The sequence below is a fragment of the Nocardia africana NBRC 100379 genome, assembly GCF_001612635.1.
GTDB classification, from domain to species: Bacteria; Actinomycetota; Actinomycetes; order Mycobacteriales; family Mycobacteriaceae; genus Nocardia; species Nocardia africana.
On record NZ_BDAV01000003.1, the window covers coordinates 115,344 to 172,074 of the forward strand.

Annotated in this window: 57 protein-coding genes, 1 tRNA gene and 1 riboswitch (2 of these 59 only partly in view); of the genes, 23 read left to right on the forward strand and 35 right to left on the reverse strand. The window is 68.3% G+C overall.

The window, feature by feature from the left end; genetic code table 11:
- Positions 1-222: the 3' portion of an amidase gene (locus tag NA3_RS03640; protein WP_062962199.1), read on the forward strand. It extends 1,107 nt beyond the left edge of the window; only the last 222 of its 1,329 coding nucleotides appear in the window; its start codon lies off the left edge, out of view; the stop codon is at positions 220-222.
- Between the two features lie 16 nt (positions 223-238).
- Here NA3_RS03640 and NA3_RS03645 read toward each other — a convergent pair whose 3' ends face one another.
- The 5 genes from NA3_RS03645 to NA3_RS03665 form a co-directional block, all read right to left on the reverse strand.
- Positions 239-1,120: a LysR family transcriptional regulator gene (locus NA3_RS03645; RefSeq protein ID WP_062962137.1), complete on the reverse strand. Its 882-nt coding sequence runs from the start codon at positions 1,118-1,120 to the stop codon at positions 239-241.
- Positions 1,121-1,496: 376 nt separating this feature from the next.
- Positions 1,497-2,051, reverse strand: coding sequence for a hypoxanthine phosphoribosyltransferase (gene hpt / locus NA3_RS03650; RefSeq protein ID WP_030517362.1), 555 nt, complete (start codon positions 2,049-2,051; stop codon positions 1,497-1,499).
- Between the two features lie 24 nt (positions 2,052-2,075).
- Complete coding sequence (gene tilS, locus NA3_RS03655) at positions 2,076-3,008, reverse strand: tRNA lysidine(34) synthetase TilS (protein WP_062962200.1); 933 nt, start codon at positions 3,006-3,008, stop codon at positions 2,076-2,078.
- 173 nt (positions 3,009-3,181) lie between these two features.
- Entirely contained in the window at positions 3,182-4,318 is a 1,137-nt protein-coding gene (locus NA3_RS03660) for a zinc-dependent metalloprotease (protein ID WP_084491023.1), read from the reverse strand.
- Between the two features lie 14 nt (positions 4,319-4,332).
- Positions 4,333-5,760, reverse strand: a complete 1,428-nt coding sequence (locus NA3_RS03665; RefSeq protein ID WP_084491026.1) for a D-alanyl-D-alanine carboxypeptidase/D-alanyl-D-alanine-endopeptidase — start codon at positions 5,758-5,760, stop codon at positions 4,333-4,335.
- A 265-nt stretch (positions 5,761-6,025) separates the two neighbouring features.
- Between NA3_RS03665 and ppa the strand changes: the two genes are divergently transcribed.
- A complete protein-coding gene (ppa, locus tag NA3_RS03670; RefSeq protein WP_062962203.1) occupies positions 6,026-6,517 on the forward strand; it encodes an inorganic diphosphatase in 492 nt (163 codons plus the stop codon).
- A gap of 63 nt (positions 6,518-6,580) precedes the next feature.
- On the opposite strand, the gene NA3_RS03675 is transcribed toward ppa, so the two are convergent.
- Positions 6,581-7,402: a crotonase/enoyl-CoA hydratase family protein gene (locus tag NA3_RS03675; protein ID WP_062962138.1), complete on the reverse strand. Its 822-nt coding sequence runs from the start codon at positions 7,400-7,402 to the stop codon at positions 6,581-6,583.
- Positions 7,403-7,485: 83 nt separating this feature from the next.
- On the opposite strand from NA3_RS03675, the gene NA3_RS03680 reads away from it, so the two are divergent.
- Positions 7,486-8,052 carry a flavin reductase family protein gene (locus NA3_RS03680; protein WP_062962139.1) on the forward strand — a complete coding sequence of 189 codons (567 nt, stop codon included), beginning with the start codon at positions 7,486-7,488 and terminating at the stop codon, positions 8,050-8,052.
- Between the two features lie 109 nt (positions 8,053-8,161).
- Positions 8,162-8,275, forward strand: a riboswitch (SAM riboswitch).
- Between the two features lie 47 nt (positions 8,276-8,322).
- The gene (locus NA3_RS03685; RefSeq protein ID WP_084491029.1) at positions 8,323-9,822 is read left to right on the forward strand and encodes an aminotransferase class V-fold PLP-dependent enzyme; all 1,500 of its coding nucleotides are present in this window, start codon (positions 8,323-8,325) and stop codon (positions 9,820-9,822) included.
- 16 nt (positions 9,823-9,838) lie between these two features.
- Here NA3_RS03685 and NA3_RS03690 read toward each other — a convergent pair whose 3' ends face one another.
- The 3 genes from NA3_RS03690 to NA3_RS03700 all read right to left on the reverse strand — a co-directional run bounded on the left by NA3_RS03690 (position 9,839) and on the right by NA3_RS03700 (position 11,194).
- The gene (locus NA3_RS03690; RefSeq protein ID WP_062962205.1) at positions 9,839-10,027 is read right to left on the reverse strand and encodes a hypothetical protein; all 189 of its coding nucleotides are present in this window, start codon (positions 10,025-10,027) and stop codon (positions 9,839-9,841) included.
- A gap of 29 nt (positions 10,028-10,056) precedes the next feature.
- Positions 10,057-10,509 carry a DUF2752 domain-containing protein gene (locus NA3_RS03695; protein ID WP_084491031.1) on the reverse strand — a complete coding sequence of 151 codons (453 nt, stop codon included), beginning with the start codon at positions 10,507-10,509 and terminating at the stop codon, positions 10,057-10,059.
- 61 nt (positions 10,510-10,570) lie between these two features.
- The gene (locus NA3_RS03700) at positions 10,571-11,194 is read right to left on the reverse strand and encodes a TetR/AcrR family transcriptional regulator (protein WP_128145052.1); all 624 of its coding nucleotides are present in this window, start codon (positions 11,192-11,194) and stop codon (positions 10,571-10,573) included.
- Between the two features lie 99 nt (positions 11,195-11,293).
- On the opposite strand from NA3_RS03700, the gene NA3_RS03705 reads away from it, so the two are divergent.
- Both NA3_RS03705 and NA3_RS03710 read left to right on the forward strand, forming a co-directional pair.
- Complete coding sequence (locus NA3_RS03705; RefSeq protein WP_062962141.1) at positions 11,294-12,082, forward strand: SDR family oxidoreductase; 789 nt, start codon at positions 11,294-11,296, stop codon at positions 12,080-12,082.
- A gap of 171 nt (positions 12,083-12,253) precedes the next feature.
- Positions 12,254-12,769 (forward strand): L,D-transpeptidase, encoded by a 516-nt coding sequence (locus NA3_RS03710; protein ID WP_062962142.1) that lies wholly within the window; start codon positions 12,254-12,256, stop codon positions 12,767-12,769.
- Between the two features lie 34 nt (positions 12,770-12,803).
- On the opposite strand, the gene NA3_RS03715 is transcribed toward NA3_RS03710, so the two are convergent.
- Together NA3_RS03715 and NA3_RS03720 are read right to left on the reverse strand one after the other, a co-directional pair.
- On the reverse strand, positions 12,804-13,148 hold the full coding sequence (locus NA3_RS03715; protein ID WP_062962143.1) for a YrdB family protein: 345 nt from the start codon (positions 13,146-13,148) through the stop codon (positions 12,804-12,806).
- 261 nt (positions 13,149-13,409) lie between these two features.
- Positions 13,410-13,772: an ArsR/SmtB family transcription factor gene (locus tag NA3_RS03720; RefSeq protein WP_062962144.1), complete on the reverse strand. Its 363-nt coding sequence runs from the start codon at positions 13,770-13,772 to the stop codon at positions 13,410-13,412.
- Between the two features lie 93 nt (positions 13,773-13,865).
- Between NA3_RS03720 and NA3_RS03725 the strand changes: the two genes are divergently transcribed.
- The 3 genes from NA3_RS03725 to NA3_RS03735 all read left to right on the forward strand — a co-directional run bounded on the left by NA3_RS03725 (position 13,866) and on the right by NA3_RS03735 (position 17,742).
- Complete coding sequence (locus tag NA3_RS03725) at positions 13,866-15,875, forward strand: heavy metal translocating P-type ATPase (protein ID WP_062962145.1); 2,010 nt, start codon at positions 13,866-13,868, stop codon at positions 15,873-15,875.
- A gap of 114 nt (positions 15,876-15,989) precedes the next feature.
- Positions 15,990-16,847 (forward strand): cyclopropane mycolic acid synthase family methyltransferase, encoded by an 858-nt coding sequence (locus NA3_RS03730; protein ID WP_062962146.1) that lies wholly within the window; start codon positions 15,990-15,992, stop codon positions 16,845-16,847.
- A gap of 43 nt (positions 16,848-16,890) precedes the next feature.
- On the forward strand, positions 16,891-17,742 hold the full coding sequence (locus tag NA3_RS03735) for an alpha/beta fold hydrolase (RefSeq protein WP_062962147.1): 852 nt from the start codon (positions 16,891-16,893) through the stop codon (positions 17,740-17,742).
- Positions 17,743-17,838: 96 nt separating this feature from the next.
- On the opposite strand, the gene NA3_RS37510 is transcribed toward NA3_RS03735, so the two are convergent.
- Together NA3_RS37510 and NA3_RS03740 are read right to left on the reverse strand one after the other, a co-directional pair.
- Complete coding sequence (locus NA3_RS37510) at positions 17,839-17,994, reverse strand: DUF6131 family protein (protein ID WP_167354950.1); 156 nt, start codon at positions 17,992-17,994, stop codon at positions 17,839-17,841.
- A gap of 140 nt (positions 17,995-18,134) precedes the next feature.
- Positions 18,135-18,395: a hypothetical protein gene (locus NA3_RS03740; protein ID WP_128145051.1), complete on the reverse strand. Its 261-nt coding sequence runs from the start codon at positions 18,393-18,395 to the stop codon at positions 18,135-18,137.
- 341 nt (positions 18,396-18,736) lie between these two features.
- Between NA3_RS03740 and NA3_RS03745 the strand changes: the two genes are divergently transcribed.
- On the forward strand, positions 18,737-20,572 hold the full coding sequence (locus NA3_RS03745; protein ID WP_062962149.1) for a glycoside hydrolase family 15 protein: 1,836 nt from the start codon (positions 18,737-18,739) through the stop codon (positions 20,570-20,572).
- A gap of 4 nt (positions 20,573-20,576) precedes the next feature.
- On the forward strand, positions 20,577-21,956 hold the full coding sequence (locus NA3_RS03750; protein ID WP_062962150.1) for an MFS transporter: 1,380 nt from the start codon (positions 20,577-20,579) through the stop codon (positions 21,954-21,956).
- A gap of 262 nt (positions 21,957-22,218) precedes the next feature.
- On the opposite strand, the gene NA3_RS03755 is transcribed toward NA3_RS03750, so the two are convergent.
- The 5 genes from NA3_RS03755 to NA3_RS03775 form a co-directional block, all read right to left on the reverse strand.
- Positions 22,219-22,294: transfer RNA gene (locus NA3_RS03755), tRNA-Thr, on the reverse strand.
- Positions 22,295-22,351: 57 nt separating this feature from the next.
- Positions 22,352-22,909, reverse strand: coding sequence for a YdeI/OmpD-associated family protein (locus tag NA3_RS03760; RefSeq protein ID WP_062962151.1), 558 nt, complete (start codon positions 22,907-22,909; stop codon positions 22,352-22,354).
- A gap of 97 nt (positions 22,910-23,006) precedes the next feature.
- The gene (locus NA3_RS03765) at positions 23,007-24,218 is read right to left on the reverse strand and encodes a DNA polymerase III subunit delta' (protein WP_062962152.1); all 1,212 of its coding nucleotides are present in this window, start codon (positions 24,216-24,218) and stop codon (positions 23,007-23,009) included.
- Positions 24,219-24,291: 73 nt separating this feature from the next.
- Positions 24,292-27,144 carry a type I DNA topoisomerase gene (topA, locus tag NA3_RS03770; protein WP_062962207.1) on the reverse strand — a complete coding sequence of 951 codons (2,853 nt, stop codon included), beginning with the start codon at positions 27,142-27,144 and terminating at the stop codon, positions 24,292-24,294.
- Between the two features lie 439 nt (positions 27,145-27,583).
- Positions 27,584-27,790, reverse strand: a complete 207-nt coding sequence (locus tag NA3_RS03775) for a cold-shock protein (RefSeq protein WP_011206895.1) — start codon at positions 27,788-27,790, stop codon at positions 27,584-27,586.
- Between the two features lie 435 nt (positions 27,791-28,225).
- Here NA3_RS03775 and NA3_RS03780 point away from each other — a divergent pair, with 435 nt between their 5' ends.
- Positions 28,226-30,601: a DEAD/DEAH box helicase gene (locus NA3_RS03780; protein ID WP_084491037.1), complete on the forward strand. Its 2,376-nt coding sequence runs from the start codon at positions 28,226-28,228 to the stop codon at positions 30,599-30,601.
- A 350-nt stretch (positions 30,602-30,951) separates the two neighbouring features.
- On the opposite strand, the gene NA3_RS03785 is transcribed toward NA3_RS03780, so the two are convergent.
- From NA3_RS03785 to ssd, 7 genes are all read right to left on the reverse strand, one after another.
- Positions 30,952-31,344: an Rv3654c family TadE-like protein gene (locus tag NA3_RS03785; RefSeq protein WP_062962153.1), complete on the reverse strand. Its 393-nt coding sequence runs from the start codon at positions 31,342-31,344 to the stop codon at positions 30,952-30,954.
- Entirely contained in the window at positions 31,341-31,688 is a 348-nt protein-coding gene (locus tag NA3_RS03790; protein ID WP_062962154.1) for a TadE family type IV pilus minor pilin, read from the reverse strand. Before NA3_RS03790 ends, NA3_RS03785 begins: the two co-directional genes overlap by 4 nt.
- Complete coding sequence (locus NA3_RS03795; protein ID WP_062962155.1) at positions 31,685-31,897, reverse strand: DUF4244 domain-containing protein; 213 nt, start codon at positions 31,895-31,897, stop codon at positions 31,685-31,687. Before NA3_RS03795 ends, NA3_RS03790 begins: the two co-directional genes overlap by 4 nt.
- Before the next feature lie 57 nt (positions 31,898-31,954).
- Positions 31,955-32,551: a type II secretion system F family protein gene (locus NA3_RS03800; RefSeq protein ID WP_062962156.1), complete on the reverse strand. Its 597-nt coding sequence runs from the start codon at positions 32,549-32,551 to the stop codon at positions 31,955-31,957.
- Entirely contained in the window at positions 32,548-33,204 is a 657-nt protein-coding gene (locus NA3_RS03805) for a type II secretion system F family protein (protein ID WP_308189570.1), read from the reverse strand. The genes NA3_RS03800 and NA3_RS03805 overlap by 4 nt, the downstream gene beginning before the upstream one ends.
- Positions 33,205-33,335: 131 nt before the next feature.
- Entirely contained in the window at positions 33,336-34,523 is a 1,188-nt protein-coding gene (locus NA3_RS03810; RefSeq protein ID WP_062962158.1) for a TadA family conjugal transfer-associated ATPase, read from the reverse strand.
- Entirely contained in the window at positions 34,520-35,605 is a 1,086-nt protein-coding gene (gene ssd, locus NA3_RS03815) for a septum site-determining protein Ssd (RefSeq protein WP_062962159.1), read from the reverse strand. Before ssd ends, NA3_RS03810 begins: the two co-directional genes overlap by 4 nt.
- Positions 35,606-36,094: 489 nt before the next feature.
- Between ssd and NA3_RS03820 the strand changes: the two genes are divergently transcribed.
- Entirely contained in the window at positions 36,095-36,874 is a 780-nt protein-coding gene (locus NA3_RS03820) for an HAD family hydrolase (protein WP_062962209.1), read from the forward strand.
- Between the two features lie 510 nt (positions 36,875-37,384).
- On the opposite strand, the gene NA3_RS03825 is transcribed toward NA3_RS03820, so the two are convergent.
- Positions 37,385-38,128: a Fic family protein gene (locus NA3_RS03825; RefSeq protein ID WP_062962210.1), complete on the reverse strand. Its 744-nt coding sequence runs from the start codon at positions 38,126-38,128 to the stop codon at positions 37,385-37,387.
- 167 nt (positions 38,129-38,295) lie between these two features.
- Between NA3_RS03825 and acs the strand changes: the two genes are divergently transcribed.
- From acs to NA3_RS03845, 4 genes are all read left to right on the forward strand, one after another.
- A complete protein-coding gene (acs, locus tag NA3_RS03830; protein WP_062962160.1) occupies positions 38,296-40,284 on the forward strand; it encodes an acetate--CoA ligase in 1,989 nt (662 codons plus the stop codon).
- 210 nt (positions 40,285-40,494) lie between these two features.
- Positions 40,495-41,706 carry a Na+/H+ antiporter NhaA gene (gene nhaA / locus NA3_RS03835; protein ID WP_062962211.1) on the forward strand — a complete coding sequence of 404 codons (1,212 nt, stop codon included), beginning with the start codon at positions 40,495-40,497 and terminating at the stop codon, positions 41,704-41,706.
- A 39-nt stretch (positions 41,707-41,745) separates the two neighbouring features.
- Entirely contained in the window at positions 41,746-42,237 is a 492-nt protein-coding gene (locus NA3_RS03840; RefSeq protein ID WP_062962161.1) for a phage holin family protein, read from the forward strand.
- A 21-nt stretch (positions 42,238-42,258) separates the two neighbouring features.
- Positions 42,259-43,230 carry an alpha/beta fold hydrolase gene (locus NA3_RS03845; RefSeq protein ID WP_062962162.1) on the forward strand — a complete coding sequence of 324 codons (972 nt, stop codon included), beginning with the start codon at positions 42,259-42,261 and terminating at the stop codon, positions 43,228-43,230.
- A gap of 90 nt (positions 43,231-43,320) precedes the next feature.
- Here NA3_RS03845 and NA3_RS03850 read toward each other — a convergent pair whose 3' ends face one another.
- The 4 genes from NA3_RS03850 to nth are packed head-to-tail and all read right to left on the reverse strand — an operon-like array spanning position 43,321 to position 46,648.
- A complete protein-coding gene (locus NA3_RS03850) occupies positions 43,321-44,514 on the reverse strand; it encodes a MarP family serine protease (protein ID WP_062962163.1) in 1,194 nt (397 codons plus the stop codon).
- On the reverse strand, positions 44,511-45,260 hold the full coding sequence (locus NA3_RS03855) for an NUDIX hydrolase (RefSeq protein ID WP_062962164.1): 750 nt from the start codon (positions 45,258-45,260) through the stop codon (positions 44,511-44,513). The genes NA3_RS03850 and NA3_RS03855 overlap by 4 nt, the downstream gene beginning before the upstream one ends.
- 57 nt (positions 45,261-45,317) lie before the next feature.
- Entirely contained in the window at positions 45,318-45,971 is a 654-nt protein-coding gene (locus tag NA3_RS03860) for a TlpA family protein disulfide reductase (RefSeq protein ID WP_062962165.1), read from the reverse strand.
- The gene (gene nth, locus NA3_RS03865) at positions 45,968-46,648 is read right to left on the reverse strand and encodes an endonuclease III (RefSeq protein ID WP_084491087.1); all 681 of its coding nucleotides are present in this window, start codon (positions 46,646-46,648) and stop codon (positions 45,968-45,970) included. Before nth ends, NA3_RS03860 begins: the two co-directional genes overlap by 4 nt.
- A gap of 289 nt (positions 46,649-46,937) precedes the next feature.
- Between nth and NA3_RS03870 the strand changes: the two genes are divergently transcribed.
- Together NA3_RS03870 and NA3_RS03875 are read left to right on the forward strand one after the other, a co-directional pair.
- A complete protein-coding gene (locus NA3_RS03870; RefSeq protein ID WP_030516432.1) occupies positions 46,938-47,177 on the forward strand; it encodes a hypothetical protein in 240 nt (79 codons plus the stop codon).
- A gap of 269 nt (positions 47,178-47,446) precedes the next feature.
- Positions 47,447-48,121 carry a Crp/Fnr family transcriptional regulator gene (locus NA3_RS03875; RefSeq protein ID WP_019044571.1) on the forward strand — a complete coding sequence of 225 codons (675 nt, stop codon included), beginning with the start codon at positions 47,447-47,449 and terminating at the stop codon, positions 48,119-48,121.
- A gap of 31 nt (positions 48,122-48,152) precedes the next feature.
- On the opposite strand, the gene NA3_RS03880 is transcribed toward NA3_RS03875, so the two are convergent.
- From NA3_RS03880 to sp36, 3 genes are read right to left on the reverse strand one after another with little or no spacing between them, the layout of a single operon-like run.
- Positions 48,153-48,944, reverse strand: coding sequence for an MBL fold metallo-hydrolase (locus NA3_RS03880; protein ID WP_062962166.1), 792 nt, complete (start codon positions 48,942-48,944; stop codon positions 48,153-48,155).
- Between the two features lie 9 nt (positions 48,945-48,953).
- The gene (locus NA3_RS03885; RefSeq protein ID WP_062962167.1) at positions 48,954-49,421 is read right to left on the reverse strand and encodes a RidA family protein; all 468 of its coding nucleotides are present in this window, start codon (positions 49,419-49,421) and stop codon (positions 48,954-48,956) included.
- Positions 49,418-49,582 (reverse strand): Sp36 family protein, encoded by a 165-nt coding sequence (gene sp36 / locus NA3_RS36635; protein WP_128145050.1) that lies wholly within the window; start codon positions 49,580-49,582, stop codon positions 49,418-49,420. The genes NA3_RS03885 and sp36 overlap by 4 nt, the downstream gene beginning before the upstream one ends.
- Positions 49,583-49,764: 182 nt before the next feature.
- Between sp36 and bagA the strand changes: the two genes are divergently transcribed.
- Entirely contained in the window at positions 49,765-50,784 is a 1,020-nt protein-coding gene (gene bagA, locus NA3_RS03890) for an ATPase BagA (RefSeq protein ID WP_062962168.1), read from the forward strand.
- Positions 50,784-51,989, forward strand: coding sequence for an ATPase BagB (bagB, locus tag NA3_RS03895; protein WP_062962169.1), 1,206 nt, complete (start codon positions 50,784-50,786; stop codon positions 51,987-51,989). Before bagA ends, bagB begins: the two co-directional genes overlap by 1 nt.
- A 129-nt stretch (positions 51,990-52,118) precedes the next feature.
- Here the strand turns inward: bagB and NA3_RS03900 are convergent, their stop codons facing one another.
- Positions 52,119-52,442: a WhiB family transcriptional regulator gene (locus NA3_RS03900; protein WP_030516437.1), complete on the reverse strand. Its 324-nt coding sequence runs from the start codon at positions 52,440-52,442 to the stop codon at positions 52,119-52,121.
- Positions 52,443-52,723: 281 nt separating this feature from the next.
- On the opposite strand from NA3_RS03900, the gene NA3_RS03905 reads away from it, so the two are divergent.
- Complete coding sequence (locus tag NA3_RS03905; RefSeq protein WP_062962170.1) at positions 52,724-55,087, forward strand: penicillin-binding protein; 2,364 nt, start codon at positions 52,724-52,726, stop codon at positions 55,085-55,087.
- 63 nt (positions 55,088-55,150) lie between these two features.
- Here NA3_RS03905 and NA3_RS03910 read toward each other — a convergent pair whose 3' ends face one another.
- Complete coding sequence (locus NA3_RS03910) at positions 55,151-55,615, reverse strand: GatB/YqeY domain-containing protein (protein ID WP_062962171.1); 465 nt, start codon at positions 55,613-55,615, stop codon at positions 55,151-55,153.
- A 148-nt stretch (positions 55,616-55,763) separates the two neighbouring features.
- On the opposite strand from NA3_RS03910, the gene NA3_RS03915 reads away from it, so the two are divergent.
- Positions 55,764-56,731, forward strand: the 5' portion of a protein-coding gene (locus NA3_RS03915; RefSeq protein WP_062962172.1) for a metallophosphoesterase. The gene runs 19 nt beyond the window's last position; only the first 968 of its 987 coding nucleotides appear in the window; its start codon is at positions 55,764-55,766; its stop codon lies off the right edge, out of view.

A 56,731-nucleotide genomic window follows, 5' to 3' on the forward strand; every position in this document is an offset into this window, starting at 1 on the left:
CGCGGCTGGCTGGCCAATGTGCTTGCCAACGTGCGCTTCTCGCCGTTCACGCCGCTGTGGAATCTGGTCGGCTGGCCGGCGGTGAGCGTCCCGATGGGACTGCACCCGCGCACCGGGACGCCGGTGGCGGCGCAGCTGGCCGGGCCGCCCGGCAGCGAATCGACGCTGCTACGCCTCGCCGCTCAACTGGAGGCGGCGCAACCCTGGCAGCGCACCGCCTGAGCGTCCCCCGGACTGCCTAGCGGTCGTCTTCGACGACGGAAAATCCCCCGGCGACAACGCGATTGGCGAAATCGAGGATGGTCGGCCGGTCGTCGTCCGCGCGCCACACCATGGCGAGTTCACACGGTGCGAGGCCGGCGACCGGGCGGGCGGTGAGCCCGGGCCACCGATACATCGGCACATTGTTCTCGGCCAGCAGGCAGACTCCGAGTCCGAGGCTGACGGCCTCGAGCCGCTCCTCCGCGGTGGCGGCCTCGCCGCCGATCTTGGCCTGACGGCCGCCGCGGGCGTCGCCGCCGAGCCAGAAGTCGCGTGCCGCACCGGCTTCGGCGGGCATCGCGATGAACGGCTCGTCGATCAGATCGGCGAAGTCGATGCTCTCCTGGTCGGCCAGCCGGTGGTTCTCCGGGAGGAGCACCCACCTCGCCTCGGTGCGCAGCACCTGCCAGCGGTAACGCCCGGAATCGGGCACCGGCAGCCACATCAGCGCCAGGTCGGCCTGCCGGCCCGCGAGCCCGCTGGAAGGATCGGTCCACGACGCCGAATGCAGCGCCAGCCGATGTCCGCTGGCGCTTTCCAGTTCGGCGATCAGACCGCGGCCGATCGAACTCTGGATACCGACCCGCAGTACCTCGCCGGCCTCCTGGAGAGCCACGTTGGTGACCTCCCAGAGCTCCAGGATGCGGCGGGCGCCCTCGAGCAGCTCTTTACCGGCGACGGTCAGCGCCACGCTGCGCTGGTTGCGATCGAACAGGACCACGTCGAGCTGACGCTCGAGCTGGCGGATCTGCCGCGAGAGGGTGGGTTGAGCGATGTGCAGTCGCTGAGCGGCATTGGTGAAGTGCAGTTCCTCAGCGACGGCGACGAAGTACCGCAGGTCGCGCAAATGCGGGTCCATAGCACCTTGCTATCAGAATCGGTCTTGGAAATCCAGCCGCTTTCGACCTTCGAGTCTGAATAGAGGGTCAGAAACAGCCAAACGGTTTGTTACCGACAGCATAGAGCTCCGCCATAACTCCAGCACAATCGCCTCGGAAAATTTCCAGCGAACGCGACCGCCGTCGCCGGGAGCCGATGAAACGGCTTCACCGCGCGCGACGACCAGCGGTGATGTCACAGTGCGCGCCACGCACCGATCTCCCCCGCCGAGGCAGCCCGTTATCCGGACCGACCAGCAACTTCCATCGATAGCGATTGCGCAGGGAACATCCTCAAACGGTGATTTTCGCCACAGTCCGGCGGAATTCGGTCACCGATTCGGTCATCCGCCCAGTTCAGGCGCTGTAGACCCGCGGGTTGAGGGTGCCGATGTAGGGCAGATCGCGGTAACGCTCGGCGTAGTCCAGTCCGTACCCGACGACGAATTCGTTCGGGATGTCGAAGCCGACGTGCGCGACCTCGATGTGGGTGCGCAGGGCGTCCGGTTTACGCAGCAGCGTCACCACCTCCAGGGAGGCGGGGTTGCGGCTGGAGAGGTTGCGCATCAGCCACGACAGCGTGAGACCGGAGTCGATGATGTCCTCGACGATCAGCACATTGCGCCCGGCGATGTCCTTGTCCAGATCCTTCAGAATCCGGACCACGCCCGAGGAGGAGGTGGACGACCCGTACGAGGAGACGGCCATGAACTCCATCTGCGTCGGGATCGGCAGCGCCTGCGCCAGCTCGGTCATGAAGAAGATCGCGCCCTTGAGCACGCCGACCAGCAGCAGGTCACCCTCCGGCGCGTCCGGGGGATATCGCTTCGCGATGAGTTCGGCCAGCTCGTCGACCTTGGCTCGGATCTGCTCCTCGGTGATCAGCACCGACGCTATGTCGTCCCCGTACACGTGTGCTGGCTTCCCTTCGGGTCGTTATCGTGCAAACGCCAACGTCAGCCTGCCACGTTCGCGCCTGGCAACCAACCTGATCCCCGGCATTCCTCCGCCGACCGCGACGCCGCCCTGGCCGTGCCACTCGGTGATCAAGGACTCGACCGCACGTAAATGCTTGTCCGTCAAGGCTTTTGCACCACCGTCGAGCAGCCAGGCCCGGATGACGCGACGACGAATCGCGGGCGGCACCGTGGCGAGTGTCTCGACCGACAGTGACGAACCATCACGCGCGTCGATCAGCAATCGATCGGCAATCGCATCGAGCGCCTCGCCGTCCTCGCGCAGTTGCGCGGCCGTGCGCGCCAGTGCGGGCGCCACACCCCCGCCCAGAACCTCCTCCAGCAGTGGCAGCACCTCGGACCGCAGCCGGACGCGGGTGAATTCGGGGGCGGCGTTGTGCGGGTCCTCGTGCGGGCAGAGCGCCAGATCCCGGCACATCTCCCGAGTGACCGCGCGCCGCACGCCCAGCAGCGGCCTGCCCCAGGGCTCGTCGTATTCGGCCATCCCCTGGATCGATCGCTGGCCCGAGCCGCGCGCCAATCCGAGCAGCACGGTTTCGGCCTGATCGTCCAGGGTGTGCCCGACCAGCACCGGAAGCCCATCGCGCAGCTCGTCCAGCGCCGCATAGCGAGCCTGCCGGGCGGCGGCCTCCGGCCCGCCCGGCCCGGTCACCGACACCCGGCACACCCGGACCGACCGGCATCCCAGCCGACGGGCAACCTCGGCGGCCTCCTCCGCGACGGCCGCCGAACCTTCCTGCAAGCCGTGATCCACGATGAGCGCGTCGGCCGCTGCGGCCTCGGCCACCGCCGCGGCCGTGAGTGCCAGCGAATCCGCCCCGCCCGAGAGCGCGACGGCGACGACCCCGGCCGGCGCATAGCGCGCGAGCCAATCCCGTACGGCGTGCCGCATGACCAAGACGGCTCGGGTCTCGGGCAATCGCGCCCCGTCCGCCGCCCGCGCCTCCTGTGCGCGCAACCAGTCCGGCCCGAATGCCGAGGGCGTCTCCGCATCGTCGGGCGATCGGATCTCCGCCGCCGACACCGGATCCGTTCCCGGCGCCTCCGCGGGCAGATCCGCCGGGTTCATCCCAGGACTCGGTCGATCCATCGTTGCGGCGTGCTGATCTCGTCGGGACGGGGCAGGGTGTCGGCGTCGGTCCAGACGGTGTTGAACCGCTGCATGCCGACCTTGCCGACGACCTCGTCGACGAACGCCTTACCGCGCACGTACTGCGCGACCTTCGCGTCGACGCCGAGCAGGGCGCGCAACAGGCGCTGGACGGGGTTGGCCGGGCGCCGGCGTCGCTGATCGAAGGCCTCGCGGATCTGCGCGACGGTCGGAACCACGGCCGGGCCGACGGCATCCATCACGTGATCGGCATGGCCCTCCAGCAAGGTGCCGAGCATGAGCAACCGATCCAGCGCCTCGCGCTGCGGCGGCGGCTGGGTGGCCCGCAGCAGGCCGAGGATGCCGCGATCGGCCGGATCGTCGCCGACCCCGTTGTCGCGCCGGCGGCGCAGCTCCTCCATCAGCCTGGTCAGTACCTCGTTCACCGATTCGTCGCCGACGGCGCCGAGGGTGTCGACGTTCTGCTTCATGTAGTCGCCGAGCCACGGCGCCGAGGAGAACTGCACCCGATGCGTCACCTCGTGCAAACAGACCCACAGCCGGAAATCGCTGGGCAGGACCCCGAGCGCGCGCTCCACGGCCATGATGTTGGGGGCGACCAGCAACAGGGTGCCGTCCGGCCCGCTGAACGGATCGTATTGGCCGAGGATCGCCGTCGACAGGAAAGCCAGCATCGCCCCGGCCTGAACCCCGGCCGGTTTCCCGGCGAAGCGGCCGCGGTCGTCGTCGGCGGTTCCGGTGAGTTCGGACATGGATTCGGCGGCCGCGCGGATCCAGCCGCGGCGATCGACGATGGTGGCCTGCGGGACGGGCTGGTCGTCGAGGAGCAGACTCACCTCGCGCACCGGGCCCTCGGCGCGCACGGACGCCTCGGACAGTTCCTGGACGACCTGTTCGGCCGAATACCGCGTGGTGCGGGGACCGGACGGCACGACGGCGCTACCCGCGCGTGCGGCGAGCCGCCAATCGACCGAGCCGGCCAGCACCGAGCGCTTCGCGGCCGGGTTCTTCGCCAGGTCCGTGGGTTCGCGACCGGCGACCACCGCCTCGTCGGCGGTACGGCCATCGGCGGGGTCACCGGATCCGGTCATCGCATTTCCACCCGTCAGGAGCATCCACAGTTGCGAAGCGTGGTGGCGACGGCGTCCAGTGCCGGGCGGCTGGCCTCGGGGGGCCGGTCGTTCGACATCAGCGCGAAGGTCATGACTCGCCCGTCGCGATCCAACACATATCCAGCCAACGCGCTCGACACGGACAGAGTTCCGGTCTTGGCGCGCACCCAGCCCGCACCGGCGCGTTGGGGCCCGCCGTCGACGAACCGCACGGACAGCGATCCGGTCCCGCCGGCGACCGGCAGATAGTCCAGCAGCGGCGCCAGCGGAGAGGCGACCGCGGCGCTGTCACCGGTGTTCACCACCGGGGGCGCGGAGGTGCCGGCCGGATCCGCACCGCCCGGCTGCGCGGACGCGGCCGACTCGGCGATGATCCGGTCGAGCAGTCGTGCCGGAACCCGGTCGTCGGTGGACAGGCCGCTGTTGTCGATCTGGGTGACGCCCGCGGTGTCGAAACCCGCCGCCTTCAACGCCGTCAGGGTGGCGGAGGCGGCACCGGCGAACGACTGCTCGCCACCGGTCGCCGCGGCGATCTCCCGGCCGATCGTCTCGGCGAGCACATCGTCGGAGTGAATCATCATGTCCCGCAAGCGGTCCCGCAACTGCGCGGATTCCACGTGAGCCAGTTCGGCGGCTCCGGGCGCGGCCCTGCCCGGCCGGACCTTCGCGGGGTCGGCGCCCAGCTCCAGCGCGAGGCGGCGACCCGCGTCCAATGCGGGTGTGGCCGAGCGCGGCGAATATTCGACCAGCGGGTCGAGACGGCCGCCGTCGATCATCACCGGTTCGATCGGCGCCCACGAACCGCCCGCGATATCGGCCGGATCCCAGCCGGCCGGCGAGGTCGGGCCCGAGTACAGCGAGGTGTCGACCACGACCGTGTCAACCGGATGGCCGGCGGCACGAATCTGCGCCACCAGATCCGACACCTTCGGCCCGTTCGGGTAGTACCCCTTGCCGTCGGCCTGCGCGGTGAGGGTCGGATCACCGGCGCCGACCAGCACCACCTCACCGGGCGCCGAACCGGCCACCACCCGCGTGGTGAGCCGATGGTCCGGCGGCAGGACCAGCAGGGCCGCCGCCGCGGTCATGACCTTCAGGGTGGACGCCGGGATCATCGGCTTGTCCGGATCGGCGCTCCACAGCATGGTGCGCGTATCGGGGTCGGAGATCGATCCGGCGAAATTGCCCAGGTCCGGACTGGTCGCCACCTGGGCCAGAGCGTTCGCCAGGCCCTGGCGGCTGGGTTCGGGGGCACTCACCGAGGCGGGATTCAGCTGCGGAAAGGGCTTCACGGGGGCCGGGGGTGCGGCTATCGTCAAACCCCCGTGCCGGAATTCGTCGGTCCAGGGCCGCACCGTCACCAGGGCGACCGTGGCCACGACAACGGCGACAACGGTTGCGACCAGCACCGCGACCCACATATTGCGGCGGCGGCGAGCGGCCAGCCCACCGATGTTCTTACCTCGACCTACCACGTGACAGCTGTCTCCCTATTCACCCGTGTGAGGCGGACGCTCCCTGCCGCACCCATGCGCGCATCGACCACACTATCCTCACCTCGCCGGCGTTCCACCGAACGAGCTGGCGAGTCGGCAACCCACCGAACCGGTCGGCGAGCCGGCCGCGGCACACGCCGGCGTGCAGCCGTACCGCATCAACGCATACGCATCGGACGAAGGAGATGACGTGGAGTTCGACGTCACCATCGAGATCCCCAAGGGGCAGCGCAACAAGTACGAGGTCGACCACGAGACGGGTCGGGTGCGGCTGGACCGCTACCTCTACACCCCGATGGTCTACCCGGCCGACTACGGCTACATCGAGAACACGCTGGGCTCCGACGGCGACCCACTGGACTGCCTGGTGCTGCTGCCCGAGTCGGTGTTCCCCGGCGTGATCGTCGAGGCCCGCCCGGTGGGTGTGCTGCTGATGAGCGACGAGGCCGGCGGCGACGAGAAGGTCGTCGCGGTTCCGGCCGGTGACAAGCGCTGGGATCACATCCAGGACGTCGACGACATCCCGGAATTCGAGCGCAAGGCCATCGAGCACTTCTTCGAGCACTACAAGGACCTCGAGCCCGGCAAGTGGGTCAAGGTCGACGGCTGGGACGGCCGGGCCAAGGCCGAGACCCTTGCCACCGAGGCGTTCGAGCGGCTGCGGGAGCAGGGCGGGCACTGAGTGCCGGTCGACGGCGCTCGCGGGCGTATGCGTCCCGCCGAGCGCCGTCGCGGATCCGCCGAGCTACTTGCCCCGGAAGTTCGGCTTGCGCTTCTCGAAGACGGCCTGGATCGCCTCGGTCAGATCCTCCGAGGGCAGGAAGGCCGCGTTCCACGTCGACACGTACCGCAGTCCATCGGCCACCTTGCCGGCCTTGGGCTGATCGAGCACGTCCTTGATGCCCTGCACGACCAGCGGCGGGTTCGCGGCGATCTCCTCGGCCAGCGTGTGCGCGGCGGCCAGAACCGCCTCCTGGTCCGGGTAGACGTCGTTGACGAGACCGATCTTCTCGGCGCGCGCGGCGTCGATGTCCTTGCCGGTGTAGGCGAGTTCGCGCACATGACCCTCGCCGATGATGCCCGGCAACCGGTGCAGCGACCCGATGTCGGCGACGATGGCGACCTTGGCCTCGCGCAGGCTGAAGCTGGCCTCGGCGCTGGCCAGGCGGATATCCGCGGCGGCGATCAGATCGAGTCCGCCGCCTACGCACCAGCCGGAGATCGCGGCGATCACGGGTTTGCGGCAGTCGGCGACCGCGGTCACCGAGGCCTGCATGCGCCGGATCTCGTAGAGGAAATCGGTGCGCGGTGCGGCCAGGGCCTTCTCGGCCAGCAGCGGACCGAAGGTCGGGCTCATCGCGGGCAGATCGAGACCGTAGGAGAAGTGCTTACCGGAACCGGTGAGCACGATCGCGCGGATCTCCGGGTCGGCGTCCAGCTCGCCGAAGATCAGCGGCAACTCACTCCAGAAATCCGGGCCCATGGCATTGCCCTTGCCGGGCCCGGTCAGCGTCACTCTCGCGACGTGACCGGTGCGCTCGACGTCGAAAGCCTTCCAATCACTCATTCGGCCAGCGTATCGGGGCAGTTCGGCGGCACCGGGACAGCGGTCGGGATTGCGGGAGCGCGGGCAGGACGTAGGTTGGAGGCGTGAGCAGTTCCCAGCGACCCGACGCCGAGCTGGCCGATCTCGACCCTCAGGATCTCGAACCTCAGCACGACGGCGTCACCGCCGCGCAGTACCGAGCGGCCATGCGCCACTATCCCGCCGGAGTGACGATCGTCACCCTGAGACGGCAGGAACGCCCGGTGGGTTTCACCGCCACCTCCTTCGCCTCGCTGTCGCTGGACCCGCCGTTGATCTCGTTCAACATCGCCCACACCTCCTCGTCCATCGACGCGATGACCGAGGCCGATTCGGTCGTCGTCCATTTCCTCGGCGACCATCAACAGCATCTGGCACAACGGTTTTCACGCGCCGCCGCAGAGCGTTTCGCCGACCGGGAATCGTGGTCGACGCTCGAGACGGGCGAGCCGGTGCTGCACGGCACCCCGATCTGGGTGCGCGCCACCGTGCACCGGTTGATCCCCATCGGCGACCACACCCTGGTGGTCGGGTTGGTCACCCGCGTGCACGACGACACCGGCGGTGAACCGATGCGCAACCCGCTGCTGTACTACAACGGCACCTATCATCGCCCAGCCGGATTGGACTGAGCCACAAGCGCTTTCACGCGACTCCCGATTCGCTGGGCGGCGCGGCGCGTTTGCCGCTCGCGAGGCCGGCGCTTGACAATGCCGGGCGAGTTCTGCCACTCTCGGCTCAGGTCACGAGTACCAGCGTCAAGCCCCGGCTAGCTGGTCGGCAACCCTCCTCCGCGGTGGGGTGCTCCGGGTGACGACCTGGCCGCTGCTCGACCGAGCACGGCAAGCGCGGACTCCGATCACCCTCCACATCCGGAGTCCCTGAACAAAGGGATCGCCCCGATGCGTACTGCTGTCTCGACAACTGCCGTAGCCACCGCCGAAACCGTTGCCCCGCAGCAGGTTTGCTCGAACACAGGCTGCGCCGGCACCTTCTGCGCCTGCTCGGTATCGGACCGCGCCGACCATGCCACTCGCGCCTGCCGCACCGGCGAGCCGATCGCCCGCGTCTCCGGCTGCGATCTGCGAGTTCCCCTGGTACAGGGCGGTTTCCGCACCTACGCCAACTTCGACTACGCCGCCAGCGCCCCCGCGCTGGCCCAGGTCATCGACCGGGTGAACGAACTGCTCCCCTATTACGCCAGCGTGCACCGCGGCGCCGGATACGCCTCCCGCATCAGCACCGATTGCTATGAGGCAGCGCGGATTTCGGTGGCCCGGGCGGTGAACTGCGCCGACGATCAGGTGGTGGTGTTCACTCGCAACACCACCGACTCGCTGAATCTGCTGGCCTGCTGCGTTCCCGGCGACACCGTGGTGCTCGACATCGAGCATCACGCGAACTTCCTGCCCTGGACGCGCCGCGGCCGCCGGGTGGTCCCCGCAGCCGAGACGATCACCGGGACGCTGCATCGGATCGAGGCCGAGTTGTGCGCGAAACCCGCTGCGCTGCTTGCTGTTACCGGTGCGTCGAATGTGACGGGTGAAGTGCTGCCGCTGGCGGAACTGACCGCGATCGCGCATCGTCACGGCGCCCGCATCCTGGTCGATGCCGCGCAGCTGGCCCCGCATCGTCGCATCGACCTGCAGTCGTTCGCGGAATCCGGCGGAACCGGCATCGACTACCTGGCCTTCTCCGGCCACAAGCTGTACGCGCCCTTCGGCGCCGGGGTGCTGGTGGGTCGCCGGGACTGGCTGGACGCGGCGCCGCCGTATCTGGCCGGCGGCGGGGCGGTCACCGCCGTCACCACCGAGCAGGCGCACTGGGCGCCCGCACCGCAGCGGCACGAGGCGGGATCGCCGAACGTCCTGGGCGCGGCGGCGGTCGCGGCGGCCTGTGAGGCGTTGAGCGCCCTCGACGAACACGCCGTGGCCGAGCACGAACACCATCTGATCCGCCGCCTGCGCGACGGACTGACAACCGTTGCGGGCGTGCGGCAACTGCGCATCTTCGCCGACAGCGCCGACAGCGCCGACAGTGTGGGCATCGTGGCGTTCACCGTCGACGGGTTCGAGCCCGGCCGGATCGCGGCGTATCTGTCGGCCGAATACGGCATCGGCGTCCGCGACGGTCGATTCTGCGCTCATCCCCTGCTGCGACGGCTCGGCGTGGACGGCGCGGTCCGTGCCAGTGTCGGCCTCGGCACGTCGGCCGACGATGTCGATCGGCTGATCGAGGCCCTGAGCCGATTGGTTCGACACGGTGCGCAGTGGAACTACACGTGCACCGAAGGACAGTGGTCCCCCGCCCCGGAAACCCGGCCGGGGCTGACCGAGGCGGCGCGCGGGGCGACTCCGTGCGCCCAGGATTTCAGCGCCCAGGATTTCAGCGCCCGGGTATGACGCGCCAGGGTCCGGCTCACGGCACCAGGTAGCGGGCAGCCAACTCCTCGACCAGCGGATCGCCGTCGGCGACGGAATCGAGGGCCTCGAGGTCGTTCTCGATGGCGATCTGGCGTGGGTCGTCCTGCTCGGCGTCCGGCGTACCGTCCTCGTTCAATTGGCGCACCATCTTCTGGCGCACCCGAGCCTTGAGCGAATCGGCTATCTCCTGGGTCATACTTCCAGCATGCCCGCCTAGACCGGGGCCAACCATGTACCCCAGGGGGTGTTGCGGGCGACGGTGAACACCACGAGCAGCCCGATCAACCACCATTGCGCCTGGCCACGAAGGGTGAAGGGAAAGGCGGCGTCGGCTCTGCCGCGCCATCGTCCCAGGGCCCACCGCCCCCACCACAGTGCGAGGGTGAGCAGCAGCGGAAGCACGAAGACGTTGCTGTGCAGCGCGTCGAGCACCCGGCCGTCGGTGAGATTGTGCACAGCGCGCAATCCGCCGCATCCCGGGCACCACCACCCGGTCAGCGCATGGAACGGACATACCCCGTACGCCCCCTGGCTGTGCGGATCGCGAAAGTGCAGCACCGTAGCCGCGGCGACCACCGCACCGGCCGCCAGCACCGGCCCGCCCTGAGCGCGCCATCCGGTGCGCGGCACCGACCGTTCGCCGGGCAGCTCGCGCGCGATATCCACAGAGTTCACGGTAATCGGCGGGCGCGGTGAGCCGCCAGCGTCGGCGGGCTGCGGCGAGGAATCACCGGGCACGCGTCGTCACCGGCGCGGTGAGGGTGCCGGCGAGCATGTCGATGACCTGATCCCAGGCCTCGCGGTCGTCGGCGGCGATCCGGCCCGCCTCGACGGCGCGTTCGTGGTCGGCCAGCAGCGCGAACAGGACCGTGGTGAGACTGCGCAGCCGGCGATGCCGCAGCCGCGGCGGGAGGTCCGAGAGCGCACGGTCCAGCCCGCCCACGATCACTCGCACCGAGGTCCGTTCGGCGCTGTCCAGGTTGGCCGCGTCCGATACCGCCGGATGGGTGCGAATCTGTTCGAGAAACCTTGCGTAGTACGAACTCTCGTTCCGTGCTCCCAGTTCGAACATGGGGATGACCAGCGCGTCGAGCAGAGTGTGCACATCGTCGCCGGTCGCGGCCGGGCGCTGCGCCAGCAATTCCAATCGGCGCACCTCCAGTGTCGCCAGCCGCTGTTGCACGACCGCCTCGACGAGTCCGTCGCGCGAGCCGAAGTGATACGGGATCGCCGAGTTGTTGCGCTGCCCGGCCGCGGCGGCGATATCGCGCAGCGGCACCAGATATCCCCGCTCGGCGATCAACCGTTCCCCCGCCACCATCAACCGCTCCCGGGCACTCACTGCTTCCACCCTGAGCACGATACGTCCTACCAGGTAATTGAGCACTAGTCCTTGACAGTTAAGAGCTAATTCTTAACACTGCGAGGACAACAACCGAGAGGACTAGCGATGATCCTGGACAAATTCCGACTCGACGGCCGCGTCGCCGTCGTCACCGGCGCCGGCCGCGGTATCGGCGCCGCCACCGCCCTGGCCCTGGCCGAGGCGGGCGCCGATGTGGCGATCGCCGCACGCACCCGGTCGCAACTGGACGCGGTCGCCGAACAGATCCGCGCGACGGGCCGGCGCGCCCTGGCCGTGGCCTGCGATCTGTCGGATCTCGACGCCGTCACGGCACTGGCCGAGGCCGCCGCCACCGAATTCGGCCGCATCGACATCGTGGTCAACAATGTCGGCGGCACGATGCCGAACACCTTCATGACCACCTCGACGGAATTCCTCGAGGAGGCGTTCCGCTTCAACGTCTCCACCGCGCACGCCCTCACCCGCGCCGCGGTTCCATACATGCTCGCCGGCGAGGGCGGCTCGGTGGTCAACATCTCCTCGATGATGGGCCGGGCGCCCGGGCGCGGCTTCCTCGCCTACGGCACGGCCAAGGCTGCGCTCGCGCATTGGACCCGGCTGGCCGCCGCGGATCTGTCGCCGCGGATCCGGGTCAACGGCATCGCGGTCGGGTCGGTGCTCACCTCCGCACTCGAGGTGGTGGCACAGAATCCCGAGGTCAAGGCGAAGATGGAGGCCGACACCCCGCTGCATCGGCTGGGCGATCCGACCGATATCGCGGCCGGCATCGTCTATCTCTGCTCGCCCGCGGGCAGCTATCTCACCGGCAAGATTCTGGAGATCGACGGCGGTATCGCCGCACCCAACCTGGAACTCGGCCTGCCCGATTTGTGATAACAACGCGGATTCTTCCGTACCATCGGCGCGCTCGGCAGGTCACAATGATCAACTATGCACTGTGATCGAGCACACATGATCGCTTACGGTGCCGTCCCCGCTTGTCGACGAATGTGCCCGCCGCCCGGTCCGGCCGGACAGCGGGCCGGGTAGAGAGGTCGGACGCATATGAACTGCACGAGCATCACCCGATGGACGATCCGAGCGGCGGCCGCGACAGCGATCGCGGCCGCCGGATTCGCTGTCACGGCGCCCGCGGGCGCCGACCCGGTGTGGCCCGGCGGCCCCGACATCCCCGGCATTCCGCAACTCGTACCCTCACCGCCCGGCCAGATCTCGGCTCCGTGTTCGGCCGCGGCACGCGCGTGCCTGCGCCTGTCGACCAACGAGGGCTGGCTGATGGACAACGGCCGCGTCGTCTACGGCCCGACCCCCATCTCGCACGGGCGGCCCGGGTACGAGACACCACCCGGCACCTTCCACGTCGCGTTCAAGGAGCCGTATCACTGGAGCACCATGCACAACGCCGAAATGCGCTGGGCCGTCTTCTTCAACGGCGATATCGCCACCCACATCGGACCGATCGAGGAGCAGTCCCACGGCTGCATCCGGATGACGCCCGAAGGCGCCAAGGCCTTCTACGACTACGTCAATCCGGGTGACGTCTTCGAAGTCGTGCCGTGACCGTACGCGCCGGCCCGGGCTCCGGGTCGGCGCGCTACGAATTCAGGTGACCCAGCTTGATCGCCAGCAGATTCGCGATCACGACGCCCGCGAAAACCACCGCGGCCACCCGGTGCCCCAGTCCCCACAGCGCGGCCGCGGCGCCGCCGAAAACCACGATCTTGGTGATCACCGCGAGCAGCGGAACATCGAAACTCGCCTTCGGCGCCGCGAACATTCCCCACACCACCGCGGCGGCCAGCGGGATGCCCAGCGCCAGAACCACTTTCGCCACGGTGTTGTCGCCGGCCCGCCATCCCCACAGTCCCAGTATCACCAGCGCGCCCACCTCCACGGCGAAGGCGACGGTCAAATTGGCCCACTTCCACAGTTCCTGCATGACTGCCCTCTCGTGCTCATGAGAGCAGCGCTCTCTAACACGAGCAGTGTGCGCTAGAGCGGAGGCGTTGTCAACCGTTGCGGATTGCCGTGCGCGACGGCGTGAGGGCGGCGGAGTGAGCCGGGCTCGCAGGATCGGGCGAGCAGGATCGATTCGGCCGGCGCGAGCGACCGAGTCATCCCGTCGGCGCGCCGAAATCGAAGGGGCACTCAGACAAGAACAGTCGACGAATACACCGAACCGCCCGTCGAGAAGACGTCCTCAGCCGGCCGTTCGCGGTCGATCGGACAGACCGAGGCGCAGGTGCTCGCTGTGGTACACCGCCTCGTCGAGCAGCTGTGCGACGTGTGTGTCGTAGAGGCTGTAGACGATGCTGCGCCCGGCGCGGGTTCCGGTGACGAGCCCGAGGTTACGCAGCAGACGGAGCTGATGAGAGACCGCGGACTGTTCCATCCCCACCGCCTCGGCGAGTTCGGAGACGGGCCGTGGCCCTTGGCGCAATTCACTGAGGATCAGCAGCCGGCTCGGCGTGGCCAGGGCTTGCAGGGTGGTCGCCACATGCGCGGCGGACTCACTGTCCAGCCGGGCGATCGGCCGGTCGCGGCCTTCGACGCCATGTCCCATAACCGTGGAGTTTAGCCGACAGGTATACATGAAGACCTCTTCACGTGTTCTGTTATTCTCGGGTTGTCCGCTCCCGACCCTCGGAGGTTTCTCGTGTCCGCACCGGCCGCCACGCGTCCCGCCGCGCTCACGGCGATACCCGCGCGGCGGACCCGGTTGTTCACGCTTCCCGAAATCCGTTGGGCCGCAGCAGCTCTGCTGCTCTTCGCGGTGGGCTCGGTGGCCCGGATCCTGCACACACCGCCCGAGGCGTGGTGGTCGCTGTATCTGGCCTGCTACCTCACCGGCGGCTGGGAACCCGCCCTGGCCGGGGTGCGGGCCCTGCGCGAAAGGACGCTGGACGTCGATCTGCTGATGGTGGTGGCCGCGATCGGCGCCGCCGCGATCGGGCAGATCACCGACGGCGCACTGCTGATCGTCATCTTCGCCACCTCGGGCGCACTGGAGGCGTTCGCGACCGCGCGCACCGAGGACTCGGTGCGCGGCCTGCTCGACCTGGCGCCCGACACCGCCACCCGGATCGACGACGGTGTCGAAACGACCGTGAGGGCAGCGGATCTCGCGGTGGGCGATGTGATTCTGATCCGCCCCGGAGATCGCATCGCCGCCGACGGCACGGTCCTCGCGGGCGCGAGCGAGGTCGACCAGGCCACCATCACCGGTGAGCCCATGCCGGTGGACAAATTGTCCGGTGACGTGGTGTTCGCCGGAACCTCGAACGGCACCGGCGTCCTGCGGGTGCGGGTCGGTCGCCGCGCCGAGGACTCCGTCGTGGCCCGCATCGCCGCCCTGGTCGAACAGGCCGGCCGCACCAAGGCGCGAGCGCAACTGTTCATCGAGAAGATCGAACAGCGTTATTCGGTCGGCATGGTCGCGGTGACGCTCGCGGTCTTCGCGGTGCCACTGTTGCTCGGTGCGGCGCTGCAGGATTCACTGCTTCGAGCGATGACGTTCATGATCGTCGCCTCGCCGTGTGCGGTGGTGCTGTCCACCATGCCGCCGCTGCTCGCCGCGATCGCCAATGCCGGCCGGCACGGCGTACTGGTCAAATCCGCGGTCGTGATGGAACGGCTGGGCAGCACCACCCGCGTGGCCTTCGACAAGACCGGCACGCTCACCCGCGGCGTCCCGGAACTCACCGACATCCGTGTGCTGCCCGGCAGCCCGGGTACGACCGAGGAGGTCCTGCGCTGGGCCGCGGGCGCCGAATATTCCAGCGAGCACCCGCTGGCCACCGCGGTTGTCCGGGCCGGTCGCGAGCGCGGACTGACGTTGCCGCCCGCCGTCGACTTCAGCGCGCAGCCCGGACGCGGCGTCACCGCCACGGTGGACGGTCACCTCATCGAGGTGGGATCACCTGCCGCGCTGTTGAATTCGACCGACACCGCTGCCACGGCCGTCGTAGCGGAGATACAGGAGGCGGGGCATACCGCTGTGATCGTGCGGCGCGAGCGCCGCACCGTCGCGATCCTCGGCATCACCGATCTGGCGCGTCCCGAGGCGGCCGATTCCGTCGCCGCGATCACCGAAATCACCGGGGCCACACCGGTTCTGATCACCGGCGACAACGCGGCCGCTGCCCGGCAGCTCGCGGCCCACCTCGGGCTGACCGACGTCCGGGCCGACCTGCTGCCGGAAGCCAAAGTCGCCGCGATCACGGAACTGGAAGCCGCGGGCGACCGCGTCACCGCCGTGGGCGACGGCATCAACGACGCACCCGCGCTCGCCGCCGCTCATGTCGGAATGGCCATGGGCGGCAACGGATCCGACCTCACCCTGCACACCGCCGACGCCGTCGTCATCCGCGACGACCTGACCACCGTCCCGGCGGTCATCGCCCTGTCGCGTCGCGCCCGGCGCATCGTGGTCGCCAACCTGATCATCGCCGCGACCTTCATCGCCGTCCTGATCACCTGGGACCTCGTCGGCCACCTTCCGCTACCGTTGGGGGTCGCCGGACACGAGGGTTCCACCGTCATCGTCGGCCTCAACGGCGTGCGCCTGCTGCGCGGTCGCGCCTGGGAGAACGGGACGGCACGCCGCGACGATCGACGGCCGCGCCCGGTCCTCGTCCGATCCATCGATCGCGCCACCCCGCTGTAGCGAGAGGCGCATACTGGTCGAGCGCGCATGGTGCGGCGGACGGGTCGAACCCGCCGCCGGGGTACCTCGTTTCAGAAGCAGAGCGTTTCCCGAAACCGACCACCAGAGGTCGCCATGACCGATCTGTCACCGTTCTACGCCGACGTGCAGGCCCACTACGACCTGTCCGACGATTTCTTCGCTCTCTTCCTGGATCCCACGCGCACCTACAGTTGCGCGTACTTCCGCGAACCGGACCTCACCCTGGAACAGGCACAGCTCGCCAAGATCGACCTGTCACTCGGCAAATGCGATCTGCATCCGGGTATGACGCTGCTCGACATCGGCTGCGGCTGGGGCTCCACCATGCTGCGCGCCGTGGAGAAATACGGCGTGCGTGTCATCGGCCTGACGCTGAGCCGCAACCAGTTCGAGCACGTGCGCGACCTGCTGGACGGTCTGCCGCCCGGCACCGGTGAAGTGTACCTGCGCGGCTGGGAGGAATTCGACCAGCCGGTCGACCGGATCGTCTCGATCGGAGCCTTCGAACACTTCCGGCGCGAACGCTACGACGCGTTCTTCGACCGCTGCCACCACCTGCTGCCCCCCGACGGCCGCATGATGCTGCACACCATCATCGGCTTCCACCGGCACCAACTCCGGGAGATGGGCATACCCCTCACCCACGAATACCTGGCCTTCAGCAAGTTCGTTCTCGACGAAATCTTCCCCGGCGGTCAACTTCCGCAGCCCCAGTGGATCGGCGAATACGCCGAACGGGCCGGCTTCACCCTCCACGACGTCCAATCCCTGCAACCGCACTACGCCCACACCCTCGACCTGTGGGCCCAAGCCCTCCGCGACCACCGCTCCGAAGCCATCGCCCTGACCTCCCCCGCCGTCTACGACCGCTACCTCCGCTACCTGACCGGCTGCGCAGACCTGTTCCGCGACGGCTACATCGACGTCCGCCAGCACGTCCTCCTGGCGTGACGGACGCCCGCCACCGAAATGAAACGTGTTCTACTGTGGCGGCATGGATGTGAGTTACGAGGCGACCAAGCGTGAGCTCGCGACGGACCAGGGTGTGCTGCGATATCACGAGGCCGGGGACGGTCCGCCGCTGTTGCTGCTCCACGGCTCCGGGATCGGCGTCAGCGGGTGGCGGAACTACCGGGGCAATCTCGGCACGTTTGCGCAGCGGTTCCACTGCTATGTGCTGGAGTTCCCCGGATTCGGCGTGAGCGATCCCGTCGACGGGCATCCCGTGCTGACCGCGGGGTCGTCGGTCGTCCGATTCATGGACGCGCTGGGCATCGAATCCGCCGCGATGATCGGCAACTCGATGGGCGGAGTCGTCGGCGTCAACGTGGCGATGAAACACCCTGCGCGCGTGAGCAAATTGATCACCATCGGCGGCGTGGGCCCGAACATCTTCAGCCAGAACCCCAGCGAGGGCACGCGACTGCTACAGGAATTCGCCGACGCCCCGAGCCGCGAGAAACTGGTGCGCTGGCTGGAATGCATGGTCTACGACCGCACCCTGATCACCGACGAACGCATCGAGGAGCGCTGGGAGACCGCGAAGGATCCCGGCTCCCACAAGACGCTCGCGGCGATGTACGGCTCCCGGACGTTCGCCGCGCAACAACAGATGATGGCCACCTCGGGAGTGCCACCGTACTGGTCCATGCTGGGCACGGTGCAATGCCCCACCCTGCTGACCTGGGGTCTTGACGACCGGCAATGCCCACCCGATATGCCGATGATCCCGATGCGGCTGATCCCCCATGCCGAACTGCACATCTTCCCCAACTGCGGGCACTGGGTGATGATCGAAGCCAAAGAGGCGTTCGAGCGGGTCGCCACGGAGTTCCTGCTTCGGTGAGTCCGCGCGGTAGATGCGAAACCGCCCCGGAAAACGGCTTCCGGGGCGGTCGCGTGGTTTACACCGCTGCCGCACAGTCCGCGGCGGCCCGGCGCGCTAGAAGTAGTGCGCGCGGCCGGCGACCGGGCGTCCCAGCGCCCCCAGCAGAGCCAGCGCCGCCCCCACGACCAGCGCGATGATGCCCAATGTCCAGAGGATCGGAATTCCGAGCAGGAAACCGAGAACCAGAAGGACAACCCCGAGAGTGATCACAGCAATCTCCTCACTTTCGCTCACCTCGCACCGGTCCGGCGACCGGCTGCGATCAGCGGTGGCTCGAAACATCCGATACCCGGATATCCCGGAGTGAAACGAGCTCTCTTCACCGGTGAAGCCTGGAGGCGACGACTCGGCTATATCAAACCCAGGACGAATCCGGCTCGCTGGAAATAGGTGTCGAAGTCCTCGGAGGCGTCGCCCAGTGCGTGCACCAACCGCGCCACCGCGGTGTCGTACCGGTCTGCTCTCAATCCGTCGTATTCCCTGGGCCACGGAAGGTTGGCGCGGCCACTGTCCACGGTGACATAGGTCACGCGGTCGATCAGCGAGCCGCGGTAGAAGAAGTCGGCGAAGCAGATGGCGGTATGGGAGTCGGCGAACTTCATGTGAGCCAAGCCCTTTCGCTTCTTCAGGACCGACGAATCGCACCGCCGTCCACGTCCGGACGATCGGCGACGCCGGAGCCCACCGCTGCCGGCGCGAGCCTTCCGGATACCTGATAATTCGATGCCTACGCTCCCGCGGATACGTCCGCCGCTCCGTCGGCTCACGGCCGCGGCGCCGTCGGCACCATCGGTAGAGCCCGCCTCCGATGGTTTGCTGCAATTTCGCCATAACCATCGGAGCGCGCCCGTCAACAGCGCACAATGAGAAACGAATACGCCTCAGGTCGACCGGCCCCGAGGATCCGGCCGAATCGTTGTCAGATGGTTTCCGCCACCTCCGGGAGGGCCCGATGGATGCGTATCCTCCGATCGCTGAACACGGAATTGTCGGCGATCTGCAAACCGCGGCACTGGTGTCGTCGGCCGGCACGGTGAATTGGTGGTGCACACCGCGATTCGATTCACCGAGCCTCTTCGGCGCCCTGCTCGACCACCAGCGAGGCGGATACTGCCGCGTCGCCGCCGATTTGCCAGAGGCAGAAGTCACCGTCCGCCAGTTGTACTTGCCGGACACTGCCGTGCTCGTCACGCGATTCATGGCCCCCGCGGGAGTCGGCGAGGTCGCCGACTTCATGCCACCGATCGACACCGAGACACCGACGGATCGCCATCGGCTGATCCGGATCGTGCGGGTGCTACGCGGCCGCCTGCCCTTCACCGTGTCCTGTCGGCCGCGCTTCGACTACGGCCGCGCCGAACACCGCACCGTGGCACACGATCCCGAATGGGTCATGTTCGAAAGCCGCGGGGCCACACTGCATCTGCAAGCATCCGACCCGATAGTGCTGCGTGTCGAGGACACGGACGCGACCGGCAGCTTCACCCTCGAGGAGGACCAGACGGCGTTCCTCGTGCTGACCGCCACCGGTGCGGGTGGGGAATTTCCGGCATCTCCGCAACGCAGCGAGGTAGCCGCCGAATTCGCGCACTGCCGCACCTGGTGGCAGGACTGGCTGCGAAATTCGACCTACCGCGGACGGTGGCGCGACATGGTCAACCGTTCCGCGATCACCCTCAAACTACTGACCTACGCACCGACCGGCGCGCCGATCGCCGCTCTCACGATGGGGCTGCCCGAACAAGTCGGTGGCGAACGGAACTGGGACTACCGCTACACATGGTTGCGTGACGGCTCCCTCTCGGTCCGGGCGCTGATCGATCTCGGATTCACCGCCGAGGCCTACGCCTTCCGCCGCTGGCTACGGGAACGACTACCCGGCAGCACCCCGTCCGGTGAACCACTGCAGATCATGTACCGCATCGACGGTGATCCGCGCCTCGACGAGCAGATCCTCGAGCACTGGGAGGGATACCGCAAATCATCGCCGGTACGCGTCGGCAACGCCGCCGCCGACCAACTGCAGCTCGACATCTACGGCGAGGTCGCCGACGCGCTGGGCCAGACCTCCGATGTCGGCAGCGTATCCGGCTGGCGGGTCTTCGCCGAACTTCTGGACTGGCTGACCGACCACTGGGATCGCCCGGACGAAGGCATATGGGAAACCCGGGGCGGCAGAAAGGACTTCACCTACAGCCGGCTGATGACCTGGGTCGCATTCGACCGAGGCATCCGCCTCGCTACCGAGCATGCGCGACCAGCGGATCTCCAGCGCTGGACTCGCGCGCGCGACGCCGTGTTCAACCAGATTCTCGAGCGCGGCTGGAATGAGGAGCGACGCGCCTACGTCCAGCATTTCGGGTCTCACGTCCTGGACGCATCGCTACTTCTGATGCCGCGCATGGGATTTCTGTCCCCGCACGATCCGGACTGGCTGAGCACACTGGACGCGATGGACGAGGAGCTGGTCGACGACAGTCTGGTCTACCGATACGATCCCGCCGCCTCGCCGGACGGGTTGCGCGGCTCCGAGGGCACATTCAACCTGTGCAGCTTCCTCTACGTCGAGGCGCTGGCGCGGGCTGGACGCGTACACCATGCCCGCTACGCATTCGACAAGATGCTCACCTACGCCAACCACGTCGGGTTGTTCGCCGAGGAAATCGGCCCCTCGGGTGAGCAATTGGGCAACTTCCCCCAGGCATTCACCCACCTTGCGCTCGTCGCGGCCGCGATCGCACTCGACGACGAACTCGATCGACTCGAATCCGGCACCGGAAAGCCGTGAGACGATGAGCGAGCAAAGCGCTCCCGCCCGCCCCCGCGGCGTGCTGGCACCGCTGGCACTCGCACAGTTCATCTGCAGTTTCGCCGGCACGAACATGGCGGTGATGATCACCGACATCAGCCACGACCTGAACGCCGACGTCTCCGGCGTGCAACTGGTGATCACCCTGTTCCTGTTGATCATGGCGGCGTTGATGATCCCGGGCGGCAAACTCACCGACCGCTACGGCCGCAAACGCTGCTTCACCGTAGGTCTTTCGGTCTACGGCATCGGCGCGATACTGAGCGCCCTCGCCCCGGGACTGGGCGTGCTGGCGCTGGGCAACTCCGTGCTCGAGGGAGTGGGCACCGCGCTGTTGATCCCGCCGGTCTACATCCTGACCACGCTGCTGTTCACCGACACCACTACCCGCGCACGAGCCTTCGGAGTGGTGATGGCGATGGGCGGAATCGGCGCCGCCGCCGGGCCGCTACTCGGCGGACTGATCGCCTCCACCCTCGGCTGGCGAGCGGCATTCGCCTTCCAAGCGCTGGTCGTGGCGGCCATCCTGGTATCGACGCGCCGCCTGCACGACCCACTCCCGCCCGACCCCACCCGCACCCTGGACATCACCGGCACCGTCCTGTCCGCGGCCGGACTCATCCTCCTCGTACTCGGAATCCTCGCCGCCGACAACGACTTACGATGGAGCGCGATACTGATCGTGCTCGCGATTCTGGTGCTGGCCGGATTCTTCCTGCACGTGCGCGCGACCGAACGATCCGGCGGCGACCCCCTGGTATCGACCAGCCTCTTCCACAGCCGAGCATCCAATTTCGGGCTGGTCACTCAACTACTGCAATGGCTCATCCTGATGGGAACCTCCTTCGTCGTCTCGGCCTACCTCCAGGTCGTACGTGGCTACGATCCCATCCGCACCGGCATCATCTTCACCGCCGCCACCGCGGGACTGCTCGTATCGTCGCTGTCGGCGGCCCGGCTGGCACGACGCTTCGCCCAGCGCACACTCGTCATGACCGGATTCGTCGTAGTCGCCGTCGGCGTCGTGGTACTCATCGCGATGGCCGGACGCAGCCTCAACCCATGGGCGTTCGCACCCGGACTACTGCTGATCGGACTCGGACTCGGCTCGATGCTCACTCCCTCGGTCAACATCGTGCAATCCGCCTTCAGCGAGGAACGCCAAGGCGAAATCTCCGGACTCTCACGCTGCGTATCCAACCTGGGCTCCTCACTGGGCACCGCCATCGCCGGCACCATCCTCGTCGCCGGACTCAGCAGCCACGCCTACGCCACCGCGATGCTCACCCTCGCCGCAGCCGCCGTCATCGGACTCCTCGCAGCCGCCGCCCTACCCCACGACACACGCGCCGCAGAACCGTAAGCGCGGTGTCACGGAAAGACGGCCGGCCACGTGATGTCGGCACGGGTCGCTGTAGACGTCCTGAGGCACGTCGATCAGGCCATGACCAGCGGCGCTACACGGCTCGCGGATGTGCCCAGCAGGCTGCCGCCGATGCGCTCGACCGCGCTGTCAGCGGAAGGCGCTGACCTGCGACGTCAGCCGAATTAGTTGGGAATTCGTTGTGAATCCGGACGCCAGCGGTTCAATCATGGGAGCCAGAAACCTGCTCTACCAGGAAGTATGGAGCCGCCTGGGGGAATCGAACCCCCGACCTTTTCATTACGAGTGAAGCGCTCTACCGACTGAGCTAAGGCGGCGTGCCTTTCGGCGGTGCGAGTCTATCGTCTCCGGGGACCGAATACGAAAACGGCAGGTCATCGCCGCAGTGTGGCCATGATTTCGGCCAGTCTGCGCGCCTTGGCGGCCGGTGTCCGAGCCTTGAGCAGGGGCAGGAGCAGCAGGTAGCGGGCGGTCCGGTCCAAGGCGGCGAAGCGAGTCGCCGCATCGGTATGCACGGCCAGGGCCTCGGTCAGCTCCGACGGGACGGATGCCGAGCGTTGGGGCGCGTAGGCGGCGTGCCAACGACCATCGGCGCGGGCGGCTTCGACTGCGGCCAGGCCCGGTGGGCGCATCCGGCCCGCGGCGATCAGGGCCTCGGCTCGCACGACGTTCACCTGGGACCAGGCGCTCCCGGGTCGCCGGCGCGAGTAGCACTGGAGGTAGGAGCGGTCGTCGTGAGCGCGCCGGTGACCGTCGATCCAGCCGTAACACAGGGCAACCTCGGCCGCCTCGTCGATGGTGATCAGGGGTGCCGACGACCCCTTGCGCGCGATCATCAGCCAGGCGCCGCCGTCGTCGGTGTGGTGACCGTCCAGCCAGTCGGCCCAGGCGGCTGCATCGGGAAAGTGGTTGACAGCAGGGTGTTTTCGCACGGTTCGTCCTTTCGTCGAACACCATGCTTCCCCTTGAAGTGCTCATCCTTTGAGCACTTTCTCGGTCAGATCGCCGCATGTTGGTCGCGACGGCCGGTCAGGCGGAGCGGGCCGCGATCAGCCCGGCGACCATCGCGGCGACGGCGAAGCGGGGTTTGACGTTCAGGTCGAGCGCCTCGCGGCAGGCGAGGACGGCTTCGATGGAACGCAGCAGCCCCTCGGGCCGCACCTCGTCGGCCAGATCGCGGATCTGATCGGACAGGTCGGGATGGGTGAGGGTGATCGCCGGAGACGGAGGTGCCGCGGAGGTACCGAAACGCAGTGCCAGCGCGTCGCGGTACAGGCCCGCGACGTCGATCAGCGCCCGGTCGAGGGCATCGCGGCTGGTGCGGGTGGCGCGGGATTTCTGGCGGCGCTCGAGGTCCTTGAGCACACCGGCGGAACCGCGGGTCGCCGAGGCGGCGCCTTTGCCGGTGCCACCGGCGCCCAACGCGGTCGCCAGCTCGTCACGTTCGCGCTCGTCCCGTTCCGCGCTGACCTGTTTGGCCTCCTCCTCGGCGGATTTGACCAGCTCGTCACCCGCCGCGTAGGCCGCGGCCGGGCGAGCGACCGCCGAGACCAGCGACAATGCCCGGGTCCGGCGGGCACGGGCCTGCTCGTCGGTCGCGAGCCGGCGGGCGCGACCGACGTGTCCCCCGCTCACCGAGGCCGCCCACGCCGCCTGTTCCGGCTCCAGCCCGTCGCGCTCGCGCAGCACCTGGGCGATGGCGTCCACCGACGGCGTCACCAGATGAATATGCCGGCATCGGGATCGCAGAGTGACCGAGATGTCCTCCGGGTCCACCGACGGCGCGCACAGCAGGAACACGGTCCGCTCGGGCGGTTCCTCGACCACCTTCAACAGCACGTTGCCCGCGGCCTCGGTCAATCGGTCGGCATCCTCGATCAACACCACCTGCCACCGCCCGGTGCTGGGACGCCGCGCCGCGACCTGCACGATCTCGCGCATTTCCTTGGTGCCGATGCTCAGGCCCTCCGGAATCACCCGCCGGACATCGCCGTGGGTGCCGGCCATGGTGGTGGTGCAGGCATGGCAGTGGCCGCAGCCGGGAGTGCCCTCGGCCGTACATTGCAGCGCGGCCGCAAAGCACAGTGCCGCAACGGATCTGCCGGATCCGGGCGGCCCCGTGAACAGCCAGGAGTGCGTCATCGCCGAGGACGCGATTCCGGCACGCGCCGCCACGGCGGCAGCGGTCAACTCGGACTCGACCGAGTCCTGGCCCACGAGCCGATCGAAGACACCTGCCACGCGCTACACACTAATCGGCCGCACCGACAACCCCACCGGCACCGAGACGCTGCCCGCTACGAAGCCACCGCTACTACTCCGCCGGAGACTTCGCCGCCGCCTTCTTCGCGGGCGCCTTCTTGGCCGCGGTCTTCTTGGCGGTTGTCTTCTTGGCGGTCGCGGTGGTCTTCTTCGCCGTCGACTTCGCCGCGGTCTTCTTCGCCGGCGCCTTCTTCGCGGTCTTCTTGGCCGCCTTCTTCACCGGCCCCTTGGCGCGGCGATCGGCGAGCAGTTCGGAGGCGCGCTCGTCGGTGATCGACTCCACCTCGTCACCCTTGCGCAGGCTGGCATTGGTTTCGCCGTCGGTGACATACGGGCCGAACCGCCCGTCCTTGATGACCATCGGCTTGCCGGTGGCGGAGTCGTTGCCCAACTCCCGCAGTGGCGCCGCGCTCGCCGCCTGCCGTCCGCGCCGCTTGGGTTCGGCGTAGATCTTCAACGCCTCTTCCAGGCTCACGGTGAAGATCTGGTCTTCGGTGGCGAGCGAGCGAGAATCCGTGCCCTTCTTCAGATACGGGCCGTAGCGGCCGTTCTGCGCGGTGATTTCCTCACCGGATTCGGGATCCTTGCCGACCACCCGCGGCAGCGACAGCAGCTTCAGCGCATCATCGAGGGTGATGGTCGACAGGTCCATCGACTTGAGCAGCGACCCGGTCCGCGGTTTGGGTGCGGCGGCCTTCTTGGCGCCCTTCTTGCCGTCGAGATCGGCCTCCGGCTCGGGCAGGATCTCGGTGACATACGGCCCGAAGCGACCCTCCTTGGCCACGATCCGATGTCCGGTTTCAGGGTCCACACCGAGCGAGCGCCCCTCCTGCGGAGTGGCGAACAGCTTCTCCGCCACCTCGGGCGTCAACTCGTCCGGCGGCAGATCGTCGGGCAGATTGGCGCGCTGGGAGATCGGATCGCCATCCGGATCGTCCGGGTTCTGCACCATGCGCTCCAGATACGGACCGAAGCGCCCGACTCGGACCACGATGTCGCGGTCCTGGTCGTCGGTGAACATCTTGATCGAGTTGACCTCGCGGGCATCGATGTCGTCGAGCCGCTCACCGACCATCCGCTTCAGACCGCCCGAACGCGCCACCGACCCCTCGGCGCCGTGGTCACCGCCGAAGTAGAAGCTGGTCAACCAGTTTCCGCGCTGCTCGCGACCGCCGGCGATGGCGTCGAGATCGTCTTCCATGGCCGCGGTGAAATCGAAGTCGACCAGGCGGCCGAAGTACTCCTCCAGCAGGCCGACCACCGCGAACGCGACCCAGGACGGCACCAGCGCGCTACCGCGTTTGTAGACGTAGCCGCGGTCCAGAATGGTCTTGATGATCGAGGCGTAGGTCGACGGGCGCCCGATGCCCAGTTCCTCCAGCGCCTTGATCAGCGAGGCCTCGTTGTAGCGCGGGGGCGGATTGGTGGTGTGCCCATCGGGCGTCAGCTCGGTGGCGCTGACGTTCTGGCCCTCGGTCAGCGCCGGCAGGCGTGATTCCGCGTCGTCGGACTGACCGCCCGCGTCCTCGTCCACACTTTCCACATAGGCCTTGAGGAAGCCCGCGAAGGTGATGGTGCGACCGGATGCGGAGAACACGCATTCCTCGCCGGTACCGGCACGGCCGGTGATCCGGACCGTCAGCGTGGTGCCGCGCGCATCGGCCATCTGGGAGGCGACCGTGCGCTGCCAGATCAGCTCGTAGAGCCGGAATTCGTCCTGGTCCAGCCGGGCGTGCAGCTGGCCCGGCGTGGCGAAGGTGTCGCCCGCGGGCCGGATCGCCTCGTGCGCCTCCTGCGCGTTCTTGACCTTGCGGGTGTACTGCCGCGGCGTCGGGTGCACGAACTCCGGTCCGTACAACTGGGTCGCCTGCGCCCGCGCCGCGCTGATCGCCGACTCCGACAGCGTCGTGGAGTCGGTACGCATATAGGTGATGTAGCCGTTCTCGTACAGCCGCTGCGCCACCCGCATCGTGCGCTCGGACCCGAACCGGAGCTTGCGCGCGGCCTCCTGCTGCAGCGTCGAGGTCATGAAGGGCGCGTAGGGCCGCCGGGTATACGGCTTGGATTCGACCGAGGTGACCTGGAAATCCGCATTCTCCAGGGCAGCCGCCAGCCGCCGTGCCGCGGCTTCGTCGAGCACGGTGACACCGTTGCGTGCCTTGAGCAGGCCGTCGGATCCGAAATCCCGCCCGCCCGCGACCCGCGATCCGTCGACCGTGACCAGCCGCGCCCCGAAGATCCGCGGGTTGGCCTCGTCGCTCTCGCCGCCACCGGCGTCGAATTTCGCCGCGATATCCCAGTACTCGGCGGAGCGGAACGCGATGCGCTCGCGCTCGCGCTGCACGACGATCCGGGTCGCCACCGACTGCACACGGCCTGCCGACAGCCGCGGCATGACCTTCTTCCACAGCACGGGGCTGACCTCGTAGCCGTAGAGGCGATCGAGGATGCGCCGGGTTTCCTGGGCGTCGACCAGGTCGTTGTCGAGTTCGCGAGTGTCGGCCGCGGCGGCACGAATGGCCGGCTCGGTGATTTCGTGGAACACCATTCGCCGGACCGGAATCTTCGGCTTCAGCGTCTCGAGCAGGTGCCAGGCGATGGCCTCGCCCTCACGGTCGGGGTCGGTGGCCAGATACAGTTCGTCGGCATCGCGCAGCAGCGTCTTCAGTTCCGAGACCTTGGCCTTCTTGTCCGGACTGACGACATAGATCGGCTCGAAATCGTGGTCGACATCGACACCCAGCCGCGCCCAGGACTGGCCTTTGTATTTGGCCGGCACATCTGCGGCACCGCGCGGCAGATCCCGGATATGACCGACGGATGCCTCGACCGTATAACCGCGGCCCAGATAGGGCGCGATCTTGCGTGCCTTGGTCGGTGACTCGACGATGACGAGACGACGCAGGGGACGCCCCCGGCCGGATGCAGCCGCATCGGGCCCGGCGGAGGCCGCATCGGGAGTCGGCGATGCACCGCGGTCTCGTGTTGCCACCGGCGAACACACCTTTCCTGTCGACCCGCGCGGCGCAGGCGCGCGGCGCGCGGATGGGGCAAGAGGGAGAGACAAACATCTCCCACCAGAGACGTTTATACCGTGTTCCGCTGTCGTGGAGTCCGCACTGCGGGCCCGCGACCCAGGAGTCTCGGCTGTTCTGCGCGGCACTTCCCCGTTGGTACCGTCCGAACCGAAATGGCTGCGAACTGCAGAAAAACCCCCTTGTGGGCACTCGATCACATCGAAAAGCCCCGGTTTTCCATCGAGTCTACTTCCCCCGGATATGACTTGTCCCTCACCGCGTGCTCGCGGTGAGGGACGAGAGATCGGACCTTGTTGGGTTACTCGCTCAGCTGAGCGCGCGAACTCCGGTGGCCTGCGGGCCCTTGGTGCCCTGGCCGACCTCGAATTCGACCTTCTGGTTCTCCTCGAGGGTACGGAAGCCCGAACCCTGAATCTCGGAGTAGTGGACGAAGACGTCAGCGGAGCCGTCCTCGGGCGCGATGAAGCCGAACCCCTTCTCCGCGTTGAACCACTTCACAGTTCCCTGTGCCATTCTGTTCCTTCTCTTTCCATACCGGAACGGCGGACAAGTTAGGTTGGTCCACCGGGTCCGTTCCGACCGCTGTACTCTGTTCCCCCTGCAGGAAGCTTCAAGCACACCGTTCGCAACATCGATCCTGCTGATGGTTTGGACCTTTGATCCGTTCCCTCGAACACAGAAGCTTGCGACCGAGAACTAGTGAACCATGTCCGCGCGCAATTCGACAGCCGAGTTACCGACAATTTGCAAAAAAGATGATCTTGCGAATGTGCAGGTGAGGGGCACAATGCCCAAATCCAAACTTGAAGTAGGTTTGCTTAGCGATAACCGAGCGAGCGTTAGGCAAACAGACTGTGACGCAGGTCGCTACTCGGTACTGAATTGGCAGCTCGGACGAGGACGGCACACACGGTTCACACTTTCTTCGCGTCGAACGGTCTCGGTCCGATGAATCAGAAAGGCCCGGGATCCGACGCCGCCCCCGCCGAGGCGATCGGCTACGGGACATCGTTGCTGAATCGTGTCCTTTTCGGAGTGCCCGATGCGGAGAGTCGTATCACCCATGTGACCGAACTCCCGGCCCGGCCGGCACGCACTACCGGCTGGCCTTCCTGGGCTGGCCCGGACGTGGTCGACGCGCTGCGGGAATCGGGTGTCGACGCACCGTGGACGCATCAGATTCGAACCGCCGAGCTGGCCGCCGCCGGCACGCACGTGGTCGTCTGCACCGGGACCGCGTCGGGCAAATCCTTGGGTTATCAGCTGCCGGTATTGACCGACCTGCAGCGGGATTCGCGAGCGACCGCTCTGTATATATCGCCGACCAAAGCGCTCGGCGCCGATCAATTCCGCGCGGCCGCGCAGCTGACTCATGCCGGCAGCCTGCGCGATATCCATCCGGCCACCTACGACGGCGACACTCCGCCCGAGGTCAGGCAGTGGGTGCGAGCGAATGCGCGGTGGTTGTTCACCAATCCCGACATGCTGCATATCGGCATACTGCGGGCCCACCAGCGCTGGGCGCGGATGTTGCGACGGCTGCGCTATGTGGTGGTCGACGAATGCCACGCGTATCGCGGGGTGTTCGGGTCCCAGGTGGCGATGGTGTTGCGCCGGCTGCGGCGGCTGGCCGCACACTACGGCGCGAATCCCACCGTCGTCCTGTGCTCGGCCACCAGCGCCGATCCGGCCGCGGCGGCCGCACGGCTGATCGGTGCGCCGGTGACCGCGGTGACCGAGGACGGCTCCCCGCAGGGCGCTCGAACGGTCGCCCTGTGGGAGCCCCCGCTGCTCGGCGATCTGAGTGGCGAGAACGGCGCCCCGGTGCGGCGGGCGGCCACCACGGAGGCCGCCCGGATCATGACCGACCTGGTCGTCGAGGGTGCGCGGACATTGACCTTCGTTCGCTCCCGGCGGGCCGCCGAGGTCGTCGCGATCGACGTGCAGCGCATGCTGGCCGAGGTGGATCCGGCGCTGGCCGGGCGAGTGGCGGCCTATCGGGCCGGCTACCTGGCCGAGGACCGGCGGGAACTGGAGAACGGCCTGGCGGACGGGTCGTTGCTGGGCGCGGCCACTACGACCGCACTCGAACTCGGCGTCGACATCGCCGGGCTGGATGCCGTGGTGATGGCCGGTTTCCCGGGAACCGTCGCCTCGTTCTGGCAGCAGGCCGGCCGCGCGGGACGTCGCACCCAGGGCTCGCTGGTACTGCTGGTCGCCCGCGACGATCCGCTCGACACCTACCTCGTCCACCACCCGCACGCCCTGCTCGACAAGCCGGTCGAGGCGACCATCACCGATCCGCACAATCCCTACGTCGCCGGACCGCATCTGTTGTGCGCGGCCTGCGAACATCCCCTGACCGACGCCGAGATCGACGACCTCGGCGTCCGGGACGTGGCCGCCGACCTCGCCGCGCAGGGCCTGATCAAGCGCCGGGAGAACGGCAGCGGCCCGGCTCGCTGGTACCCGACCACGAGCGCGTACCCCCACGACGACGTGGATGTGCGCGGCGGAATCGGCTCGCAGATCGCGATCGTTGACACGACCAGCGGCCGGCTGTTGGGTAGCGCGGATTCCGGCCGGGCGCCCGCGACACTGCACGCCGGGGCGGTCCACCTGCATCAGGGTGAGACCTACGTGGTCGACGAACTGGACCTGGAGGCCGGAGTCGCCTTCGTCCACCCCGAGCAGCCCGGATGGACCACCAGCGCCCGGATGGTCACCTCGGTCGCGATCGACGAGCGCACGCACGAGCAGGTGTACGGCCGCGTCACCGTCGCCCTGGCCCGGGTCCGGGTGACCCGGCAGGTGATCGGTTATCTGCGCACGCTTCCCAGCGGAGAGGTTCTCGACCTCGTCGAACTCGATATGCCCGAGCAGACACTGCCGACCCAGGCCGTGCTCTACACCGTCACGCCGCGCCTGCTGGCCGCGGCGGGAATCGAGCCGCGCCGCGTACCCGGCGCACTGCACGCCGCCGAACATGCGGCGATCGGGATGTTGCCGCTGGTCGCGAGCTGCGACCGGTGGGATGTGGGCGGCGTTTCCATCGCCGAACACCCCGATACCGGGCTACCCACCGTCTTCGTCTACGACGGTCATCGCGGCGGGGCCGGCTTCGCCGAGCGCGGATTCTCCCGCCTGCGGACCTGGTTGGCCGCGACTCGGGCGGCCATCACCTCCTGTTCGTGCCCGCAGGGCTGCCCTTCCTGCGTCCAATCCCCCAAATGCGGCAACGGGAATTCCCCGTTGGACAAGGAAGGCGCGGCCGCCCTGCTGACGGCCGTCCTCGCCGATCTGCCCGACGAGGCGCCGAACTGACCCCCACGGGCAACATTTCAGCCCATGACCTGCCCGAATCCGTTTCGTGACGATGCGGACACCGGCGGTAGACGTCGGCGCTCCCGGACCGCGGGCCGGCATGCCGGTGTCGAAGCCGATGGGACAGGAGGGAATAAAAAGGAAGTCGATCATGTTAACCGGCGCATTGCCCTAGCGAATAACGGCCATGTGCGCATTCACATGTGCGCATTTATCGGAATCTCGCAGCGTCGAATGCTTGCGCAATTGCAACCACGGAATTGAATGCCGACCGAATGGAAAATCCGCAACACTTACCACTGCGGTGTGGCTCCGGTCACCCATTCTTTCTCACACCAACCGCCCGGTATTCATGATCGTTTTACCGCGTTCACCGGACCGGCCCGTGCGATCGCCACAACTGATCGCTTGCCCAAAAGAGCGAGTGTGACCGAACCGTCGACCGTGACCGTCACATCCCAATCCCGGACCGAACACGTCCGTACCCGCATCCGCATTCGCCGCACCACCGAATCCGCTTGGTCACAAGCCGCCTCGGCGCCGGAATCCAGTGCGCCCGCCGCGGCCAACGCCGCCGAATCGGCCGCACTCTGCGCTCGGTGGCGCGCACAGACCACCGCCGCGAACTGCACGATCACAACCGTCACCAGCAGCAGTGCGGTGAGCGCCAGACATGCCGTGACAGTGGCGCCCCCGTCGCATCCGCGGCCGCGGCGCGCGGCGGGCACTGCGGCCGGGGTCATTGCGGCTCGCCTGGTTCGCGGACCGCTACCGCTTCGGCCCCCAACCGCAGCATCGGGAGCAGCGGCGCCCGCGCCCGGACGGTGGCCACGATCCGGTCGCCCTCCGCTCGCAACTCGATATCGGCGCCGGGTGGTGCCACCCGCTGTGCCGCCGGCAGAGCTTCCGCCTCCGCACCCCGCGCCGCGAGACGAGCCGCTTCGCGAGCGGCGTCGATACAGCGGATCTGCATCGACGCCGCCAGCAACGCCCCCAAGCAGAGCACGACGACCACTACCACCGCCGCCAGCGCGATGGCCGCCTCGACCGTGACCGCGCCGCGTTCGCCCGGACGAGCGCACCTCATACGGTGGTGTTCAGTGCCCTGTCGATGATCTTCGTCAGCGCGTTCACGATGGAATCGCCGGTGACCACGGTGTACAGCACCGCCCCGAACGCCGCCGCCGCGATCGTCCCGATCGCGTATTCGGCGGTACTCATACCGTCGTCGGTCACCGCTACCTGGATCAGCCGCGAACGTAGTTCTCGCACAACCGATTGCGTCGCCGCCAGCATCGGTCTCCCCTTTCTCTACAGACGGCGCGGCGGATCCGCGCCGAATCTCTCGTGTGGTCACCACAACCCACCGCCCAGCACACGACCGGCCAGTCCGGCGACCACCGGGACGATGCCGAGGCAGACGAAGGCCGGCAGGAAGCACAGCCCGAGCGGGCCGCTGATGAGCACGCCCGCACGTTCCGCACGCGCCGCGGCCGCATCCTCGACCGCCGCGCGGCACTTCTCCGCGAGTTCGGAGACCGCAGCGGTCAGTGCCGCACCGGACCGGGCCGAACGGCGCACCAGCCGAGCGAGCGCGTACATCTCCGCGACAGGCGCTTCCCGGGCCGCGCGTTCCCAGGCGGTAACCGGGTCCGCGCCGAGCGCCAGTAGATCCGCCGCCCGGCGCAGCGCCGCGGCGAAGGGCTGCGGGGCGGTCGAGGACACCGCGCGGGCCGCCGTCGCGGTCGGCAGACCCGCCCGCAGGCATGAGGCGAGCAGATCCAAAGCCGAGGCGACGGCCAGTGGGTCACCGGCGGCCGGGCGCAGGGCCTGCCGCGGGGCGGGAGCGGCGCCGTGGGCCGCGCGAAGGCGGCCGACCGGTGTGATCCGGCCCGGAAGGGCGAGCAGCGCGGCACCGGAACAGAGCAGTGCCATCGAGAGCCCGTTCATACCGATACCCGCCGCGTGATGGCATCCGCCCACAGCAACCCCACACCGATGAGTCCGGCACCGAGCGGAAACACGAGGGTTCCGACCCCTCGGCTCATCAGCACCTGCAGCGGGTGCGCGCCCATCAGCTGTCCGAGCGCGATGCCGAGCAGCGGGAGTCCGGCCAGCACCGCGGCGCTGGCACGCGCACCCGCCAGTGCGGCGGTCGTGCGCTCGCTGAACCGTATTCGCCCGGCGAGGTCGTCGCGGGCCGCGCTCAGCAGTTCGGCCAATGCCAGGCCGTGCCGCTCGGCCACCTCCCACGCGTCCGCGACACGATCCAGTTCGGTCGTGACGGCGCAGGAACGACCGCGCAATCCGTCCGCGGCCGAACCACCGAGCCGGGCCCGGGCGGCACTCACCGCGAAGGCCGCGCCGACCGTTCCACCGATCTCCGCGGCCGCGACCGCGGCGGCAGCGCTGGGATGCGCACCGGTGCGCAGTTCACCGATCACCACTTCCAGCCCTTCCAGCAGTTTCCGGCATTCGTCGTCGTGGCGGCGTTCCTCGCGGCGTTTACTCGAGCGCACGGTCAGCGTGGTGGCGAGCACCGCGGCGGCACCCGCGGTCCCGGGGCCGAAGACGACCGCCGCGGCCACCGCCGAAACCACCATCCCTCGAAAGAGCCAGCGCCCAGGGATATTTCGCGTTTCGTCCCGTCGTCCGCACACGGCGCGGAGCCGGTGCCGCCGGGGCCTGGTCGGCAGGAGCAGCAGCGCTGCCGCGCCGCACAGCAGGCACACGGTCATTGCCGCAACCGTTCGTTCAGCATCCGATGCAACGCGGTATTCGCCGGCGCCACAACGGCATCCGCCGACCAAGCCGTCTCGATGCGCACGCCGGCCTCCCCCTCGCGGGTCACCAAGCCGATCTCCTGCAGGACTCGTCCGCCGTCGGGGCGGCGGCGCATCGCGAGTACGACCTGGACGGCCGCGGCGAGCTGACTGTGCAACCCCGCCCGTCCCATGCCGCCCAGTGCCGCAAGGGCTTCCAGACGAGCGGGCACCTCACGTGACGAGTTCGCGTGTACCGTTCCGGCGCCCCCGTCGTGTCCGGTATTCAGTGCGGTGAGCAGGTCCACAACCTCGGCCCCACGCACCTCTCCGATGACGATCCGATCCGGACGCATACGCAGCGCCTGCCGGACGAGGTCCCGGACCGTGATGGCGCCCGCGCCCTCCACATTGGCGATTCGCGCGACCAACCGGACGACATGCGGATGCGGCGGCGACAGTTCGGCGGCGTCCTCGACACACACGATGCGTTCGGCGGGGTCGACGTGCGCCAGCAGAGCAGACAACAACGTGGTCTTCCCGGCGCCGGTGCCGCCGACCACCAGGAATGCCAGCCGTGCGCGAATGATCCTCTCCAGCAGCAGTTCCGACTCCGGCGTGAGCGTTCCGGACTCGGTCAGTCCGCGCAGACTGTGGCCGATCGGGCGCAGCACCCGCAGCGAGATACACGTTCCGCCCTGCGCGATGGGCGCGAGGACCGCGTGCAGCCGCACACCGAAGCTCTCGCCGGGCGCGCGCTCGTATTCCGGCAATCGCCCGTCCACCCACGGTTGCGCATCGTCGAGCCTGCGGCCCGCGGCGAGCGCCAGACGCTGGGCCAAGCGTCGCACCGCCGCTTCGTCCGGGAAGCGGATCGAGGTGCGTTCCAGACCGCTCCCCCGATCGATCCACACCGCATCCGGTGCGGTCACCAGCACATCGGAGACCCGGGCATCGTGCAGCAGCGGCTCCAGCGCGCCGGCGCCCGTCATCTCCGTCTGCAGCAGGCGCAGTGCGCGCAGCAGGTCCGTATCGCCGAGGACCCGGCCGGCTTCGGCGCGGATGGCGGCGGCCAGGCGTGCCGGATCGTGTTCACCGGGCTCGGCGGCCAGCCGCTCCCGAACCCGGTCGAGGAGTTCGGCACTTACCACGCCGCTCATCGAGCGCCCTCCGGCAGCACGGACAGCACCGACTCCGCCCCGGCCGAGAGCGGCCCGCGCCTGAGCGCGAGGCCGCCGCGTTCCAGATCGGCCGCGAGTCCGGGTTGGGCGCGCATGGCCGCCAGCAACGGCAGCCCCAGCGCCTCCGCGATATCGCGACCGCGCAGCCCGCCGGGCGCGGGTCCTCGAACGACCAAGGCCTGGTTCGGATTTCGGCGGCGGATGTCCGCCACGGCGGCCCCCGCGGCAGCCACCGCACGCAACCGGGCCGGCACGACGAAGACGACGAGATCGGCGGCGTCGAGGAGATGGTCGATATGCGGACCCCGACTGCCGGAGATATCGCACACCACCAGATCGCCGGCGCCGCGGCCCGCCTCGACGACGGCGCGGGCCGCGCCGGTGCCGATCTCGTCCGGTCCGGAGCCCGCCGGTCTGCTACAGGCCAGAACGCCGAGTCCCGGTGCGGCGGTGGGTAGTGCGTCGTGCAGGGCTTGCGCGGCCACCCGGCCGTCCTCGACGGAGAGGTCGGGCCAGCGCAGGCCCGGCACCGACTCGAGACCCAGCAGCAGATCGATGCCGCCGCCGAGCGGGTCGCCGTCGATCAGCAGAATCCGCGGCCGGAACCGCCGGGCCGCGGCGGCCAGGGCCAGCGTCGCGGCGAAGACCGAGGCGCCGGCACCACCTCCTGCGCCGACGACTGCCAGGACGAGTCCGTCCCCCGGATCGCGCCAGGCGTAGGCGGCGAAGGCCTCGATCAGTGTTTCGGTGGCGTTCGGCAGGGCGATGACCTGCTCCGCACCGACCGCCGCGGCGGCCTGCCAGTGGTCGAGATCCGGTTCACCGCTGCCGACCAGCACGACGCCCGAGCGCCGCGGATATCCGGCGGACGCGCAGGTACGCGCCGCCGCCAGATCGATGATCACCAGCGCGGCGGCGGCCCAGGCATGCCTCCCCACGGGCATCGACCGTTCATCCAGGCCGCGGTCGGCGGCGGCCGCGATGCGACGCACCTCGTCGCGCAACCGGTGGTCACCGACCAGCACCAGCGCCGGAGGAGGAACTGCTGCAACGGAATTCATGTCAGCCAGCCTCACCCGGATCGGCAGGGCGAACCAGGGCCCCGGCACCGAATGTGGACAACTCGCGGGCTGTGGACAAACACTGCACGCCGAGTAACAGCTGAACAGTCCGGAAATAGAGGACGGCCCCAGCCGGGGGGGGAGGAGGCTGGGGCCGTCGGGGTTCAGCCCCGGGGGGTCGGGCTGAACGCGCCTGGACCATGTCCAGGTGCCAGCAATACTACACCCAGAAACCGGCCGCAATGCAAGTCCATCGCGTCACGAAGTTTCGGCCCCGAGCGGGCGGCTCGAGGGGCGCGGACGGGGGCGTGTGGCCGGGCTGAACGCCGCATCGGAGGGGAAGCTCCCTATTCTGGAGCCGTGACGGCCGAGGGCGACCAAACAGCTACGAACGATCGGGCCGCCGGGGATACCGGGCACCCGCGCCACCGCAACGATGCAGCAGCGAACCGCGCGTACGAGACGACGGACGTTCCGTCCACGCCCCGGATCGCCGCATTCTTCGATCTGGACAAGACGGTCATCGCCAAGTCGAGCGCGTTCGTCTTCAGCCGGCCTTTCTTCGCGCAGGGCCTGATCGATCGGCGCACCGTCCTGGAATCCAGTTACGCGCACTTCCTGTTCCTGCTCTCCGGCGCCGACCACGACCAGATGGAGCGGATGCGCGAACATCTGACCAAGATGACCGCCGGCTGGGACGTCTCGCAGGTGCGCTCGATCGTCGCCGAAACGCTGCACGAACTGGTCGATCCGCTGATCTACGCGGAGGCCTCGGACCTGATCGCCGACCACAAGATCCGCGGCCACGACGTCGTGATCGTCTCGGCGTCGGGCGAGGAGATCGTCGCCCCGATCGCGGCCGCGCTGGGCGCGACGCATACCGCCGCCACGCGCATGGTGGTCGAAAACGGTAAGTACACAGGCGAAGTCGAGTTCTACTGCTACGGCGAGGGCAAGGTCGAGGCGATCGAGAAGCTGGCCGCGACCGAGCACTACGACCTCTCGCGCTGCTACGCCTACTCCGATTCGATCACCGATCTGCCGATGCTCTCGGCGGTCGGACATCCCACCGCGGTCAACCCCGACCGGAACCTGCGACGCGAGGCGGTGGCCCGGGAGTGGCCGATCCTGACCTTCTCCAATCCGGTGTCACTGTGGTCGCGCATTCCCGCGCCGTCGACCACGACGGTGGCCGCCACCGCGGTGGTCGGAGTGAGCGCGGTACTGGCCGGAGCCCTCAGTTACCGGCTGCTGCGCCGACGCCGCTGAGGATGGCGCTCCGGACGCATCGCGGCTGGTCAACGACGCGCAACCCATCGATGTAACCACGATTCGAGGGGCCACACGCCGATTATGAGTAATGTCCTTTCGACCCTTGATGTGAGGGGTCTCACAGAGTAACAATGGACGCACGGAGGGGCGGAAGGCCAAGATCGAAACGGAAGAGAAGGTTCGATCTCCCATCCGCACTTCCCAGCACGGACGCCAGGCACCCACGCGGAGCGCGCCGCGACAAGGGCAGAAGCGTTGTGGGCCTGCGAAATTCGAATTCACGTCGGCAATGGCCTCGCACAGGTTGCGGGGATGAACCGGCGGGGTTCGGATGATCGCCGAGGCCGCAGAACACAACCCGAGAAGCACGCTTGGTAACCGGGTAGTCCGTGCTAGCGGGCGGTGAGGCCGACGACGGCTACGCCGCCCGCTTCGATGTGCGGACCCGTTTCGCAATCGCTGTGATCAGCGCTCACCCCACCGCGATCAGCGCTCACCCCACCGCGCTCATGCCGCCGCATCGGCGATCGATCGCGCCTCGCGGGCACCGTCTTCCAGCGCGCCACAGCAGAACACCACCCAGCCGCCCACCCCCTCGGCCGTACCCTCGGCGAAGCCCGCCGCGGCGTCGATGTAGGCCTGGCGGCGTCGCAACCAGAAGACCTCGGGTACACCCAGGCTGTGCGGATCCAGGCCGCTCGCGACGGCCACCAGCCGTGACGCCCCCCGCGCCACGACGCCGTCGGCGGAGCCGAAGGGGCGCAACGACATCAACTCGCCGTGCACCACCGCGGCCAGCACGGGGGCCGGCGCATTCGAGGTCAGCACGGTCTGAGCCAGCAGATCGAGTCGCTCGGCGATACCCGGCTCGGGGCGCGGACGGCCGAGTTCGATTTCGTCGTCGACCAGATCGGCGGCGGCGAGCAGATGCAGGCGAGCCAGCGCCTGCAGCGGCGCGCGCTGCCACACGCCGACCAGATTCCGCAGGGCGTCACCGTCCAGGGCCTGTCCGACCCGCAATGCCCCGGCGAGAATCGGATCGGCGACCCGGCCGTCGGCGGGCAGTTCGGTGGCCCCGCCGTCGATCGCCGCCGAGGAGCGCGCCGCGCGGACCGCCGCCTCGGCCGCCGTCGTCGGCCAGCCTCGCCGGTTCGCCTTGTGCCGGTGGACTTCGGCGAGCGCATCGCGGGCGCGGTCGGCCGCATCGCGGACACCGGGCAGGTCGACCAGGGGCTGCAGCACGTCGCTCACGACCCACACGCTAGCCGAGCGCACCCCACGGCCGACCGGGGTCCGCTTCCCGGGCCCACCGTTCGGGACCGGTACGCGGCGCAGGTCACAGTCCGTTAGGGTCACATCGTGGCCGCGGTCACGCTGCGGCCGACGCGTATCCGATGGACAGGCCCGATGGAGGCGAGATGACCGACACCACCGCTGAGCACCGAGACGTGTACCCGCCTACCGCCGAATTCGCCGCGGCAGCCAATGCCGATGCGTCCATCTACGAGCGGGCAGCGGCGGATCGCGAGGGGTTCTGGGCCGAGCAGGCGCAGCGGCTGCACTGGCATCAGCCGTGGGATCGGGTGCTGGACTGGGACGATGCCCCGTTCGCGCGCTGGTTCACCGGCGGCAAGCTCAATGTGGCCTACAACTGCGTGGACCGCCACGTCGCCGACGGCTACGGCGACCAGGTCGCCATCCACTGGGAAGGCGAGCCCGGTGATTCCCGCTCGATCACCTACGCCCAGCTGCAGGCCGAGGTGAGCCAGGCCGCCAACTACTTCACCGAACTCGGCCTGGTCGCCGGCGACCGGGTCGCGATCTACATGCCGATGGTCCCCGAGGCCATCGTGTCGATGCTGGCCTGCGCGCGGCTGGGCCTGACCCATTCGGTGGTCTTCGCCGGGTTCTCCCCCAGCGCCCTGCGCCAGCGCGTCGACGACGCCGAGGCCCGCCTGGTGATCACCACCGACGGCCAGTGGCGCCGTGGCAAGGCCGCACCGCTGAAGGAAGCCGTCGACGAGGCGCTCTACGCCCACGGCGACGTCCCACACAGCGTCGAACACGTACTGGTGGTGCGACGCACCAACATCGAGATCCCGTGGACCGAGGGCCGCGACCTGTGGTGGCACGACACCGTCGCCCAGGCGAGCACCGAGCACGAGGCTCAGCCCTTCGATGCCGAGCACCCGCTCTACATCCTCTACACCTCCGGCACCACCGGGAAACCCAAGGGCATCCTGCACACCTCGGGCGGCTATCTGACCCAGGTCGCCTACACCCACCACTACGTGTTCGACCACAAACCCGGCGCCGACGTGTACTGGTGCACCGCCGACATCGGCTGGGTCACCGGGCACTCCTACATCGTGTACGGCCCGCTGGCCAACCGCGCCACCCAGGTCGTCTACGAGGGCACCCCCAACTTCCCCGACGAGCACCGGCACTGGCAGATCATCGAAAAGTACGGTGTCACAATCTATTACACCGCGCCCACGCTGATCCGCACCTTCATGAAGTGGGGCCGCGACATTCCCGACGCCCACGACCTGTCCTCGCTGCGCGTGCTCGGCTCGGTCGGCGAACCGATCAACCCCGAAGCGTGGCGCTGGTACCGCGAAGTCATCGGCGCCGGCACCGCGCCCATCGTCGACACCTGGTGGCAGACCGAAACCGGCGCCATCATGATCTCCCCGCTGCCCGGCATCACCGCCGCCAAACCCGGCGCCGCCATGGCACCACTGCCCGGCATCTCCGCCAAAGTCGTCGACGAGGAAGGCAATCCGGTCGAAATCAATCGAACCGAAGCCGAATCTTCGGACCGCTCCGCAAGCTCCGCGGTCGTCGGATACCTCGTCCTGGATCAGCCGTGGCCGTCGATGCTGCGCGGCATCTGGGGTGACGACGAACGCTACAAGGCCACCTACTGGGAACGCTTCGCCGCCCAGGGCTGGTACTTCGCCGGTGACGGCGCCAAGATCGACGCCGACGGCGCGCTGTGGGTCCTCGGCCGCGTCGACGACGTCATGAACGTCTCCGGCCACCGCATCTCCACCGCCGAAGTCGAATCCGCCCTCGTCGGACACCACAGCGTCGCCGAAGCCGCGGTCGTCGGCGCCAGCGACGCCACCACCGGACAGGGCATCGTCGCCTTCGTCATCCTCACCGGCGGCTCGAACAACTCCGGACAGCAACTCGTCGACGAACTCAAGGCCGAGGTCTCCCGCGAGATCAGTCCGATCGCGCGCCCCCGCGAGATCCACATCGTGCCCGAACTGCCCAAGACCCGCTCCGGCAAGATCATGCGCCGCCTGCTGCGCGACGTCGCCGAAGGCCGCGAACTCGGCGACACCTCCACCCTCGTCGACCCCAACGTGTTCGAAGCCATCCGCGCCTCCAACGCCTGATCGACCCCGCATTCCGAGCCCACGTCCGGTGCCGCACCGGGCGTGGGCTCGACCGTTCGCGGCGACGGAGGTCGGAGGCGGCGGAAAATGGCCACACTCGGGCCGGTAAAATTTCCCCGAGGAGTGCCGGGAAGTCTGGTCGGCGTGTGGTTGGTGAGCCCGTTGCGGGAGTACCCGCCGCAGTCGCCGTCCGCTCCCGAGAGGACCTCCGTGATCGTCGCGCTGCGCTCCGAGCTCGTACGTTATCTCCGCACCGAAACCGTCGGCGGCGCAGTGCTGCTCGTCATGGCGGCCGTGGCGCTGCTGTGGGCCAATTCTCCTTGGCGCGACAGCTATTTCGCAATGGTGGACACCACCCTCGCGATCCCGCCGCTGCACCTGGACCTCACGTTGGGCGACTGGACCGAGGACGGTCTGCTCGCGGTGTTCTTCTTCGTCGCCGGGCTGGAGCTCAAACGCGAACTCGTCGTCGGTGAGCTGGCCGATCGCAAACGGGCCACGCTGCCGGTGGTGGCCGCGGTGGGCGGCGTGATCACCCCGGCGGTGATCGCCTTCGCCATCGGCTGGGGTGTGCCGGGGATGGATCGCGGCTGGGCGATTCCGGTGGCGACCGACATCGCCTTCGCGCTCGCGGTGCTGGCCATGACCGGCTCGCGAATTCCGGCCGGGGCGAGGGTGTTTCTGCTCAGCCTGGCCGTCGTCGACGATCTGATGGCGATCGTGTTGATCGCGGTGCTGTTCACCACCACGGTGGCCGCCGGCTGGCTGGCCGGCGCGGCCGCCTGCTTCGCGGGCTGGGCCGTGGCGCAGCGGCTGCGTATTCGCACCCCGCTGGTGTACGTGCCGCTGGCGCTGCTGTCGTGGTACGCCCTGCACGAGGCGGGGATTCATCCCACCCTGGCGGGGGTGATCTGCGGGCTGCTGACCCGGGTACGTCCGGATCCGGACGAGGACGAGGCGCCGGCGGCCCGGCTCGAGCATCTGTTCCAGCCGATCTCCGCGGGCGTGTGCGTCCCGCTGTTCGCCCTGTTCGCCTCCGGAGTTCCGTTGTCCACCAAGGTTTTCGGCGAGATGTTCACCTCCCGGCTGTCACTGGCGATCATCGCCGGACTGCTGGTCGGCAAGACCGTGGGCATCTTCGGCTCGAGCTGGCTGGCGATCCGGTTCGGAATCGCCGCTCGGCCCGCGGGTCTCGGCAATCGGGATATGTCGGCCCTGTCGGTACTGGGCGCGATCGGTTTCACCGTTAGCCTCTTGGTGGCAGAACTCGCGTTGCCCGACCGGGCCACGACCGAACTGGCGAAAGCCGCCGTGTTGATGACGTCCTTGGCGGCCTCTCTGCTCGGTTCGGCGCTACTGTTGCGGCGTGGGCGGGCGCATCAGGCGCGGCGAGACGCGAGTGCGGCCACCGAATACGAGTGAAGGCCGGACAGCACCGGGACATGGAGAAGGGTCGAGCAATTGAGCTTCACAAACGGCGGTAACGACGCGGGCCGAAACCGGACCATCACCTCGATTCCGCTGTCCGAGGTCGATACCACCGCGAATGCCAGCGTCGGGGATCTGGTGCGCGACGCCGCCGAGCAGATGTCGACCCTGGTCCGCGCCGAGGTGGAGCTGGCCAAGGCCGAGGTGACCGGCGAGATCAAGAAGGGTCTGCAGGGCAGCGTCTTCTTCATCGGCGCGCTGACGGTGCTGCTGTTCTCCTCGTTCTTCTTTTTCTTCTTCCTCGCCGAGCTGCTGGATGTGTGGCTGTACCGGTGGGCGGCGTTCCTGATCGTCTTCGCGCTGATGATCGTCGTGGTGGCCGTGCTGGCGCTGCTCGGCTACCGGAAGGTCCGCAAACTGCGGGCGCCGGAGAAGACGATCGAATCGCTCAAGGAAACCGCGGCGGTGCTGCCGCACGGCTTCGGATCGCACGCCGACGGCCCGGCCGACAAGCCGACGGCATAGTCCGGCTATTACGCTTTCGGCGTGTCGTCGAATCCGCTTCCCGATCCGTCCAGCGTCCGCTTCGACGGCCCGTGGACGCATCGCGATGTGCACGCCAACGGCATCCGATTCCACATCGCCGAGGGCGGTGCCGACGACGCGGTGGGCGATGCCGCGCGGCCGCTGGTCGTCCTCCTGCACGGCTTCGGCGATTTCTGGTGGTCGTGGCGGCATCAGCTGACCGGGCTCACCCAGGCCGGCTACCGCGCGGTCGCGGTCGATCTGCGCGGGTACGGCGATTCCGACAAACCGCCGCGCGGCTACGACGGCTGGACGCTGGCCGGTGATATCGCCGGCCTGGTGCGGGCGCTCGGGCATACCGACGCCACCCTGGTCGGCCATGCCGAAGGTGGACTGGTCTGCTGGGCGACCGCCGTTCTGCATCCGCGGGTGGTGCGCTCGATCGCGCTGATCGCCTCACCGCATCCGGTGGCGCTGAAGCGGGCCGTGCTGCGCGATCGTCGCCAGCGCGCGGCCTATCTGCCGAATTTCCTGCGGTATCAGCTGCCGCGCTACGGCGAGCGCCGGCTCACCCGGCAGGACGGATTCGAAATCGAACGCCTCGTGCGCGAGCGGGTCGCGCCGCGGTGGGCGGGCACTACGGAGTTCGTCGACACCGCGCAGCGCATGCGCTCGGCGATCCGGATACCCGGCGCGGCCCACTGTGCCCTGGAATATCAGCGCTGGGCCTTCCGTAGTCAGTGGCGCCCCGACGGCCGCCGCTTCCTGGCGGCGATGCGCGAACCCGTCCGCGTGCCGACGCTGATCCTGCGCGGCGACGCCGACCAGTACATACTCGAATCGACGGTGCGCGGCGCCGGCAAACTCGCACCGGACCGCCGGGTGGTCACGATCCCGCAGGCCGGGCACTTCGCCCACCAGGAGAACCCGGACGCCGTGACGACGGAGCTGTCGAAACTGCTCGGCGACCCGGCCACCGCGCAATACGCCTAGCGCGGGAACACGTTCGCGTCCTGCTCACCGCACCGGACGCCTGCACGGTCGCAACGGCCCGTCCACAACGCCGGCCGAGGCCACGGCGCGTCAGCTCAGGACACAGTCACCGGTGCCGACGGGGGCGTTCGAATTCGGCGCGGCCTGCAGATCGGATTCGACCTCCTTCAAGGTGAGCACATAGCCGGTGTCGTCGTCGGTGACGGCGGCGCCGAAGACCACGCCCAGCACCTCACCGTCGGTGTCCACCAGCGGCCCACCGGAATTGCCGGCACGCACCCGGCCGCGCACGGTGTAGACCTGACGTTCGACGGTGTTGCTCTTGTAGATGTCGGGACCGGTCAGCTCGAGCGTCTCGCGCACCCGGGCCGCGCTGGCGGTGTACGGGCCACCGCCGGGGTAGCCGAGCACGATCGAGCTCTGCCCGGATTTTCCGGGCGACGGGGCGAGCGGGATCACCGGCGCGTTGAGCCCGGGAACGGCCAGGATGGCGATGTCCTTGGACGGGTCGAACAGCACCACCGTCGCGTCCAGGCGGCCGCGCGCGGTGTCGACCTGCACGGTGGAAGTCCCCGCGACCACGTGCGCGTTGGTCATGATGCGCTCGGGCGCCACGACGAATCCGGACCCTTCCAGCGCGCGCTGACAACTCGGCGCCACACCGTTCACCCGCAACACGCTGTGCTGGAGATTCAATGCGACGGGCGTGTCGAGAACGCTCGGGTCCGGCGGCTCGACCGCGGCGATCGGCGCCCGGCCGAACGGGCCGATCACCTCGGGCAGGCCCGAGGTGTTGAGCAGTTTGGAGAATTCGTTCGGCACGCGGCGCAACCAGTTCGGCGCGACCCCATTCACGTCGGCGAGTACCCGGGAGCCGTTGACCGCGGCGGCGATACCCGGCTGCGAGGACGATGCGAGCGGCAACGCCAGCAGCCAGGCGGTGACCAGCACGGCCACACACTGCAGCGCCGCACCCACGACGCTGTCGATACTGCGGGTGAACGGATGCCGCATACCGCTGCGCGCGGCGCGGCCCAGCACCATGCCCGCCACCTCGCCGACGATCACCAGCGCGACGATCAGCACGACGCCGACCAGGACCCGCTTCCGGCCCTCGCTGATGTGCTGCAGGATGTGCGGCGCGATCAGGATGCCGGCGACCGCGCCGAGCACCACGCCGAGAAATCCGAGCGCCGAGGCCACCGCGCCCTGTCTCCACCCCGAGGTGGCAGCCAGCAGCGCGATGATCACGACCGCGAGGTCGAGCCACCCGGAACTACTCATAACGTCATCCCCACTGCCGCGAGCGAGGCCTGCAGATCACGCACATCGTGGTGATCCCAGTCCCGCTCCCATCCCGATACCGCAAGCAGACCGGCGAGCACACCGGCGGTGAAACCCCAGACGAGCATGCCATCGACCGCGAACGCCGGTCCCATGTACCCCAGCGGATGGCGAACGACGAATCGGTTCGCCGGGTCGATCAGATCCGCCAGCGGCACCCGCACCACGCGGGCGGCCTCGGTCTCGCTGACCACCCGCACCTCACCGGGCGTGCGCCAATACGCGACCACCGGCGTGACGTCGAACCGGGACGGCGGGACGAAGATCTTGGGCAGGATCGCGAACGGTTCCACGCCCACGGGGTCCAGACCGGTTTCCTCGCGCGCCTCGCGCAGCGCGGTGCCGACGGGACCGTCGTCACCCGGTTCCACCCCGCCGCCGGGAAAGGCGACCTGTCCGCGGTGCTGGCGCAGGGTGGCGGCGCGCTGGGTCAGCAACACGTCGGCGTCGGCCGGGAGACCGCCGCGGGCTCCGGAATCGGATTCCGGCGAACCGCCGAACAGGACGAGGACGGCGGCCTCGCGGGGGCGCAGAGCGGCCGCGGCCACCTTGCCCGCGGTGCGTCTGAGCACTTGGTTCACGCCCGTCGGATCGGCCGGTTCGTGTTCGGCCACTCCGCGCAACCAGTCGGGGATATCGGTGGCGAGCAGTTGCGGCCGGTTCTCAGCTGTCGAATTGTCGTTCATCTCGGATCTATCGGGCACGGACGAGGCCTTCCACGGTGGTGCGCACTGCCTGCCCGTTCACACCCGCACCCCCAATTCCTGCGCGACGGTGGCGGCGACGTCGTCTGCGGTGTCGAACGGCCGGACCACCACCTTCGCGATCGAACCGTCGGCGCGGACCAGTACCGAGACCGGCAGCACGGCCGGCGCTCGCACGGCCGTGCGCACCTTTCCGGTGCCGTCCTGCATACCCGGCAGACGCACGTCGAGGTCGCGCAACCGGGCCAGCGCCTTGCCCTCGTCGGGATCGCTGTGCACGGTCACGACGGTCAGCGCGTTACCGGCGCGCGCCGAGAATCGCTGCAACGCGGGCAGTTCCCGGGCGCACGGCTCACACCAGTAGGCCCACAGATTCACCAGGGCCGGACGCCCGGCCAACGATGCGCCGAGATCGACCGGACGGCCGTCGGCCAGACATCCGAGCGTGATTCCGGCCAGCGGACCGGAGGCCGGCGCGGGCTGCTGGGCCGTCGCGGCGCCCGGGCGCGGACAGTCGGCCAACGCGGCCGCGGCACGCTGACCGTCGGAGGCGGACGCGGGGCCGCCCTGCACCGCGGTGGCGGTCACGGACGGACTGTGGTGGTCGCCGCGCGGCCAGACCGCGACCGCGAGTGCCACCACGGCTATGAGAACGACGAATGTCCATCGCCACGCCGTCGGAACCGACTTCACCGGCCCACCAATTCGAGCAGATGCTCGGCCTCGGGTCCCTTCACCAGTGCGGCGGCCGTCACGGGGTCGGTCGGGCCGATTCCGAACGAGGGGCAATCCTTGGCCAGCAGGCACGCGCCGCACGCCGGTTTACGGGAATGGCAGACGCGGCGGCCGTGGAAGATCACCCGATGCGAGAGCATCGTCCATTCCTTGCGCTCGATCAGTTCGCCGACGGCGTGTTCGATCTTGACCGGATCGTCCTCGGTGGTCCATTTCCACCGCTGCACCAGCCGCGAGAAATGGGTATCGACAGTGATTCCCGGCACATCGAAGGCGTTGCCGAGGATGACATTGGCGGTCTTGCGCCCGATCCCCGGCAGCTTCACCAATTCGGCCAACGTGTGCGGCAGGACGCCGTCGTGGTGTTCCAGCAGCGCCTGCCCCAGACCGATCAGCGAACTCGTCTTGTTGCGATAGAAGCCGGTGGGCCGGATGTATTCCTCGAGTTCCGTGCGATCGGCCTCGGCATAGGCCTTGGCGTCGCGATACCGGGCGAACAATGCCGGAGTCGTCTGATTCACCCGGACGTCGGTACATTGCGCGGAAAGGATTGTGGCCACGGCCAATTCGAGCGGGGTGGTGAAATCCAGTTCGCAGTGCGCGTCGGGAAATGCCAGCGCCAGCGTGCGATTCATCCGCCGGGCGCGGCGTACCAGACCCAGCCGGGTTTCGCCGGCGAATCGGGCGGCCGGTTTCGAGTTCGCGGGCGCGGATTTCTGCGGAAGTTTTTTTCGAGCCGGAGAACTCGATTCGGTCGATGTGACCGACGCCGCATCGGTGGCCGTCGCGGCCGTCTCGTGCCCGTTCACGGCGGTGGATCTGGGTTCACGCACTCGTCCACCATACGGAACCGCACCGACGTGAGCGCGATCGCGAACAATCCCCGTGTTCCATCTGAGACCTTCTCCGTGTTTACTCACCCGTATGCAAGGACTCGCTGTGGTGCTCTTCCCGGTGGTGTTGATGCTTTTCGCACTGTTCATGGAACGTGTCGAGAACCGGCTGCGCAAGCTGCTCGAACCGGGTGAAGAGGTCCAGCAATATCTGGACAGGGCCAGCAATGCCGAGGTCAACGAGCTGGCGAAGTTGGGCGTGCCCGCACACGCCGGCTCCGGCGGCCGCCGTCGTAATCGCGACGAATTGGACGTCGCCCAGGCCAGTTAGACCGATTCCGCCGTCCGGCGACACCACCGCACCCGACCCGCGAATACTCGAGCCCGGGAACTTTCCGCGACGCCGCGCCCGTTCACAAACCGCACGTTACGTGGTGTCTGTCACTACGCTGCGTGGTTGGCAAGTAGACTGCACTGTCGGCCGAACGCTTCGGTCCAGCACTGTGGCGAGCGACGCCGAGCCAGGCGGCAGCCTGCGTACCACGTAGGGACCCGCTGACGCCGCAGTAAGCACCGTCAATTCCCATAAGGAGCACATTCGTGGACGAGGCCCTCGCCAGAGCAGGCATCTTCCAAGGCGTAGAGCCCACCGCGGTGGCTGCTCTCGCCAAACAGCTTCAGCCGGTGGATTTTCCACGTGGCCATGTCATTTTCAATGAGGGCGAGCCCGGCGATCGGCTGTACATCATCACGTCGGGCAAGGTGAAGATCGGCCGCCGTTCCCCGGACGGGCGCGAGAATCTGCTGACCATCATGGGCCCGTCGGATATGTTCGGCGAGCTTTCGATCTTCGACCCGGGCCCGCGTACCTCCACGGCCACCACCGTGACCGAGGTGCGTGCGGTGACCATGGATCGCGATGCGCTCAAGGCGTGGATCGACCAGCGGCCGGAGATCGCCGAACAGTTGCTGCGGGTGCTCGCCCGCCGCCTCCGCCGTACCAACAACAACCTGGCCGACCTGATCTTCACCGATGTCCCGGGTCGAGTCGCCAAGGCGCTGTTGCAGCTCGCGCAGCGGTTCGGCACTCAGGAGGCCGGTGCCCTGCGGGTCACCCACGACCTCACCCAGGAAGAGATCGCCCAGCTGGTCGGCGCCTCGCGCGAGACGGTGAACAAGGCCCTGGCCGATTTCGCCCACCGCGGGTGGCTGCGGCTCGAGGGCAAGAGCGTGCTGATCTCCGATTCGGAGCGGCTGGCTCGCCGGGCGCGGTAGGGATTTCCCACCGCGCTCCGGCGCATCCGGATCAGTTCCGGCCGCGCAGATAGGCGAGCTGGGCCTTGACCGAGCTGCGCGCGGCCGGCCACAGCCGTTTGTCCACATCGGCGTACACCTTCGCCACGACCTGTAGCGGTGTCGCGTTCTCACCGAGTTCGCGTAACGCCGCCCGCACCTGGTTCAGGCGCTGATGCCGATGCTCGATGTAGTAGCCGATCACCGGCTCGGCCTGCGGGTGATCGGGGCCGTGCGCCGGGAGCAGCGCACGGCCGGGGGCGTGCCGGGCGAGCAGCTCGAGGGAGGCGAGATAGTCGCCGAGCGCGTCGTCCCGCGATTCCAGCACCGTCGTACCGCTGCCCAGCACGGTATCGCCGGTGATCAGCGCGTCGTCGAGGAGCAGACTGACCGAATCCTGGGTGTGCCCCGGGGTGCCCAGCACCGTGAGGCGCAGCCCGGCCGCCTCGACGACCTCGCCGTCGGTGAGCGGCGCCGAGGCGCCGGACAGATATTTCGGATCCATCGCGCGCACCGGCGTTCCGGTCAGTTTCACCAGCCGGTCGATGCCGCCGGTGTGGTCGTGATGGTGATGCGTGATCAGCGTCAGGGCGATATGTCCGTCGGTGGCACGGGCGATCGCCTCGCTGTGCGCCTTGTCCTTGGGCCCCGGATCGATCACCACACAGTCGGATCGATCCGGCGCCCGCAGAATCCAGGTGTTGGTGCCCTCCAGCGTCATCTGGTTCGGATTGTCGGCCAACAGCACCGAAGCGGTACCGGTGACCGGCCGCAGTTGTCCGTACGCGGGATGAGTGAGGGTCATCTACCTTGCCTACCGCACTTCGGCGATCAGCTCCACCTCAACGGGAGTGTTCTTGGGCAACTCGAACACCCCGACCGCGGAGCGGGCGTGCACTCCGGCCGCGCCGAACACCTCGCCCAGCAGCTCGGATGCGCCGTTGATCACCAGCGGCTGATCGGTGAAACCCGGTGCCGAGGCGACGAATCCCACCACCTTCACGATCCGCACGACCGCGTCCAGACCGACCAGATCGTGAACCGCCGCCAGCGCGTTCAGCGCGCACAGGCCGGCGGCCCGCGCGGCGTCCTCGACACTCACCTCGGCGCCGACCTTGCCCGTCGCCGACAGCGCGCCGTCGACGAACGGCAGCTGGCCGGCGGTGTACACCAGCGAACCGCTGCGCACCGCCGGAATGTAGGCGCCCGCCGGAGCGGCGACCGGCGGCAGCGCGAGACCCAGTCGGTCGAGGTTGGCGCGCCAGTCGGTACCGGCCGTCACTGCTTGGGCCGCTTCAGGTAGGCCACGTGCTGTTCACCGGTCGGCCCCGGCAGCACCGTGACCAGCTCCCAGCCGTCGGCGCCCCACTGATCCAGAATCTGTTTCGTCGCATGCGTCAACAGCGGCACCGTCGCGTATTCCCAGACCGCCACATCGCTCATGTCGCAGAAGCGTACTGGGTGAACCGACGGTGAACGGTGCGGCCGAGACACTCGCCGCAGACCGATCAGCACAGTGCCGGCTCGCACGGAAGTGCGCTGTGGCCTACGAGACAGTAGGGCGATCCTCTGGTCGCTGTTTCGTAACGGGTTATAGGCTCGCGAACGTGGGAGTACCGACAGCAGTGCCCGTTTCGCAAGAGCCGGGACTGAAATTAGGGTGGCCGGACCGAGCCGACAAAGCGCGGCTGCATTACGTGTCCGGCAAGGGTGGGACCGGAAAATCCACGGTCGCAGGCGCTTTGGCACTCGCATTGGCCGCGGGCGGGCGCCGGGTACTGCTGGTCGAGGTGGAGGGCCGCCAATCGATTGCCCAATTGTTCGATCTGCCACCGCTGCCGCCCACCGAAACCAAGATCGCCACCGCCGACGGCGGCGGTGAGGTGATGGCGCTGGCCCTCGATATCGAACACGCCTTCCTCGAATATCTCGACATGTTCTACAACCTCGGCTTCGCGGGCCGGGCGATGCGCCGGATGGGCGCCATCGAATTCGTGACGACGATCGCACCGGGTCTGCGGGACGTGATACTGACCGGCAAGATCAAGGAATGCGCCGTCCGCACGGACAAATCCGGTCGGCGCGTCTACGACGAGATCGTCGTCGACGCCCCGCCGACGGGTCGCATCGCCGGCTTCCTCGACGTCACCAAGGCCATGGCCGAGGTCGCCAAGGGCGGGCCGATCGCCGGGCAGGCCGAGGGCGTTTCGGCGCTGCTGCATTCCGAGCAGACCGTCGTCCACTTGGTGACCCTGCTCGAGGCGTTGCCCGTGCAGGAGACCGCGGACGCGATCGCCGAGTTGACCGAATCGGATTTCCGGATCGGCACGGTCATCGTCAATCGCGCCACCGAGGGCTTTCTTCCCGCACCGGTGCGCGCCCGGGTCGCGACCGGTGACGTCGATCTGGATGCCGTCCGGGCGGGACTGACCGAGGCCGGAATCACGGTGGACGACAACGACTTCCAGGGTCTGATCCGGGAAGCCGTCGAACATTCGGCAACCCTGCAGGCCCAGGACGACAGCTCCGCCGAACTGGCGAAGGTGGATATCAGCCGCTTGTATCTGCCCGCCTTGCCCGACGGTATGGACCTGGGCGGACTGTACGAACTGGCCGAGCATCTGAGCGCGCAGGGAGTCCGCTGATGAGCCATCCGAGCCCGCTGATCCCCCCGGCGACTCCGCTGCTGGACATCGAGGCCATCATCGCCGACCCCACCGCGCGGGTAGTGGTGTGCTGCGGCTCCGGCGGGGTCGGTAAGACCACGACCGCCGCGGCGCTCGCGCTACGCGCGGCCGAAGAGGGCCGCAAGGTCGTGGTGCTGACCATCGACCCGGCGCGGCGGCTGGCTCAATCCCTGGGCGTCAGCGACCTCGGCAACGCGCCCCAGCGCGTCCAGCTGCCCGAGACGGCCAAGGGTGAGCTGTACGCGATGATGCTCAACATGCGCCGCACCTTCGACGAGATGGTGCTCGAGCACACCAGCCCGGACAAGGCCGAGCAGATCTTCGCCAACCCCTTCTATCAGACCGTCGCCTCCTCCTTCGGCGGAACGCAGGAGTACATGGCGATGGAGAAGCTGGGCCAGCTCGTCGGCCGCCGCGAGTGGGATCTGGTCGTCGTCGACACCCCGCCCTCGCGCAATGCCCTGGATTTCCTCGACGCGCCCAAGCGGCTGGGCAATTTCCTCAACGGCCGGATGATCCGCGTCATCATGGCGCCCGGCCGCGGCGTCGGCCGCTTCGTCACCGGCGCGATGAGCCTCGCCGTGCGCGGGGTGTCCACGGTCGTGGGCGGGCAGATGCTCAAGGACGCCTCGCTGTTCCTGCAGTCGCTGGAATCGATGTTCGGCGGCTTCCAGGACCGCGCCGAGCGCACCTACGCCATGCTCTCGCGGCCCGGAACCCATTTCGTGGTGGTCGCCGCGGCCGAACCGGACGCGCTGCGCGAGGCGTCGTTCTTCGTGGATCGGCTCTCGACCGACGGAATGCCACTGGCCGGGCTGGTCCTCAATCGCACCCATCCGGTGCTGTGCACCCTCTCGTCGGCTCAGGCGATCGCCGCCGCGGACCGGCTGAGCCCCGGCGCCGGCAGCGATGCCGACGGCACCTCGAAGGAGGCCGTGGCCGCGGACGCCGCCACCGATCCCGCGACGCTGACCGCCGACATCCTGCGCATCCACGCCCATCGCGCGGTCACCGCCAAGCGCGAACAGCATCTGCTGCACCGCTTCACCGGCGCTCATCCGCGGGTGCCGATCGTGACGGTGACCGCCCTGCCGTTCGAAGTGTCCGATCTGGACGCGTTGCGCGCGGTCGGCGAACAGCTCGCCGGATCCGGCGCGGCCTGAATTCTTCCGTGGCGCCGACATGAGCGGCGCTGATGTGAGTGGCGCTGACGTGCGGCCCCGATTCCGCACGTCACCGGCCGGAAAACGGTCCGAGCCCGCACGCGCGGGCTCGGACCGTACCGGACTCGACTACATCGCGACCTTCTGCTGACGCTGGGCCCGGAAGAAGTCCGCCCACGAGGTCACCTCGGGATGCTGCTTGAGCAGCGCACGCCGCTGCCGCTCGGTCATCCCACCCCACACACCGAATTCCACTCGATTGTCGAGGGCGTCGGCACCGCACTCCATGAGCACCGGGCAGTGCCGGCAGATGGTGGCCGCCTTGCGCTGGGCGGCACCACGCACGAACAACTGGTCGGGATCCACTTCCTTGCATCGGGCCTGGGACACCCAGGCGATTCTCGCTTCGGCCTGCTCCACGTCCAATCGAGCGATGGGGGTAGTCATGTGCATTTGGTGTGCCCCTTTGCAGTCCGAACACCGGGTCAACGGCGCTCCGGAATCGCGTGCAGCCCACAGCAACCCAACCCCGCTGCGCTCCGCACCACATTCCACTTTGAGTGTTAGCTCTATCACACTGGGTTCTCAATCTAGGTAAAGGTATGGGGCGAGCGCAAGACCGTGCCCGTATTTTCTGGTACGCCCGTCCCTGCGGGGGCCGCCCGACCAGCGGTCATGGCGCGCCGCCGACCGCGCACCGCGCGTGTGACGGCGGGCCAATTAGGCTGGGGCGCGTGCCGATCTCACAAACGCTCGCGAGGCTCGCCGGCGCCTGCGTCCTAGCGGCCGTACTCGTCGCCGGATTGCTGTTCCCGCTCGCCGGCGGCTTCGGGTACATGTCGAACCGCGCAGCCGATGCCGTGGACAACGTTTCCGCGGAGTTGGTGGCGGGCACCGCGCCGGCGGTGTCCACGATGGTCGATGCGACCGGAGCCCCCATCGCGTGGCTGTACGAACAGAGACGTTTCGAGGTCCCCAGCGACAAGATCGCCAACGATATGAAGTTGGCGATCGTCTCCATCGAGGACAAACGCTTCGCCGAACACGGCGGCGTCGACTGGCAGGGCACGCTGCGCGCATTCCTGACCAACACCTCGAGCGGTGAGGTACAGCAGGGCGCCTCGACCATCGACCAGCAGTACGTGAAGAACTTCCAGCTGCTGGTGGTCGCGAAAACCGACGCCGAACGCCGGGCCGCGATCGAGACCACGCCGGCCCGTAAACTGCGCGAAATCCGCATGGCGCTGACCTTGGAGAAAGAGCTCACCAAGGACGAGATCCTCACCCGCTACCTGAATCTGGTGCCGTTCGGCAACGGCTCCTACGGAATTCAGGACGCGGCGCAGACCTATTTCGGCGTCGACGCGAAGGATTTGAAGGTCGCGCAGGCCGCCATGCTCGCCGGCATGGTCCAGTCCAGCTCCAAACTCAACCCGTACACCAATCCCAAGGGTGTGCTGGAGCGGCGTAATACGGTGTTGGACACGCTGATCCAGAACATTCCGAGCCGGGCCGACGAATTCCGGGCCGCCAAGGAGCAGCCACTGGGCGTGCTGCCGGAGCCCAAGGGCCTGCCGCGCGGATGCATCGCCGCAGGTGACCGTGGCTATTTCTGTGATTACGCGCTGCAGTATCTCGCCAATGCGGGAATCAGCAAGGATCAGATGGACAAGGGCGGATATCTGATTCGCACCACATTGGATCCGGCGGTGCAGAATTCGGTCAAGGCCGCCGTCACGGCGAACACCGATCCGAATCTGGAGAATATCGCCGAGGTCATGAGCATCATCGCTCCCGGCCAGGACTCCCACCACATCCTGGCGATGACCTCGAGCCGCACCTACGGTCTGGATCAGGGTGCGCATCAAACCGTCCAACCGCAGCCGTATTCGATGGTCGGTGACGGTGCCGGGTCGATTTTCAAGATCTTCACCACGGCCGCCGCGATGGAGAAGGGGCTGGGCACCAGCGCTCAGCTGGATGTGCCGTCGTTCTTCGCCGCGAAGGGTATGGGTAACGGTGGCGCCCCGGGCTGTCCGCCCGCCACCTATTGCGTGAAGAACGTCGGTAATTACAAATCGCCGGAGTCGGTGACCGAGGCGTTGGCGCAGTCGCCGAATACCGCGTTCGTCAAGCTCATTCAGGACGTCGGCGTGACACCGACGGTCGATATGGCGGTCCGGCTCGGGATGCGCTCCTACACCGAAGCGGGCACCTCCGGCCACGGCAATCAGAGCCTGGCGGACATGATCAAACAGCAGAATCTGGGCTCGTTCACCCTGGGACCGGTCGCGATCAATCCGCTGGAATTGTCCAATGTCGCCGCGACGCTGGCCTCCGGCGGCAAGTGGTGCCCGCCCTCGCCGATCGCCGAGGTGATCGACCGCGACGGTAAGCAGGTTCCGCTCACCCAGCAGCCCTGTGAACAGGTCGTCGAGCCCGGGTTGGCGAACACCCTCGCCAATGCGCTGAGCCAGGACGCCGTGGGCGGTACCGCGGCCGGTTCGGCCCGCGCGGTGGGCTGGAACGCACCGGTGTCGGCCAAGACGGGAACCACCGAAACCCACCGGTCCTCGGCGTTCCTCGGCTTCACCAATTCGATGGCCGGCTCCGCCTACATCTACGGCGACTCCCCGACGCCCGGCGAGATCTGCTCGTTCCCGCTACGCACCTGCGGTGACGGCAACCTCTTCGGCGGTAACGAACCGGCTCGCAGCTGGTTCGGCGGTATCAAACCGGTACTCGACAAATTCCCGCCGCCCACCCTGCCGCCGCTGGACGACAAATATGTGCGCGGCTCGAACAATGCCCAGATTCCGGATGTGAACGGCATGTCGGAGTCCGAGGCCCGTTCGGTGCTCATCGGCGCGGGCTTCCAGGTGTCGACGGTCACCACGCCCGGGTCGGCGGCCAAGGGGACGGTCACCGCTACCACGCCGAACGGCTCGGCCATTCCCGGATCGGTGATCACCGTGCTCGTCAGCGACGGCACCCAGCGGGAGATTCCGCGCCCCGGACCGCCGCCGGCGCCGCCGGTGCTCCCGGGTCTGCCGCCGATACCGCGGCTGCCACCGATTCCGATCCCGATCCCCCGGTAGCGATACGCGAGAGGCCGGCGAATGTGCGACACATTCGCCGGCCTCTCGCTTTGTCCGGTGAAGCTACAACCGGGCCTTGACCGCGGCCGAGATCCGCGAACCGTCCGCGCGGCCGGCGGCCAGCGCGGTCGCGACCTTCATGACCTGGCCCATCTGTTTCATGCCCGGACGCTCGCCCAACTGCTCGGCCACGTCGGCGATGGCGGTATCGGCGATGTCGGCGACCTCGGCCTCGGTGAGCGGGGTCGGCAGATACTCGTCGATGATCTCCTGCTCGGCGCGCTCGTTGGCGGCCAGCTCGCCGCGACCGTTCTGTTCGTAGACGACGGCCGCCTCGTTGCGCTTCTTCGCCTCCTTGCCGAGGACTGCGATCACCTCGGCATCGGAGAGCTCCTTCGCCTGGGCGCCGGCGACCTCGGCGTTCTGCACGGCTGCCAGCAGCATGCGCAGCGTGTTGAGGCGCAACGTGTCCTTGGCCTTCATGGCCGCGGTCAGATCGGCGCGCAACTTCGATTTGAGTTCCGACATGCGCCACACGCTAGCCGTTGTTCGCGGACCCTCCCACCGCATTTCCGCGTGTCGAGCCGGGTGGACGGGTACGACAGCGCCCGGCAAACCGGATGCCTGTGCGGAATCACACTCGGTATTCGTCACAGTGGTCGCCTATTCTGGGCTGATGCCCGTATTCTCGTCCCCCGCACTTCGACGAGCAGCGCTGGGCTCCGGAGCTAAGGTCGCCGCCGCGGCCGCCGGTACCGCAGTGGCCGGAATCGGCTATGCCTCGCTGATCGAACGCAATGCCTTCGTCCTTCGTGAGGCCACGATGCCGGTGCTGCAGCCGGGCTCGTCGAGCCTGCGTGTGCTGCACATCAGCGACCTGCACATGACGCCCGGCCAGAAACTCAAACAGGCCTGGGTTCGCGAACTCGCCGCCCTGGAACCGGACCTGGTCGTCAACACCGGTGACAATCTCGCGCATCCGAAGGCGGTGCCCGCGGTAGTGCAGTCGCTGTCGGCGCTGCTCTCCCGTCCGGGCATCTTCGTCTTCGGCAGTAACGACTATTTCGCGCCCGTTCCGAAGAATCCGCTCAAGTACTTCGACAAGAACCACAAGCGCGTGCACGGGGATCCGCTGCCCTGGCAGGATCTGCGCGCGGCGTTCAGCGAGCGCGGCTGGCTGGATCTGACCCATGTTCGGCGCGATCTCGAGGTCGCCGGAATCAAGATCTCGACGGCCGGCGTCGACGATCCGCATCTGGCCCGCGACCGGTACGACACCGTCGCCGGCTCGCCGAACCCCCTGGCCGATCTGAGCATCGGACTCACCCATTCGCCCGAACCCCGGGTGCTCGACCGGTTCGCCGGTGACGGGTACGACCTCGTGCTGGCCGGACACACCCACGGCGGACAGCTGTGCCTGCCGGGATTCGGCGCACTGGTCACCAACTGCGGTATCGATCGGTCCCGGGTGAAGGGGCCGTCGCGCTGGGGTGCGCACACGCGGCTGCACGTGTCCGCGGGTCTGGGCACCTCGCCGTGGGCGCCGTACCGCTTCTGCTGCCGCCCCGAGGCGACCCTGCTGACGCTGGTGGCCGCACCGCCGAAAGGCCCCATCGCCGACAGTGGCCATGGCGTCTCGGAATC

Excerpts from the sequence above, each read along its gene's own strand:
- bagB (WP_062962169.1), top strand. The coding sequence starts at position 50,784 with ATGAGCCATCCGAGCCCGCTGATCCCCCCGGCGACTCCGCTGCTGGAC.
- sp36 (WP_128145050.1), bottom strand. The coding sequence starts at position 49,582 with ATGAGCGATGTGGCGGTCTGGGAATACGCGACGGTGCCGCTGTTGACG.
- NA3_RS03775 (WP_011206895.1), bottom strand. The coding sequence starts at position 27,790 with ATGGCACAGGGAACTGTGAAGTGGTTCAACGCGGAGAAGGGGTTCGGC.
- NA3_RS03660 (WP_084491023.1), bottom strand. The coding sequence starts at position 4,318 with ATGACCGGATCCGGTGACCCCGCCGATGGCCGTACCGCCGACGAGGCG.
- NA3_RS03785 (WP_062962153.1), bottom strand. The coding sequence starts at position 31,344 with ATGACCCCGGCCGCAGTGCCCGCCGCGCGCCGCGGCCGCGGATGCGAC.
- NA3_RS03790 (WP_062962154.1), bottom strand. The coding sequence starts at position 31,688 with ATGAGGTGCGCTCGTCCGGGCGAACGCGGCGCGGTCACGGTCGAGGCG.
- tilS (WP_062962200.1), bottom strand. The coding sequence starts at position 3,008 with ATGCGGCACGCCGTACGGGATTGGCTCGCGCGCTATGCGCCGGCCGGG.
- NA3_RS03715 (WP_062962143.1), bottom strand. The coding sequence starts at position 13,148 with ATGCAGGAACTGTGGAAGTGGGCCAATTTGACCGTCGCCTTCGCCGTG.
- NA3_RS03735 (WP_062962147.1), top strand. The coding sequence starts at position 16,891 with ATGGATGTGAGTTACGAGGCGACCAAGCGTGAGCTCGCGACGGACCAG.
- NA3_RS03870 (WP_030516432.1), top strand. The coding sequence starts at position 46,938 with ATGCAAGGACTCGCTGTGGTGCTCTTCCCGGTGGTGTTGATGCTTTTC.
- NA3_RS03900 (WP_030516437.1), bottom strand. The coding sequence starts at position 52,442 with ATGCACATGACTACCCCCATCGCTCGATTGGACGTGGAGCAGGCCGAA.
- NA3_RS03685 (WP_084491029.1), top strand. The coding sequence starts at position 8,323 with ATGCGTACTGCTGTCTCGACAACTGCCGTAGCCACCGCCGAAACCGTT.
- NA3_RS03805 (WP_308189570.1), bottom strand. The coding sequence starts at position 33,204 with ATGGTGGTTTCGGCGGTGGCCGCGGCGGTCGTCTTCGGCCCCGGGACC.
- NA3_RS03855 (WP_062962164.1), bottom strand. The coding sequence starts at position 45,260 with ATGAACGACAATTCGACAGCTGAGAACCGGCCGCAACTGCTCGCCACC.
- NA3_RS03800 (WP_062962156.1), bottom strand. The coding sequence starts at position 32,551 with ATGAACGGGCTCTCGATGGCACTGCTCTGTTCCGGTGCCGCGCTGCTC.
- NA3_RS03710 (WP_062962142.1), top strand. The coding sequence starts at position 12,254 with ATGAACTGCACGAGCATCACCCGATGGACGATCCGAGCGGCGGCCGCG.
- NA3_RS03795 (WP_062962155.1), bottom strand. The coding sequence starts at position 31,897 with ATGCTGGCGGCGACGCAATCGGTTGTGCGAGAACTACGTTCGCGGCTG.
- ssd (WP_062962159.1), bottom strand. The coding sequence starts at position 35,605 with ATGAATTCCGTTGCAGCAGTTCCTCCTCCGGCGCTGGTGCTGGTCGGT.
- NA3_RS03675 (WP_062962138.1), bottom strand. The coding sequence starts at position 7,402 with ATGAGTGATTGGAAGGCTTTCGACGTCGAGCGCACCGGTCACGTCGCG.
- nth (WP_084491087.1), bottom strand. The coding sequence starts at position 46,648 with ATGAATCGCACGCTGGCGCTGGCATTTCCCGACGCGCACTGCGAACTG.
- NA3_RS03705 (WP_062962141.1), top strand. The coding sequence starts at position 11,294 with ATGATCCTGGACAAATTCCGACTCGACGGCCGCGTCGCCGTCGTCACC.
- NA3_RS03880 (WP_062962166.1), bottom strand. The coding sequence starts at position 48,944 with ATGACCCTCACTCATCCCGCGTACGGACAACTGCGGCCGGTCACCGGT.
- NA3_RS03780 (WP_084491037.1), top strand. The coding sequence starts at position 28,226 with ATGAATCAGAAAGGCCCGGGATCCGACGCCGCCCCCGCCGAGGCGATC.
- NA3_RS03665 (WP_084491026.1), bottom strand. The coding sequence starts at position 5,760 with ATGTGGGTCGCGGTGCTGGTCGCAACCGTTGTCGCCGTTGTCGTGGCC.
- acs (WP_062962160.1), top strand. The coding sequence starts at position 38,296 with ATGACCGACACCACCGCTGAGCACCGAGACGTGTACCCGCCTACCGCC.
- NA3_RS03720 (WP_062962144.1), bottom strand. The coding sequence starts at position 13,772 with ATGGGACATGGCGTCGAAGGCCGCGACCGGCCGATCGCCCGGCTGGAC.
- NA3_RS03850 (WP_062962163.1), bottom strand. The coding sequence starts at position 44,514 with ATGAGTAGTTCCGGGTGGCTCGACCTCGCGGTCGTGATCATCGCGCTG.
- NA3_RS03730 (WP_062962146.1), top strand. The coding sequence starts at position 15,990 with ATGACCGATCTGTCACCGTTCTACGCCGACGTGCAGGCCCACTACGAC.
- NA3_RS03645 (WP_062962137.1), bottom strand. The coding sequence starts at position 1,120 with ATGGACCCGCATTTGCGCGACCTGCGGTACTTCGTCGCCGTCGCTGAG.
- NA3_RS03810 (WP_062962158.1), bottom strand. The coding sequence starts at position 34,523 with ATGAGCGGCGTGGTAAGTGCCGAACTCCTCGACCGGGTTCGGGAGCGG.
- NA3_RS03910 (WP_062962171.1), bottom strand. The coding sequence starts at position 55,615 with ATGTCGGAACTCAAATCGAAGTTGCGCGCCGATCTGACCGCGGCCATG.
- NA3_RS03750 (WP_062962150.1), top strand. The coding sequence starts at position 20,577 with ATGAGCGAGCAAAGCGCTCCCGCCCGCCCCCGCGGCGTGCTGGCACCG.
- NA3_RS03745 (WP_062962149.1), top strand. The coding sequence starts at position 18,737 with ATGGATGCGTATCCTCCGATCGCTGAACACGGAATTGTCGGCGATCTG.